The organism is Bradyrhizobium sp. 164, from assembly GCF_023073715.1.
Taxonomy (GTDB): domain Bacteria; phylum Pseudomonadota; class Alphaproteobacteria; order Rhizobiales; family Xanthobacteraceae; genus Bradyrhizobium.
Genome location: NZ_JADPKA010000094.1, coordinates 1 through 54948 on the forward strand (window position 1 = coordinate 1; position 54948 = coordinate 54948).

Consider the following 54948-nt stretch of genomic DNA (forward strand, 5'->3'; position numbering starts at 1 on the left):
CAACTTCAAGATGAGCCCCTTACATCGCGCAAGTCAAATGACGAATGAGGCAAATGCTGCGACCTTGGTGGGGTGCTTGTCGGCGATGAATTTCGCGGTGGTCCCAGGGGGAGTGATGCCGTGGCGTGGAGGACAATCAGGTACTGTTCTTCGGGGCCGCTACGGGTCAAAGTCGGCGGTGAACGCCGCCTCCGAGCGGCTTCCGGTCTACACCAGACAGCCGACTCCCGGGCGGATTTCGAGTTAGGCAGCCTAGGGCCACGCGCGGAAGTCGTTTCCGTCGGACATCCCTGCATCGGCCCTTATCTCAATCCAATCAGGCTGTGCAGCTCTATGTGATCAGTTCTGCGCCTTCTTGGCCTCGTTCAACGCAATAATGATGGCCTTAATGGTACCTTCCGCAGCTGCGGCATTGTATCCGACATGGTAGCCATGGAATACGTGGATCGGCTCGTGGTCTTCGAAGCTGTGGTTCGCCCCCTTCCACAGCACCGACTTCACGGGGATCGAACGCTTGCTCTCGGCCATCTGGCCGCAGAGGACGGGACTGGTGGCCTCGTCCTTCTCTGCCAGGAAGAGGTGAACTGGAGCGTAGAAGTCGACGCTCTTCATCAAATAACAGGACGGCTGCATTGCGAAGCCGCCCGCGAACATGTGCTCGTGGAGGTCGCCGATCGCGCGGTTCATGATAATCAAAGACGTGGTCGCACCGTTGCTCCGGCCGAGGACGTAAACCTGTTTGGGATCGGCGATCTTTTGCTCGATGAGCCAGTCCAGAGCCGCATACGCATCGTCGGCTCGGCGCCGCGCCCAAGTCAGCTGGCTGGGATCCGAGCAGACGCCGTCAGGTCCCAAGTCCCGGCTGCCGAAGCTGTCAAGCAGCAGAACACCGTAGCCCGCCCCGACCAATCTACCGCCGTAGTCGCGTCCCCGTTTCTTCTCGACCCGGCCGAAGCCGTCGCAGCCGTGCAGCATGATCACGAACGGGATCAGACCCTTCGCGCCTTGCGGCCGCATCATGTCGGCCTGCAGTTCGCCCTCCGCCCTCACCTTGCGCTTCTCCTCGACGGTGCCGTCCATAAAGTTCTTCGACCAGCCGTCGATGTAGTCGTTGCCGGGAATCCAAGGAGAGGATTGCGCTGAGGTATGCCAAGGTATCTTGACCATCTCAGCATGTGCAGATGAGAACGACAAAACAGCGGCCATTGAGCGCTCGTATCGTTCGTTCGCGGCGCGCATGTCCGCATTGGGTCATTCGCGTCGGTTTGGCTGGGCGCCGCCGCCTTCCGCACTACCCCTACAAACAGACATCGTTACCGTGCGTCGGCATGTTTCAAGTGGGCCAGTCAGATGATTGCAGCGGCGATTCCAGCACCGGTAAGCGCTTCATTCACTACTTCTTGGAGGGCGGGTTCGACCCGACAACCAGGATCAGCGTTTTACACGGCGACTCCTCCGCCGCCTCAGCGCGGCATGAGGAAAGTATCGAACCGCACACAACAGCTAAACTCGCCGCTGCAAGATCGTTCAGGCTGCGGAGGTCCGGAATTCAGGAGTGCCCTCGGAAAAGCACAGCGAGAAGCCCGGCAGCAACGATCGCAAGCCAGATTAGCGAAACGATGAAAGAGGCGAAGTGCCAATCAACGTCGCGGCGCCTGGACTGCATTGTGTCTCCTTCCGGCGACTGTGCGCCGGCTCAACGATTGCTATCGTCCTTGCCGTTGGGGGTGCCGTCACCGCCGTCGTTGCCATAGCCATTGTTGCCACGAGGGCCGGCCGGTCCGGCGCCAGACCTTGCAATGGCATCCGACGTGAGGGACGTCGACAGCAGGAGCGTCATGGCCGGAGGCGTCACGGCGGCGAACTTTCCGCACGTCTTTAGGAATTCGCGTCGGTCATCGTCCTGGTCTGGCATGGCGTTGTCTCCCAATAGCGGAATTAAATCACATTAACCCAATTAAATCAATTAAATTTCGTTCCAAGATAAAGCGCATCCCTCGTCCGCTCTCTCAATGGCGAAGCGCCGCCTTTCGGTGGCGGGGAACTCAGATGAGCAAATCTAGCCCGCTATGTCCCGACGAGCGGACCTTCCTCAGATGGCGCGCCACATGTTTAATGGGCCAGAAGGGGGTAACGCCTCCAGTCGCTTTGGCAGCCTCTCAGCTGCCATCCTCGCAACCCGAGAACCCGCTTGCAGGCGAGCAACCACCAACGACGCGTTCGTTGAACGCTCGGATCAAAACTCACTGCAAGTTTTGAAAGGCCTGCTGAGCTTTTCATCGCTCCTTCGTTGAAGGCAGCGCTAGCGCAGCCGACGGCATCAAGCGCCAATAGGTGGTGCCAACCGGTCGCGAAGATGATCAGCGTTTGTGAGCCTGGCGGCGCTACTATTCAGGAAATGTTCAATCGCGGCCTTGCGTTGCAGCAGATCTTGCTCCCGCGAAGGCTCACTTGACATATTGCCCGCGTGCGCACGATAGACGGCTTGGTCCGCGGCAATGACCCCGACGACGCCGTGTGCGGCGAGCCGTAACCACATTTCCATATCAGAGGCATAGGGTAAGTCGGCCAAATAGCCCCCCAATCTCTTCTGCAGGCTGGTGCGGACCACTACAGTTGGTGACAGCACAATGTTTTTCGCGCCGCTAAGTGCAATGAAATCAAATCCGGACAAAACGCGGGTTGTCGATCCACGCCTGGTCTGTGGCGAGTACGCTTCCCCCACCGATCAAGAACAATCGCGCCTCCGAAGGTGAACGCGACAGAAGGATGCTCGTCCATTAGATCGACCGCTCTCGAAAGGGCGCCGGGCAACAAGTAATCATCGCAGACAGCAGAAGCATGTAGTCGGCTCTTGCCAGGCGATGCCTTCATTGGCAGTAGCAATGAGCACTCGATTCGAGACGTGCCTGCGGTAGTCGACGCGAGCGTCGGAGCGTACTAACTCCGCGGCAACTTCCGCTGTATCGTCTGGCGACGCATCATCTATAATCAGCAGGCGCAAGCGGGGGCCCGATTGCGCCAAAACGCTCTGGACGCACTCTCGCAGGAAGTGCTCGTACCGGAAGCAGGGAACAACGACGTCTACGGAGCTCATTTCTCGTCGGATTCCACCGACTGTCACAAAGAGCGTCGAGATATGTCTGTTCAAGAAAATACGATGGAATGGGTTCCTGGCCGGCCGCTTCGGGTTATACGCCGCCGATCACGCTCAAGCGGGGGTGGCTTTCGCTTTGCCTTGCGGAGCCGACGAGGACACACCGTAGCCCGGCTACGAAAGATCAGCCCGCGGCGGCGGATAGCGCCGGGCCAGCACCGACAAGGATAGATGCCGCCCGTCTTCCGGCAGTTCCAGATAAGCCAGAACGAGCGGCCGCTTCCATTCGCCGACGCCGAACTCCATCGTCATCCATTTCTGCGGCTCGGGGCCTTCCAGGCCTCGGACCCAGACGAAGTAGCGGGGAAGGTCGTCGGTGTCCGCTTCCGTCATGCGTCTCTTTGCCATCGAAGCTGCTCACTGCTTCAGCAACCGTTGCCGCACGATATAGGTAGTGGCGGAGCGAAGTCGAACGCCATGCAGGGCGATTGAGGAGTGGCTTTCCAGCCGCCCATGCTTCGACCCGCCCGCCCCGGGGCGGGCGCTCAGGACCAGGACGGAGGGCGCGGCAGCGACTTCAAGGCGTAGGTGCCTTATCCCGAGTACACCATTAGAAGCATCGTCACGGAAGACAAGGCGCGCGTTGCGGCCGCCGCGAAGGACATGCGATCGCCGCCGCGCTCGGGTGCGGTGAAACCGGGAGCTCGGTCGCTGAGATCCCGATTAACAGAAATTCGGAAATGCCGTATGTGATCTGCCGTCCCGGCCCATGGATAAGGGGCGTTTCGCGATCGTCACGATACGCGGGCCGGGTGGCGGTGGGCGTGGAGCGCATCGGCGCGCAGGCAATCGCAGGGCGGGTTTGGCCCGTGAGCGGTTGAGCAGCGCGCGCACGACAGGTGCAGTCCGCGTACGGCAAAAGCGTGTGGTCCTGGCGCCCGGGGTCTGTGCGTCAAGGCTTGCGGTGATGTTGCGGCCCGACCGGGCGAGCGCATCAGCTATCTCGCAAGGCGACGGGGGCAATAGTGCATCGCTCCCCGGGGAGAGCGCGCCATAAGCCGTTAAACCACTGCGCAGGGAAGGCCGGGATGTCCAGGCTGCCCTGTATGCCGCTGTGCATTTGTCTTCGCGCAATTGCGCACAGCGGACCGCGGGTGCCAGCTGGCACTCGGTCTTCCCTGCGCCCTTTCCAAGGACGGGGCGTCAAGAGAAGCTCAAGACTCGGGCGTTATGCGTCGCGAGGCTGTACAGGCGCGTCTTGCGCTGCTTGACAATTGAAGCGTGCACGGTTCGCCTGCCGATCACCGCCACAATTCGCAGGCCGCGACGCGGTTGATGTCGGCGAGCCGCCTTGCGCCATCTCCGTGGAGATCGAGGCTGCCGACCAGCGTCAGCAGGCGACGATAAGCGGTGTCGGCAATTTCGACCGGCAGCGGGGCCTCGAAGGCCTCGACATAGCTGCCGACGACACCGCTGAGCAGACGACACAGGCCGCGCTGGGCGGGATCGTCCCGGCCGAGTGTCTCGAGCTTCTGCTGGAAGATTTGGAAGGTCCGCAAACCGTGGTGCTGCTGGGAAAGCCACGCGTGCAGATCGTTCATGTGAGCTCCTTCGAGTTACAGAAGAAGCTACCGGCTTATACAGTGGGGAGGGGACGATGGCTAGCGGGGGAAGCGGAGGTTCGTTGCGCCAATCCGCCTTCGCCAAGGCTTCGGCGGGACAGCCTTCGCTGCTTCGCGTGGATAGACCGGCGCCTCGCTCGCCTAGCCGTAGGTGCGAAGCAGCGAAGGCTGGTGCCCCTGGCCGGAATCGAACCAGCACTCCTTGCGGAACTCGATTTTGAGTCGAGCGCGTCTACCAGTTCCGCCACAGGGGCCCTCGGTCGGCCGCTCGGATGAGGGCGTCGCGAAGCCGGCGGACTATAGCCATGGACAGGACGGGGTCAACCCGCGCCAAAGTGATCCCCGCCGTTCTCGACAGCCACATAAGCCGGAGTTAGAGGCTTGGAGCGCGACCCATCGGAGAGAGGCTGCCGTGACGATCCAGAGTGCCGCAATACCAGCGTTCAAGTCGGCCAGCGCCGGTCCCGCGCTGACCGCCTCGCTGCTCGTCACATTGATCGCCGCGGCCACGATCGCGGGCGCCTGGTTCTTCCAGCTCGTGCTGGAGATCCTGCCCTGTCCGCTCTGCCTGGAGCAGCGCTACGCTTATTACCTCGCGATCCCGCTCGGTGCCCTCACGGCGCTCGGGGCCAGAAGCGGCGCGCCGCGGCCGCTGCTGCTCGTTGCGCTAGCGATTCTGGTGCTGGCGACGCTCGCCAATGCCGGTCTCGGCGCCTATCACTCCGGCGTCGAATGGGGATTTTGGAAGGGGCCGACCGATTGCTCCGGTCCCGTCGTCAATCTCGGTAACGCCGGCGATCTTTTCTCGCGGCTCGACACCGTGAAGGTGGTGCGCTGCGACGAGGTGCAGTGGCGCTTCCTCGGCCTCTCGCTCGCCGGCTACAACGTGCTGATCTCGCTGCTGATGGCCGCGATCGCCGCATGGGGATTTGTGCGGACGGCGAAGCGCTGAGCTCAATCATCCACGTCATCCTGCGTGCGCCCGAACAAGTGCACGATGCCGGGTGTCGCGATCGTCACGAAGACGAAGCGCGACAGGTGATGGGCGCCGACGAAGATCGGGTCGATGTGCAGTGTCAGGGCCAGCGCCAGCATCGCGTCCATCGCGCCCGGAGCGAAAGCAACGACGACATCGGAGAATTTCACCTGCGTGGTGAGCGCGACGATGCCGACGAAGATGGCGGAAACGGCAATTGCGACCGCGAACGAGCCCAGCGCGGCGTTGATATGGCCGGCCAAAGTCTTGATCCGCATCCGCGCAAAGCGGCTGCCGATCAGGGCGCCGATGCCGACCAGCGCCACGCCGCGCACCCAGTCCGGCAGGCCGCCCTCGACCCAGCCGGCGCCATGCAACACGCCGGAGGCGATCATCGCGCCGAACATCCAGCTCGCCGGAAATTTGATCAGCCGCAGAAACAGAGCCAGCGCCAGCGAGGCTGCGGCCAGCGCCACCAGGTCGAGCGGCGAGGCGATCGTCGCCGTCAGCGACGGTGCGGCCGAGGGCGCCACGCCCGCGATCGCCAGCACCATCGGCAGCGCCGCGGTGAGGATGATGACCCGCATGGTCTGCACCACCGCGATGCCCGGCAGGTCGGCGCCGCGCTCGACCGCCAGGATCGTGATCTGCGACAGCGCGCCGGGGCTGCCGGCGAGGAAAGCCGAGGTGCGGTCCCAGCCATGGACGCGCTGGAGGTAATAGCTCGAGCCGAAGGTCGAGCAGAACGTCGCGAGCGCAAGCAGGCCGATGGTGACGGGATAGGCGCTGACCTGCTGGATCAGATGGCGCGAGACCACCGAGCCCAGCGAGATGCCGAGCAGCACCAGCACGGTCTGGGTCAGGATGGGCGGCAGCATCAGCTGACGACCGGCAATTGCCGCGATCCCGACCGCGATCATCGAGCCCGAGATCAGCCCGCCGGGAAGGCCGGCGACGAGAAATACGAGGCCGCCGGCGGTGCCGACGACAAGCGTCTCTATCGTGCTCAAGACGTTGGCACGGCTCGGCCATTCGAACGGCAGGGAGGCGACGATTTGCTTCACGCCACCTTATCGCAAATCAGCGAGAGGCGCACAATTGCAGGCTCGTCATGCCGCAATGCGCATGTCTCTCACTGATGCTGGCGGAGGATCGTGATGGGCTTACTTCTTGTCGGCGGTGGCGGGGGCGGCAGTGCCGGCCTTCGCTTCCTTCATGCATTCGCGGCGAAATTTCTTGCGCTCCTTGCCCTTCAGTCCCTTGGCGTCCGCCTGCTTGGAGCATTCAAGCGATTCGGCCGAGCGCTCCTTCGGCGCCTTCTTGTCGGCGGTTGCAGCAGTGTCGGTCTTTGTATCGGTCTTGGCGGCCGGCGCGGCGGTCTGGGCGAAGGCAGTGCCGGTGGCGAGCAAGGAGACGAGAGCGAGGGCGGCAAGGCGGGAGGTGACGGTCATGTGTTGCACTCTTCTTGAATTGCGAGGGGCTGGGAACGTCGGCCCGCGTTGCTGAACGCGACATGAATGAGTCGAACGGCGGCACCACTAAATTTTGCCGGCGCAACCCATCGCATCCTTGTCGCAAGCCACCGACACGCTAGGATAGCAATCCTCGTTTCACTTTCGTCGGGAAGACCAAGGAGGAGACCCAGGGATGACCATTCAGGCAAAATTGTTGTGTGCGATTGCAGCGGCGTGTGTCGCGGCATTGGTGGCGAGCGCGCCGGCGCAGGCACTGACCGCGCAGGAGTGCAGCGCAAAATATCAGGCGGCCAAGAAGGACGGCTCGCTCGGCACCATGAAGTGGAATGACTTCCGCAAGGCCCAATGCGGTGCAGACGCAACCCCCGCCGCTGCGCCCACCGCGGCTGCTCCGGCTGCGCCCGCCGCTCCTGCCGAACCGAAGCAGGCGAAGAAGGAAGCCGCGCCCGCCGCTGCGCCGACGCTGCCGGCTGGACCTGCGATCTATCCGAACGCGGTCGATCCGAAATACGCCAAGGAGACGCCCGGCAAGGCGCGGCTCCACACCTGCGTCGACCAGTACAATGCCAACAAGGCCACCAACGGCAATGGCGGCTTGAAATGGATCCAGAAGGGCGGCGGCTATTACAGCGAATGCACCAAGAAGCTGAAGGGCGCAGCCGCCTGAGCTTCGAAAGCAATGCGATGGCCGGGGCAAAGCTCCGGCCATTTCGCTTAGTCGAGCAGCTTCTCGGCCGATTTGGCCACAAGCTGCGACCGCTTGCGCGGCCCGCGCTCGACGAACAAGAGGCTTTGCCCGAAGATGAAGCAGTAGAACAGGAAGGCCTGCGCCTCGGCCTCCTCGGCGGCAAGGCCGGTCGCGCGATAGAGCTCTGCGACGTGCTTGAGCCGCGCGGCATCCACGCTCGCCACCGCCGCCGCCGCGCCCTCATCCGAACGGGCCCATTGCCGGATCGCGAGCTCGATCGCCATGCCCTCCGGATTGACCCGCTCGGAATAGAGCTGGATCAACGCTTTCAGCCGCTCGCGGGGCTCTTGTCCGTCGAGACTCGTCTGCTGCGCGATCGCCGCAGCGCGTCCCTCGCGCCAGCGTTCCAGAATTGCTTTGAGCAGTGCGGGCCGGTCGGCGAAGCGGCGGTAGAAGCCGCCCTTGGTGACGCCGAGGTTCTTGGCGAGCACCTCCACCCGCACGCCCTCGACGCCCGAGCGGGCGAGTTCGGTAAACCCTGCCTCGACCCAGACATCGCCCTTGCCGTCGCTCATGAAGGAAGCCTCGCCGGTTCTTGATACGGTGCCGTATTGCTAGCGCGACGCAGCTCTGATACGCTACCGTATCAACAAAGGCGGTAGAAAAAGAATAGGGCGGAAGGCGTGAACGATGATGGCATTCGAGCCAAAAAACCCGGATTACCGCGCTGCGGCCACGGCGATGTTCGCGGCCCAGCCGGCAATGCACACGCTCGGTATTTCGATCATCCATCTCGCCCCGGGCGAGGTGGAGCTGGCGATGCCGCATTCGGCTGCCTTCACGCAGCAGAACGGATTTGTCCATGCCGGTATCATTACGGCAGGCCTCGACAATGCCTGCGGAGTCGCCGCCTTCACCCTGATGCCGCGTGAAGCGGACATCCTCACCGTCGAGTTCAAGACCACGCTGCTCGCACCTGCTCGCGGCGCGCGCTTTGTCTTCAAGGCCGCGGTGGTCAAACCCGGTCGCACGCTGACCTTCTGCGAAGCCAGGGCTTTTGCCGAGCATGAGGGCAAGGCGACGCTGATCGCGTCCATGACCGGCACGCTGATGGCGATGCTGCCGCGCGGTGCGGCTTCGCCGGCGCCGGCCGCAATCCGCTCATAGCATGGCGATGACATCGCGCCCGCGACGCTCTATATGAGCGGTAACACTTCTCGGTCCCGAATCGTATTTGCAGCGATGGGACCGAAACGGGACGAGATATGGCTGGATCTGGCAATAAGGGCCTAGTGACGACGCGGCGCGCGGCGTTGACGTTGATCGGGGCAGGCGTCTTGGCGGCTGGTGGGATCACTTTCGCCCGCGCCGCCGCCGATGGCGACGAGGTGCTGACCGAATCCAAGGTGTTGCGTGATCCCGAGACGCCGGTTGCCGGCAATCCCGACGGCAACATCACCATCGTCGAATGGTCCGATTACAATTGTCCCTATTGCCGCAAGCTCGAGCCTGAGCTGCGCCAGGTCGTCCAGGACGACGGCAAGGTGAGGCTGGTGATGAAGGATTGGCCGATCCTCGGGCCGGTCTCGGTCACGGCGGCGCGGACCGCGCTGGCGGCGAAATTCCAGGACAAATACCATCAGGCCCACGACGCCATGATGGGCGTCAGCTCGCGCCTGACCGAGCCGCGCATCAACGAGATTCTTGCTGGCGCAGGCGTCGACATGGACCGGCTGAAGCGCGATCTCGCCGGCCACGCCAAGGACATCGACGCCATCCTCAAGCGCAACAACGAGCAGGCCGAAGCCTTCGGCTTCCGAGGCACGCCGTCCTTCATCGTCGGCAAATACCGCGTACCCGGCGTGCTGAGCATGAACGAGTTCGAGCAGGTTATTGCCGACGCACGCAAGGCCAAGATGAACTGAGCCAGGCGATAGTCATCACCTAACACAAAGGCGCCGCCGCGGAGTTCGCGACGGCGCCTTGTTCATGATACCGCGTCGCTACTTCGACGAGATCCGGACCCAGTCCTTGTGCGCGCGGTCCCGCAGCGCGTCCCAATCGGCCTTGGCGACATCCCAGTTCACGATGGTGCGATTGGTGATCGCGACCTCGCCATTGGCGACCGACGACGTCTGCATGGAATCATAGACGTAGACCCCGCCCGCAAGCAGCAGCGCGCCGAGGATCATTCCGAAAAAAGTCTGCATGGCGAACCTCCGGTGACGAGCGATAACGTCGGTGCGGAGCGATTGTTCCCGCGGCGGTGCGGCGCGGGTAAGGACGGATCGTTCATCTCCTATTCAGCCAATCCAGCAGCTCCGCGTTGATCTCGCGCGGATAGGTGTGACTGAGGTCGTCGATCTCCCGATAGGTCACGTCGGCGCCGGCGGTAGAGAGCGTCGCCTGCGTCTGCCGTGCGGTCTGCACCGGAAACATCCAGTCGAGCTTGCCGTGGGTGATGAAGACCGGCAGGCGCTGGAGGCGCTTGGCGTTCGCCACCTCCGCCATCAGCGGATGGAAGGTCGCCGACACCGGCGCAAGATGGGTGAAGGGCGAAGCACCGTCGAGCCCGGTGACGTAGCAGAAGGTGCCGCCGTCGCTCATGCCGGTCAGCAGCATGCGCGAGGCATCTATGCTCCAGCGGCTGCGCACGGTCTCGAGGATGCGCATGAGATTCGGCGTATCGGCGTCATCGCCCATTAGCGCCCAGGTCGGGCCGATTGCGGTCGGCGCTACCAGGATTGCGCCGAGGCTGCGCGCATCGCGCAACCAGCTCCACAGGAAACCGCGCCCGTTGCCGCTGCCGCCATGCAGCGCCATCACCAGCGGCATGGTCCGATCGGGCGTGTAATATTCGGGCACATAGACCGAGAAGCCGCCGCGGCTGCCCGGCTCGTTGTGATCATGGAAGATGCCGGTATTTTCGCTAGCGCCACCTTCGAGCCGGGACAACAGCTCGGCATTTCCGCGATTGGCAGCGTTGAGAAAGAAGCTGCTCACGGGAGGAAACTGCACCGCCAGCGGATAGAGCGCCTCTTGCGCGCGCGGCAGGTGGCGCAGCGCGCGGAACACGGCGACGAGGTCGCCATTGCCGCGCTCGACCTCGCGGATCCCGGCAAAGGCGGCGAGCGTCTCGTTGCAAGCGCGATCGAGCCGCTCGCGCAGCCCGGCGAACTGCTCCGGCCAGTCGCCGATCGCTGCCCGCGCCGCTTGCAGCGCCTCGTCCGGCGAGCCGATCGCGTTCATCACCGAGGCGAAGGCTGGCGGGTGCAGATGCCGCTGGAAGAAGCCGAGCGCCTCCAGCGCATTGAGCAGCGGCGGCAGCACGGCCACGATGTCGTCCACGACGGCCTCGGTCATTGCCGCTTCCTCAAGCCTTGCGTCAGTGCAGCTGCGGCGCCTTCAGGAGCTTGAAGCGGTCGGTCGAGGTCACCGTGACGTCGAAGGTGACGCCTTCATGATGCACGGTGAGCGGCACGTCGACGCCGGCGGCGCCGAGCGCCCACATTTTCCGATAGAAGCCGGTCTGGCTCGTGACCTTCTCGCCGTTCACGGCGAGGATGACATCGCCAGTCTTGAGCTCGGCGCGCGCGGCCGGGCCGTTGGCGGAGATGCCGATCACCACCACGCGGTTGTCGATCTCGGTCGAGTAGAGCCCGAGCCAGGGCCGCGCCGGCTTGTTGACGCGGCCGAACTTGCGCAGGTCGTCGAGGATCGGCTTCAAGAGGTCGATGGGCACGATCATGTTGACGTGCTCGCCCTTGCCGTCGCGTTCGCGCTCGAGCTGGAGCGAGCCGATGCCGATCAACTCACCGCGTTCGTTGAGAAGCGCGGTGCCGCCCCAGTTCGGATGTGCGGGATAGGTAAAGATGGCCTCATCCAGCAGATATTCCCAATAGCCGGCGAATTCCTGCTTGGCCACGATCTGGCTCGCAACCGAGCGCGTGCGGCCGCCGGCGCCGCCGACCACGACGCGATCGCCGATCCGCGATTCCGCCGAGGTGCCGAGCGGCAAGGGTTCGACGTCGAGCTGGCCGAGCGCCTGCACGAGGCCGAAGCCGGTGACGGAATCGAAGCCGAGCGCATGGCCTTCGACCACGCGTCCGTCGGCCAGGTGCAGCCATACGGATTCCGCCTCGGTGATGAGGTAGCCGATTGTGAGCACCAGCCCGTCGTCGATCACGACGCCGTTGCCGGCGCGTTCGGTGCCCAGCGTCTCGGCGCTGAAGGCGTCTGGCGGGATGATGGCGTGCAGGCCGACGACGGACGCGAGCGCGCGGTCGAGATCGAAACCATAATCGCTTGCACGCGGCTGATTGGCCGGTGGCACTCTCCATTCGGTCAGTGCGGGCATGGAGTTCTCCTGGCTGAGAGCATCGCTCCGCCGTCGCCGGCGGAACGAGGCGCGAAGCACGGATAATTTAGGCCGGAGGACGCCGTCTTGAAAGCCTCGTTCCCAACTATTCCAGAGAACGCCGCGTGAAATCTTCGAAAGGCATAACGACGGTTCGTGCGCAGGTGGCAGGTGACAGCCGGCCCTTCGACCCGGCAGCCGTCGCATGGCTGGTGTCCGGCGAGGTGCTAGGCGCGGTGCAATGAAGCTGCTAACCATTGCCGCTTCGTTTGACCAGGGATCACGGATCGAAGCATGGATAACCGCAGCGACATCTGGCGTGGCGTCGACACGATCAAGGCGCGTTTCATCGACCTCAGCGATAAGATCTGGGGCACGCCCGAGGTGTGCTACACCGAGGCGCGGTCCGCCGCCGAGCATCTCGCCGAGCTGCGTCATCAGGGTTTCCGCATCACCGAGAATCTCGCCGGCATCCCGACTGCGCTGATGGGCGAGTGGGGCGAAGGCGGTCCGGTCATTGCCTTCATGGGTGAATATGACGCGCTGCCGGGATTGAGCCAGGAGGCAGGTGTCGCCGAGCACCGTCCGATCGAGGTCGGTGGCCATGGCCATGGCTGCGGTCACAATCTGCTCGGTTCCGCTGCGCTGCTCGCCGCGACGGCGGTGAAGGACTGGCTCGCCGAGAACAAAGTGCCCGGCCGCGTGCGCTATTACGGCTGCCCCGCAGAGGAAGGTGGCGCGGCAAAGGCCTTCATGGTGCGCTCGGGTGCGTTCGAAGATGCCGACATCGCCATCACCTGGCATCCGCACAGCTTCTGGGAAGTGGCGGTCACGCCCTCGCTCGCCAACACGCGCGCGGATTTCATCTTCACCGGTCGCACCTCACATGCGGCGGCCTCGCCGCATCTCGGCCGTTCTGCGCTCGACGCGGTGGAATTGATGAACGTCGGCGTGAACTACATGCGCGAGCACATGCCGAGCGATGCGCGCGTGCACTACGCCTTGCTCGACACCGGCGGCATCGCGCCCAACGTGGTGCAGGCCCATGCACGGGTGCGCTATTCGATCCGTGCCCGCGATCTTCCCGGCATGAACGAGCTGGTCGAGCGCGTGTCCAAGATCGCGCAGGGCGCGGCGCTGATGACCGAGACCAAGATGGAAATGAAGATCATCTCCGCGGTCTCCAACATCCTGCCGAATACCCCGCTGGAGCAGGCGCTACACCGTATCATGGAAGACCTCGGACCGCCGCATTTCGACGAGGCGGACAAGGGCTTTGCCAGCCAGATTCGTGCGACGCTGAGCGACAAGGACATTTCGTCGGTTTACTACGCGATCGGCATGGAGCCCACCGATCGGCCGCTGGCCGACTTCCTGGTGCCGCTGGATGCCAAGCGCAACCCGCTGGTCGGTTCGACCGACGTGGGCGACGTGAGCTGGGTGGTCCCGACCGTGCAGGTTCACGCACCGACGGTTGCAATCGGCACGCCCTTCCACACTTGGCAGGTAGTGGCGCAGGGCAAGAGCCCGCATGCCCACAAGGCGATGGTGCAGGCCGCCAAGGCGATGGCCGGGCTCGGTATCAAGGCGCTGACGGAACCGGAGCTGATCAAGTCTGCCAAGGCGGATCTTCAGAAGCGGACGGCCAAGATGCCTTACGTCTGTCCGTTGCCGGATCACGTCGCGCCGCCGCTCGATATGTCGGTGACGTAGAGCGTCGATACTTAAGTCTGATCCGACGAACAAATTTTCCGCAGTGCAGCGCGCAATCCAGCGTGTTTTGATGCTGGATTGCCGAATGGATGGGCTCACGGAAGGCAGTTCTGCCCAACGGACAGCCAGAAGACCGTTTGCATACATACGGTCCCAGTTGACGCGCCCCCCATTCGGTGTGCCATCTACTGCCAGCTAATTGGGCGGCAGCTCTGACGGCCGTCGTCATCACGATAGGAACCAGACGGGGGACAACCATGCTGGATAAAGAACTGCGTTCGATGATCGGCCAGGTGAAGGACGGGCGGATGGATCGCCGCGGCTTCATCAAGCACATGGCCGCGGTCGGTCTCACCGCTCCTCTGGCCAATCAGATCCTCGCGCTCGGCGGCGTCGCCATGGCCGAGGGCGCCTCGACTTACAAGCCGACGAAGCGCGGCGGCGGTGGTGCGCTGAAGCTGCTGTGGTGGCAGGGCCCGACCCTGCTCAATCCGCACTTCGCCACCGGCACCAAGGACCAGGACGGCTCGCGCCTGTTCTACGAGCCGCTCGCCTCCTGGGACCCCGACGGCAACATGAAGCTGGTTCTTGCGGCAGAAATTCCCTCGATCCAGAACGGCGGGCTCGCCGCCGACGGCAAATCGGTGACCTGGAAGCTCAAGCCCGGCGTCAAATGGCACGATGGCAAGCCGTTCACTGCCGACGACGTTGTGTTCAACTGGGAATATGCAAGCGATCCTGCCACCGCAGCAGTCACCATCGGCACCTACCGCGACATCAAGGTCGAAAAGATCGATGATCTCACGGTACGCCTCCTTTTCGCCAAGCCGACCCCCTTCTGGGCCGATGCTTTCGTCGGTGCACCGAATTGCATCATCCCCAAACATCTATTTGCGGACTACAAGGGCGCCAAATCCCGCGAGGCGCCGAACAACCTGTCACCCGTCGGCACCGGTCCCTACAAGTTCGTGGAATTCAAGCCCGGCGATCTCGTGCGCGGTGTGATCAATTCCGACTACCACATGCCCAACCGCCCCTACTTTGATACGCTTGAGATGAAGGGCGGCGGCGATGCCGTTTCGGCGGCGCGCGCGGTGATCCAGACCGGCGAATACGATTTCGGTTACAACATCCAGGTCGAAGATGACGTGCTGCTGCGCCTGGAAAAGGGCGGCAAGGGCAAAGCAGTCTACGCCGTGGGGGGTGACACCGAGTTCATCGCGCTCAATTTCACCGATCCAAACACCGAGATCGATGGCGAACGCTCTTCGATGAAGACCAAGCACCCGCTGTTCTCCGATCCGGCCGTGCGCAAGGCGCTGTCCATGCTGGTCGATCGCGAGTCGGTCAAAAAGGCCATCTACGGCCGCGCCGGCCGCACGACCGCTAATTTCCTCAACGGTCCCGAGAAATTCGTGTCCAAGAACAACACTTGGGAGTTCAGCGTCGAGAAGGCGGCGAAACTTCTTGATGACGCCGGCTGGAAGCCCGGCGCGGACGGCATCCGCGAGAAGGACGGCAAGAAGCTGAAGCTGCTGTACCAGACCTCGATCAACGGACCGCGCCAGAAGACTCAGGCGATCGTCAAGCAAGCCTGCCAGAAGGCTGGCATCGATGTCGAACTCAAATCCGTTGTCGCCTCCGTGTTCTTCTCCTCGGACGTCGGCAATCCCGACACTTATCCGAAGTTCTATGCGGACCTGGAGATGTTCCAGATTCCCATGAGCCAGCCGGATCCTTCGCAGCACATGCGCCGCTATACGTCGGACAGGGTGTCAACCAAGGAGAACAAGTGGCAGGGCACCAATTTTCCGCGTTGGGTCAACAAGGACTACGACGCGATCATCGCAGCGGCAGAAGCCGAAATGGACCCGATCAAGCGCGCCGCGCTGTACATCAAGGCCAATGATCTCTTGATTCAGGAGGTCGTATTCATCCCAGTGCAGCATCGCCTCAAGGTGGAAGCCGCGGCCAACAACCTTGTCTGCATCGTCAGCGGTTGGGCCAACGAGACCGACAACCTGTTCGACTGGTACCGGGAGGCATGATCCCGAGGGCGTAGACGGATTTCCCTATGAGCCAATACGTCCTGCGTCGCCTGCTGATCGCGATTCCGAGCCTGCTCGGAATCTCGGTCGTGCTGTTCGTCGTGCTCGCGCTCGCCCCCGGCGATCCGTTCTCCGAGCTGGCGACCAATCCGAACGTGCCGCCCGAAGTGCAGGCGGCACTTCGGGCCAAGTTCGGCCTCGACGATCCGATTCACCTTCGCTACCTGCATTGGCTCAACGCCATGCTGCACGGCGACTGGGGCTTCTCCTTCGTCAGCCGGATGAACGTCGACACGCTGATCCTCCAGCGCCTGCCCGCGACCCTCTACGTGATCGGCTCGGCGCAGATCCTTGCGCTCCTGATCGCGATTCCCGTCGGCGTGTACGCGGCGACCAGGCCATATTCGCTATTCGACCAGATCGCGAATACGCTCGCCTTCGTCGGCTTCTCGCTGCCGACCTTCTTCACGGGCATCCTGTTCATCCTGATCTTCTCGGTCACGCTCGACTGGCTGCCCTTCGTCTACACCACCGACATCAAGGGCACGGGAATCCACTGGGTGCTGGAGATGATCCGCCAGGCGATCATGCCGGTGGCGGTGCTCGGCCTGTTCCAGGCGGCGTCGATGACGCGCTTCGTGCGCTCGGCGATGCTCGACGTGATCCGGCTCGACTATGTCACCACGGCGCGCGCCAAGGGCCTCGGACAAACCAAAGTTATCGTCAAGCACGTGATGCGCAACGCCATGATCCCGGTCGTGACGCTCATTGCGTTGCAGATGCCGGCGGTGTTCGGGGGCGCCATCGTCACCGAGCAGATCTTCCGCATTCCTGGTATCGGCTCGCTGCTGATCTCCTCGATCCTGTCCAACGACACGCCGGTGGTGATGGCCGTCACCTTCGTGTTCGCGTGCCTCGTCGTGCTGTTCAATCTCATCGCGGACATCCTTTATGGCTGGCTTGACCCTCGCATCTCCTTCCGCTGAGCGGCGCGTCTACTCGCCCTGGCGCGAGACGTGGCGGCGCTATAGTCGCCACAAGCTCGCTGTGGTCAGTGCGTTCCTGCTTCTCGTTCTGATCCTGGCGGTGGTGATTGGCCCCTTCGTCTGGCGGGTCAAGATCGACGACATCGACATCGTCGCGGGTATGCAGGGCCCATCGCTGGCCCATCCTTTCGGCACCGACGATCTCGGCCAGGACATCCTGGCCCGCATGATCTATGGCGGGCGCATCTCGCTCGCGGTCGGTCTCGCCGCAATGCTGGTCTCGGTCTTTGTCGGTGTGCTGATCGGTGCGCTCGCCGGCATGTCGCGCGGTGCGCTCGGTCATGGGCTGATGTGGCTCACCGATCTCTTTTTGTCGCTGCCGCAATTGCCGCTCCTGCTGTTGCTCATTTATCTCTTCCGCGACGGGCTGAAAGCCGCGTTCGGCCCGGAGGGCGGCATCTTTATCCTGATCGTGCTCGTGATCGGCGGCCTCCGCTGGATGCCGGTGGCGCGCCTCGTGCGCGCGCAGTTCCTGTCGATCCGCGAGAAAGAATTCGTCGAGGCCGCGCGGGCGCTCGGCGCCAGTCCAGTGCGGCAGGTGGTGCGCCACATCCTGCCCAATGCGCTCGGCCCCGTGATCATCGCCGGCACCATCGACGTCGCTGCCGCCATCATCGCCGAATCGACGTTGTCGTTCCTCGGCCTCGGCTTTCCGCCGGATACCCCGACTTGGGGGCGGCTGCTGTACGACGCCAAGGATTTTCTCGACATCGGCCCGCATTGGGCGCTGTTCCCGGGCGGCGCGATCTTCATCGCGGTGGTAGCCATCAACTTCATCGGTGACGGCTTGCGTGACGCGCTCGATGCGCGACGGGCGATCTGATGGCGCCACTGCTCGAAATCAAGGGTCTAAAAACCCACTTCTCCACCGACGACGGCATCCTCCAGGCCGTCGACGGCGTCGACATCTCCGTCAATCGCGGCGAGACGCTGTGCGTCGTCGGCGAGTCTGGCTGCGGTAAGACCGTGACGGCGATGTCGATCCTGAAGCTGATCGCTATGCCGCCGGGCCGGATCGCGGCGGGCCAGATCATGTTCGAGGGTCGCGATCTCGTTCCTTTGACGAGCAATCAGCTTGACGAGGTCCGCGCCAAGGAGATCGGCTTCATCTTCCAGGAGCCGATGACCTCGCTCAATCCGGTGCTCACCATTGGCGAGCAGATCGCCGAGAGCCTGCGGCGGCACGAAGCGGTAACCAAGAAGCAGGCGCTCGAGCGCACCATCGAGATGCTGAAGCTGGTGCAGATCCCGAACGCCGAAGGCCGCGTGCACAACTATCCGCACCAGTTCTCCGGCGGCATGCGCCAGCGCGTGATGATCGCGATGGCGCTCGCCTGCAAGCCGAAGCTGATCATCGCCGACGAGCCGACAACCGCGCTGGACGTCACCATCCAGGCCCAGATTCTCGACCTGCTCCAGGACATGAAGGACCGCTTCGGCATGGCGGTGATGCTGATCACCCATGCGATGGGTGTCGTCGCCGAAACCGCGCAGCGTGTCGTCGTAATGTATGCCGGCAAGGTGGTGGAGGAGGCGCTCGTCGACGATCTCTTCGGCGATCCCCGCCATCCCTATACGCAAGGGTTGATCCGCTCGATCCCGCGCATCGATCTCGACAGCGAGCACAAGACGCGGCTGGAGGCGATCGGCGGCTCGGTGCCGATCCTGATCAATCCGCCGGTCGGCTGCCGCTTTGCCCCGCGCTGCAAGTTCGCCATGAACGTGTGCACCGGGAAGGAGCCGCTGCTGCGCGAGATCGCGCCCGGGCATCGCGTGGCCTGTCACTTGGGAGATACCAGTCTGGGAGGCGCGGCATGAGCCAACCGTTGCTGCGCGTCAGCGGCCTGAAGAAACATTTTCCCGTGCTCGGCGGTCTGCTGTCGCGCCAAGTTGGGACCGTCTACGCGGTCGACGGCGTGTCTTTCTCCGTGAATCGCGGCGAGACGCTCGGCCTCGTCGGCGAGTCCGGCTGCGGCAAGTCCACGACGGGGCGTTGCGTGCTGCGCCTGATCGAGCCGACCGACGGCGAGGTCACCTTCGACGGCCAGGACGTGCGTAAGCTCGGCGGCAACGATCTGCGCGCGATGCGGCGGAACATGCAGCTCGTATTCCAGGATCCGTTCGCCTCGCTCAATCCGCGCATGACGGTCGGTGCGATCCTCGGCGAAGCCTTCACCATCCACAATCTCGCCTCGTCCGCGAAAGAGCGCGAGGAGCGCGTCGCGGGTCTCCTGGTCAAGGTTGGGCTCAAGGCCGAGCACATGCGGCGCTACCCGCACGAGTTCTCCGGCGGCCAGCGCCAGCGCATCGTGATCGCGCGGGCGCTCGCGGTCGAACCGAAGCTGATCGTCTGCGACGAGCCGGTCTCCGCGCTCGACGTGTCGATTCAGGCGCAAGTGATCAACCTGTTGGAAGATCTCCAGGCCGAGCTGAACCTCACCTATTTGTTCGTCGCGCACGATCTCTCTGTCGTCGAGCACATCTCCGATCGCGTCGCGGTGATGTATCTCGGCCGCATCGTCGAACTCGCGAAGGCGAGTGATCTCTACCGCAACCCGCAGCATCCCTACACCAGGGCGCTCCTGTCCGCGGTGCCGGTGCCCGATCCCAAGTTCAAGCGCGAACGCATCCGCCTCAAGGGCGACGTGCCGAGCCCGATGAAACCGCCATCCGGCTGCCACTTCCACACCCGTTGTCCGATCGCCCAGCCGCGCTGTGCGGAAAGCGCGCCGGAGCTGAGGGAAGGGGCGGGCGGGCACTTTGTGGCGTGCCATCTGGCTTGATGCCGGCGGAAAGCGGAGCGCGAGTCATTCGTGAAGCAGGCCGTGCTCCGAAAGGGCCTGCTTGAAAGCCTGCACCGACGTATGGTGATGCGCGGAGAGACCCGCCTCGCGCGCGCCGGCAACATTGGCCGCGACATCGTCGACGAACAGGGCCATCTCCGGCCTCACGTTGAGCTCGGACAGGCAGCGGCGGTAGCAGCGCGGGTCCGGCTTCGCCGTCTTGAACTGGGCCGAGGTGTAGATTTGAGAGCCGAACAGCGGGCGCAAGTCCGGCAGCAGGGTGTCGATATGGTCAGCGACCAGCGTGGTGTTGTTGGTAAGGACGGCAATGTCGACGGTCTTGCGCAAGCTGTCGGCAATCTCCAGCATCGCGCGTTTGGCCTGCATTGAACGGCGCCGCGCCTCGACCCATTCGTCGAGCGATAGGGAATAACCGATGCGCTCGCCGAACCCGCGCAGATAGTCTGAGGCATCGAGCGCGCCAGTGTCGCCGAGAAATTCGAATCCGGATGCCCAGATCGCCTTGTAGACGGCTTCACTCGTGATCCCGGCCAGCTCCGCAAGAAAGGCGACGCGCTTTTCCCTCTCGTAGTCACAGAGGACGTTGTCCATATCGAAAAGGACGAGCTTAATCTCGCCAGTCACCGCAGCACTCTCGGATCGGCCGAACATCCGGCCGCGGTGCAAATCATATCCCGTCCGGACCCGACGGACAAATCCAGAGGAGAGGTCGTCACGCGCTCTTGGCCGGCCACGGAACGACCTGTCCCGACATCACCAGCCGGTCACGGCCGCTGTCCTTGGCCGCGTAGAGCGCGCGGTCGGCGGCCGCGACCAGCGTGCTGCAGTCCATCGCGGTCTGGGACGGAAGAGCCGTCGCGCCGCCAACGCTCGCAGTCACCAGCCGGGAAGGTGGATTCTGTGCATGCAGCATGCCGAGACCGTGCAGCGCCTGGCGAATCCCTTCGCCGATCTCGGTGCAGCCATCCGGGCCGGTGTTCGGCAACAGCACGGCGAATTCCTCGCCGCCGTAGCGCGCGGCGAGGTCGGCCGGGCGCTTGGCCTGGGCGGACAGGATCCTGCCGAGCGCGCGCAGGCAGGCGTCGCCCGCCTGATGTCCGTAATGATCGTTGAACTTCTTGAAATGATCGACATCGACCAGCAGCAGCGAGAGCTGCGTGCCGTCGCGCCGGGCGCGCGCCCACTCATCGGCGAGACGTTCGTCGAATGTGCGTCGGTTGGCGAGGCCGGTAAGGCCGTCGGTCGTTGCGAGCGAGGCGAGTTTGTCCTGAAGGTCCTTCTGCTCGGTCATGTCGCGCACCACCGCGACGACGCCGTCGATGGCACCGCTGTCCGAGGCAAGGGTCACGTGCAGCGCCGCCTCGGCCCAGATCTCGCCCTTGTCGCGATGACGCTGGCGATAGACGAACCGCGCTTCCTCGGCTTCGCCATTCTTCAGCGCAATGATCGCCTGCTCGACCCGTTGCATGTCGTCCGTGTGAATGCCGGCCAAAGCCGACGTGTCCAGCAGTTCCTCGGCGGACCAGCCGGTGATGCGCGCGCATGAGGGAGAGACGTAGAGCAGCCGGTTATCGAGCCCGATCCGGGTCACCATGTCGCTGGATTGCTCGGCCAGCAGGCGGAAATTCGCTTCCTTGGCAACCAAGGCCTGGGCCATGAGCTGCCGCTGCACCAACTGACGGACCAAGTAGAAGCCGATCACCGCGATCAGCAGAACGAGGCCGAGGACGAAGGTCATGCGCGCGGCCGCCGCGCGTCGCCAGGGCGCCAGCACGTCGTCTTGCGACTTGCTCGCCAGCACCATCAGCGGATAGCGGCTGCTGCGCTGGTAGTAGCTCAGCCGCTCCACGCCATCGAGCGGCGATTTGAAATAGTAGACCGAGGCGGCGGGGCGGCTTTTCCAGCTTCTGAACAGGGGCGCATTGGACAGGTCGCGTCCAACGAAGGCGCCGCTCTCGTCGCGACTGCGCGCCAGCATGATGCCGCTATTGTTGAGCAGCGATGCCGAGCCGTTCGGACCGATGTCGAACCGCTCGTAGAACTTGACGAAATAGCTGACGTCGATCGTGAGCAGGGCAACGCCGGCGAAGCCGCCGTCGGAATCGTTGATCCGGCGGGATGCGGTGATGATCCATTGGCCGCCGGCTCTGCTCTTGACGGGCGGTCCGATCAGCGTGCCGGTTGCAGGCGAGTCGCGATGGTGGCGGAAATAACCGCGATCGCTGTTGTTAAGGTTGGAGAAGTCGAGGCGTTCAGTCGTGGCAAGCCAGCGGCCGGTCGCGTCGTAGACGAAGATGCCGCGGATGCGGTCCGATGATTTGCGTGTCGGCAGATAAGCCTGGAGTTTCGCAATCGTGTCCGGACCCGTCCCGTCGATTTCGAGCCGATGGACCAACCCGACCAGGATCGTGTCGACCAGTTCGAATGTATCGTCCGCGTGCTGGATCAGCGAATGCGCCAGATTGGTGACGTCGACTTCGGCTGCCCTGAGATCGGCATTGCGCGCTTCCCATTCACGCCAGGCGCTCAAGCCGAGGATCGCCACGCAAGTCAGCGCGACGAAGCCCGCCGCCCAAAGCGGAAGGCGCGTCTTGCCGAGTTCGCGGCTCGTGACCATCAGGCTTGCTCCAAATCGGTGCAAACCTCTCACTTTAGCCTTAACGGCCTGTTGCAACTTCTGCGATGATTTTGTGCGTCCGTAGTCAACCGGACGGGTCGACGAGATCTTGACCGACTCTGCTCGGCGGTTGTTAACCACCTCGCCGCAGCGTGACAGCCTCATCCTGCGTCCGCTGCGTCATCCCTCCAGCGTGAAGCCGACGCGCAGCGTGACCTGATAGTGACGGACAGTGCCGTTCTCGATGTGGCCGCGCGTCTGCACAACCTCGAACCATTTCATCTCGCGAACGGTCTTGGCGGCGCGCCCGATCGCGTTCTGGATCGCATCCTCGATGGAGGTCTCGGATGATCCGACCAGTTCCAGGATCTTATAGACGTGATCATGTTCGGCTGTGGGCATGATGAGCCTCCCTCGGTTGCGCTGCGGCATGCATCGCTTGCGCTCTGATCTGAACGAGCGCCAATGCTTCAGGTTCCGTCTTGCGATGGCCGGCATACGCCCGGTGGTGGAGGGGGCAGTCTCCTCCTGCTAAGCGCTGCCCACGGATTCCGCGCGGCGCGACAGGACGTAGCGCTCACACTCGGCGGCGTCAGGCTGGCGATGCGGTGGACGCAGGCTATCTGCAGCCTGCTGCACGATGGGCGCAGGTTGAGTGGCTCGCCAGAGCAGGCGCAGCAGCAGGGCCAGCAGCACCATCATCGCGAAGCCGCCGATGGAAGGTACAAATTTGTCGTCCATCCCAGTCAGATCCGCTTCATTGCCGAACTGCGCTGCGAGTCTGGCCGATTGCAGCATTCCATAGGCGCCGGCAAGCAGGATCAATCCGTAGAGGAAACTGCGCTCCCGGGCGTTCGCCACTTGTGCAAGATCAGGAAGCATCAACGCAAGGCCGATTCCGATGATCGGCAGGTCGTAATCATAGGCGTAGGGGCTGATCATCACCGACACCATGGCAGCGACACCGAACGCGAAATTGGGTGAGGCCCTGCGCGCCGTTCCAAGCCAGACCGCAAGCACGACCGCAAACAGGGCGAGGCTCGCCGCAGCCGCCTGCATCCAGAAGGCAACGCTTGAGGGAAGGCCGGCCCGGCCAAGCGCAGCGTAGGTCGAGACCATGCGGAACAGCGGATAGAAGCCGCGCTCCAGGAAGATAGCCGATTCCCGGATTGCGCCGAGCCATGCGGTCCAGATCTGCCATCCGAACACGAGCGTGCAGACGAGCGAGCTTGCGAGCACGACTGCAGCGGCGGTCGCGAGCGCCCCCCAGCGGCGCGTCGCCAGCATGTAGACTCCGGCGGCGATGGCCAGGTGCGGCTTGATCACCATTGCCCCCAGAGCAAGACCAGCGATGATCTGACGCCGCTCGACGTTGAGGCAGACGATGCCGATTAGGGTGCCGGTCAGGAAGCCGTTCTGGCCGCAGCCGACCGTGATCGCCAGCGCAGGAAACAGCACGACCAAGACGAGCGCGAAATTCTGCCCGGCGATGGCCCGAAGCGTCAGGAGGTAGGCAACCAGCGTGGCCGTGATGAACAGCAGATAGGCGATGCCGGCCGGCAGCAGCGCGAATGGCGCCACCAGAAGATCGAACTGCGGCGGATAAGTCCAGGGCATGAAGCTGGTTGAACCGGCAAATGCCTGCTGAAGCTTGACCAGCGTCTCGAACCGGTAGACCAGATCGAGCTGACCGTAGCAGATCTGCTGTGCGACGATGTAGAAGGCGTCGAAATCTGACAGTTCGCGGACTTGCCAGGCGCTCCAGCGGCCGAACCTGAACGTCTTGAACAGGACCATCACAGCGAGCGTCGCAAGCACGAAGCGGACATAGATCGTCCGCTTCGACGGTGAGGATTGAACCGCTTCCAGCGTCTCGGCAAACATCGGCGACGACCTCGAACCCTGATAGATCGCGGCCGGGTACGCGGTTCCGCCGATCCCCGGCCAAATTGCCACCAGAGGTTTAAGGGAGAGTAAGGACTGTCGCAGAATTCAAGCAAAAGGTCGCATTGGTGCGGCCGAAGCCGATGCCGGTGGATCCGAGATCCCGCTCGGTTGCCCCGCAAAGGCCGTCGCATAGGACATCTTGGCTGATTCCAGCGGGTGCCTCTCCGGTGCTTTCAAAATCGCCCCGAGAAATTCCTTCTCGGCGTCCATCCGGTCGGTGCGGAAACGCCATTAAGTGTCGCATTCGAGATCGACTGGATTTCAGCCAATCAGATCGACATGGAGCAGGCGCACAGACAGCGATGTCCTGATGAGAGGACCGCCTGGCCTATTCATCGACTGCACCCCGCTCTCCGACATCAAGGTGCCGATCGGCTTCGACCATCCCAGTCCACAGTCCAATTCATGGACGGTGACGGGCCACGCAAGTCCAAAAGCAACCAGAAGGACCGCCAGTTGAACGCCGCGGGGAAAGCCGAAGAGCCATCGTCAACACGCTCCCGCCTCTACGGATCCAGCTCCGTATCCCAATATAGATAGTCCAGCCAGCTGTCGTGCAGATAGTTCGGCGGAAACAGGCGGCCGTTGCGGTGGAGTTGGTGTACGGTCGGCGCGAACGCACTCTGGCGCGGAAACATTTTTGCTTGCGCCGGGGTGAGATTGCCCTTGCGCAGATTACAGGGCGAGCACGCCGCGACCACGTTCTCCCAGGTGGTCTGGCCGCCTTTGCTGCGCGGGATGATGTGATCGAAGGTGAGGTCTTCAGGCGAGCCGCAATATTGGCAGGCGAAACGATCGCGCAGGAAGACGTTGAAACGGGTGAAGGCGGGATGGGTGGTCGGCTTGACGAAGGATTTGAGCGAAACCACGCTCGGCAATTGCATCTCTAACGTCGGACTTCGAACCGCCTGGTCGTAATGCGCGACGATGTTGACGCGGTCGAGGAACACCGCCTTGATCGCGTCCTGCCACGACCACAAAGACAGTGGGTAGTAACTCAGCGGCCGGAAGTCCGCGTTCAGCACCAACACCGGCCAACTGCCTTGCGAGACATGTGCGTTCAAGTAACGCTCCCGGCCTCCAATGTACGCTGCGAAGCAGCAAGTACTGACATACTACATGCAGCGTGACGGGATTGTGAAGCCCGTTGAGCGACTTATTCAGTCGCAAGCAATGCGGCGGCGAGGTGGCAAAAGCGCTCAAAAAGCCGCGATCCCCGGGGACCATGCAGCCGGCCCGGAACCGCCTTCACGGTGCGTTGCAGCTCTATCTTCGCTACTCCCGCACCCGCTCGAGCTTCTGCAAACATCGCGTGGCGCGCACCGCGGGCGGCATCTCCTCGTCCGGAAAGCTCGTCTTCCAGTCGGTAACACCGACTTCACCGACATAGATGGCGCCCTTCGAATCCAGGGCGATGCCGTGCGGCGCCAAAAACTTTCCGCTGGCCACGCCGGGCCCTTCCTCGCCGCCAAGCCGCGCGATGCGCCTGCCCTGCGCGTCTCGATCGATAGCCGCGGCCCGAGATTGGGCACCTTGCGGTTGACGGCCAGGCCGGGGCCGAGCTCGCCGACCACGAAGGTCGGGCTCTTAGCCCCACCGCAGCAGCACAGCGCGCAGGGGCGGTGCAAGTTGTTCCACTGCGTCTCGTATTTGCCGTCTCCATCGAACACCTGCACGCGGTGGTTCTCGCGGTCGGCGACGTAAACCCAGCCGTGGGCGTCAGTGGCAATATTGTGCACGATGTTGAACTGACCGGGATCGGTCCCCGGCTCGCCCCAGCTCCTCATCAGCTTGCCGTCGGGGGTGAACTTGTGCACGCGCGCATTGCCATAGCCGTCGGAGACGTAGATCTCGCCCTTCGGCGACAGCGCGGTGTGGGTGCAGCGGTGGAAGGGATCGCCGCTCATGAACGGCGCTGGCTTCTCGGGAATGCCGATCGTCAGCAGTACCTTGCCCTCAGTGGTGCATTTGCGCACGGTGTGGTCGCCGTCATCGGTGCAGTAGAGATTGTCCTCCGCGTCGATATGCAGGCCATGCGCGCGCGAGAACAGGCCTTCGCCCCAGCTGCGCAGGAAATTGCCTTCGCGGTCGAGCACCACCATCGGATGAGCGCCGCGGTTGAAAACGTAGATCTGGTCCTTGCTGTCGACCGCGACCGAGGCGACGTCGGTGAGTTGCCAGCTGTCCGGCAGCTTGGCGAAGTTTTCGACCACGCGGTAGCGGTGCTCGCCGCTGCCGAGAATGGCTGGCATGGGTTCCTCCTCCTGTCATTCGGGGGCGCGCGTTATCGCGAGCCCGGAATCCATCCATCCGCCAATATGCGACGCAATGGATTTTGGGCTCGCGACTTCGTTGCGCCCCGGAATGACGGCTGGATCATGTGGCACCACCTCACGCCCGCAATATCCCCTCCTCGATCGCCTTGATCTGGAGCGCGAGATATTTCGAGTTGATCCGGCACTGCGCGAGGCTGCCTGCGATGAACCAGAGACCCGGCTGCTTCGTGCGTGTGTACATGTTGCGCAGCTCGAAGCCATCGCCAAAACCCCAGACCGGCCCGACGCGGTCGGCGATGGCGTCCCCAAACAATTTGCGCACGAGATATTCCTGTGGCTTGTAGCCGGTGGAGAGGACGATGAGATCGGCCGGAATGATCGAGCCGTCCTTCATCCGTGCTCCCTCGGCGACCAAGCTCTCGATGTCGGTAAACTGCTTCAGCTTGATCGCGCCCTCGATAATCAGGTTGGAGCAGCCGACGTTGAAATAATAGCCGCCGCCGCGGGTGAGGTATTTGAATTGCCAGCCGGTGCCGGCCTCGCCGAAGTCGAGCTTGAAGCCGACGCGCCGCAGGCCGTCCAGCAGCTCCTTATCGAGCTCCTTCGACTGCTCCGTCAGCATCACATGGGTCTTCCGCGCGAGCGGTGTCGGCATCGAGGCCGCGATCAGATCGTTGTCCTCGAGCGTGCCCTCATTGTAGGTCGCGTAAGCCAGTTGCGCCGACGGCTCGATATTGGTGACAAGCGTCGGCGAGCGCTGCACCAGCGTCACCTTCGCGCCGCTGGAGTGAAGGTCCTGCGCGATGTCGTGGCCGCTATTGCCGGTGCCGATCACGATGGCGCGCTTGCCCGTCCAGCTCTCGCCGTCCTCATAGCGGCTGGAATGCAGCAGCGTGCCCTTGAAATCGGCAAGGCCCGGAATGTCGGGCATGTTGGCGATGCCGCTGACTCCGGTCGACATCACCACATGGCGCGGATGCATGGTCCGCTTGCTGCCGTCGGCGCGGCGCAGCGTCACCAACCAGCGCCCCTTCGCCTCGTCATAGACGCCGCCCTCGAGTTCGGTGCCGGTCCAGAAATTCAGCTCCATCGCCTCGACGTAAGCTTCGAACCAATTGGCGAGCTTGTCCTTTGGAATATAGACCGGCCAGGTCGGCGGGAACGGCATGTAGGGCAGGTGATTGACCTGCACCTGGTTGTGCAGGGTCAGCGCATGGTAGCGCTTGCGCCAGTTGTCGCCGATCCTCATCTCGCGATCGACGATCAACGTGTCGACATTCAACTGCTTCAACCGCGCCGCGATGGCGAGCCCGGCCTGGCCGCCGCCGACCACCAGCACGGCCGGGTCGCGATCGGCGTAGTGACGCGAGGCGTTGCGATGGTCGAGCCAGTTCGGCCCGCGGAAGTCGCGCGAATAGGCCTGGCCGCGGGGCCGTGACGTGCCGAGCTGCTCCTCGAACCCCTTGAGCTCGTCGAGGGCGGTGAGCAGCGTCCACGCCTGCAGGCGGTCGCCATTGGCAGTATCGGGAACGAGCCGCACGATGCCGCTGCCGCGTCCGATCGCCGTCTCGAAATCGAAGATCGCTTCGATGGTGTTGGTGCCGGCGCGCGTGACCCAGCGCGGCGGCGCTCGGTTTGGCGCGATCTTGAAACCGGTCGGTGCCGCCTTCGGTGCGACGATGGTCAACTCCCGTGCGATAGCATCGCGGCCTGCGAGCGTCTGCAGATTCCAGCTCAGTGCCAGCACATCGCGCCAAAAGCTGTCGGTGAGAAAGAGGCGGTCCAGCGCAGCGGGCTCGGGCCGGCCCAATGTGCGCTCGAATTCATCGAGCCAAGCCTGTGCGGAGACGGAAATATCCTTCGTCCTGTCCAGCATGCGCGACCTCGTGGCCGTCTTCGCGGCGTTTGCTCGCGAGCATGATCCGGAAAGGTGTGTAGCGGTTTTCCGAACAGATCATGCTCTGATATAGAGCTCGACGCTATACTGGATGAGCTTTCGTCGAAAGCGGTTTACCCGAGCAGCGAAAGCATGTGGCCCTGCTCGGGCGGAATACGCCCGTCAGGCCGAGAGCACGCCTTCGCGCTTCTTCACCGCGCGATAGTAGCTCCACCACAGATGCGCCGCGGCGCCGCGCAGCGGACGCCAGGGTTCGGCGAGCGGCGCCATCTGCTTCTCCGTCGGCCGCATCTTCAGGCCGAGCCCAATCTTGATCCCCTCCTGCACAGCGAGGTCGCCGGCCGGCCAGGCGTCGCCATGGCCGAGGCAAAACAGCAGGTAGACGTCGGCAGTCCAGGGCCCGATGCCGGGCAGCGAGATCAGCGTGTGATGCGCGGCGTCGGCATCCTCTTCGGCGAGCACCTCGAGGTTCAGCCGCTGCGCGCCGATCTCGCGCGCGAGGTGTTTCAGCGTCTTGATCTTGGCGGCGGACAGGCCGAGCCGCCCCAGCCGGTCGGTGCGGGCGCGCCGGACCGCCTCATGGTCGAACGGATCGAAGGCGGCGGCCAGCCGTCCCCAGATCGCCGCCGCGCTCGCCGTCGACAGCTGCTGCCCGCACACGATATGGGCAAGGCCCGCAAAACCTGGCTCGCGCCGCCGCAAGGCCGGCATGCCGGCAATTTCCAGCACGGGCTTGAGGCGCGGATCGCGCTTGATGAGCGCATGGACGGCCTCTTCGAGATCGGACTGGGATTCGAGGTGGATGGCCATTGCTTTGCTCAACTCGTCATGCGCGGGCTCGCCGTTTCTGCTACAGCTACGCCGGCCCAATGCCGTAAAGCCCGCCGAAGCCTTCGGCGTAGGCGGGACCGGCGCATCGATCTCCTCACAAGAGTCCTGGAAGATGCATTGCCGGGTCAAGCCCGGCAGTGACGAATACACCGAGAACTCATGCCACCCGTTTTCCGATTTGCCCCGAGCCCGAACGGCTTCCTGCATCTCGGCCACGCCTATTCCGCGCTGCTGAACTTCGAGCGCGCACGCGAGACCGGCGGGCGGCTGTTGCTGCGGATCGAGGACATCGACGCGACGCGCTGCCGTCCGGACTATGAGTCGGCGATCTACCACGATCTCGCCTGGCTCGGGATCTCCTGGGAGACACCGGCACGGCGGCAGTCGGAGCATCTTGCCGACTATCGCGCCGCGCTGCAAAAGCTCTCTGCGCTCGGTCTCGTCTATCCCGCCTTTGAAAGCCGCGCCGAGATCGCAAGGCTCGTCGCCGCGCGCGAGGTGGATGGGCCGTGGCCGCACGATCCCGACGGCGCGCCGCTATATCCCGGCGACGCCAAATTGCTGTCGGCCGGCGAGCGCGAGCAACTGATGACGTCCGGCGCGCCTTATGCGCTGCGGCTCGATATGGTGGCCGCCTCTCGGCGCGTCGCCGGCCTGACCTGGAACGAACTCGGCGCGGGACCGGATGGCGAGCGCGGCATCGTCCCGGCGCGACCGGAAGCCTGGGGCGACGTCATTCTCGCCCGCAAGGAGACGCCAACCAGCTACCATCTGTCCGTCGTGGTCGACGACGCCCTCCAGGGCGTCAGCGAGATCGTGCGGGGTCAGGACCTGTTTCATGCCACATCGGTGCACCGCCTGCTGCAGGTTCTGCTTGGCCTGCCGGAACCCGCTTATCGCCACCATGCTCTGATCCGCGACGGCGAGGGGCGGAAGCTGTCGAAATCGAGCCGCTCGACCGGCCTGCGGGACTTGCGCGCCGCGGGCGCCACGCCGGCTAGTATCCGCCGATCGGTGGGATTAGGTTAAGTTTCTCTGGGGGTTAGCCAAACGCCGCCGTGACTCCGGGCGTTCTGCCGTGCCATGCTTCCCCCGATAGCCCGGGGTTCGAAGGGGATCATGGCGGCGAAAACGCGCCCAGTGCGCACCACGCGGACGTCCAAGCGACCGCCTCGGAAGCGGTCCAGGGCGGGCGGCCGGTTGCGCAAGCGCAGCACCAAGGCGGTCGCGCCGGACGTGGTCCAGGCCGCGCTCGCCGCCTTTGCCCATGAGGTCCGCACCCCCCTGACCGGAATACTGGCAATCAGCGACCTGCTCGCGACCTCCGATCTTGGCGAGCGGGAGCGGCGCTGGGCCGACACCATCAAGGCCGGCGCCGAACATCTGGCGAGCCTTGCCACGCTGTTTGTGGACGCGGTCCGGACAGGAAAGCGGGCCGGGAAGGGTGGACACGCGCTCCGGCAAGACCTGTTCGACCTGCGGACGCTTGCCCGCAGCGCCGGCGATTCGCTGGCCGGCCGCGCCGCGGCCAAGGGTCTTCGGGCCCAGGTCGTTATCTCCGAGAAGTTGCCGGGGCTGGTGGTCGGCGATCCGGTCCGCCTGCGCGCTGCGCTCGAGAACCTGATCGACAATGCCGTGAAATTCACCGACCAGGGCGGCGTGGCGCTTGCGGTGGCGCCCTGGCGCCCCGTCAAGGACGAGCGCAAGGGCAAAGCAAAGGGTAAAGCAAAGGGTAAAGCAAAGGGTAAAGCAAAGGGTAAAGGTAGGGTCGGCATCGCCTTCGCCGTGTCTGACAGCGGCATCGGCCTTACCATGGCCGAGATCAAGCGGCTGTTCCGCCCGTTCACCCAGGCCAATGTCACCATTGCCTCGCGCTTCGGTGGCGCCGGCCTGGGGCTATCCTCGGTGAAGCAATTGGCGCGCGCGATGGGCGGCGACATCACGGTCGCTGCGCGGCGCGGCGGCGGCGCCACGTTCACACTGACGGTGTCGCTGGATGCGATGGTATCGGGTAAATCGCGCAAGGCGAAGGACGGTAGTGAGCCCGAGGCGATGGCCGCCCTCCGCGTGCTCAGCGTCGAGGACAATCCGTTCGGCCGCGTGGTGCTCAACACCATTTTGACCGAGCTCGGCCATCATGCCGAGTTCATCGGCCGCGGCGAGGACGCGGTGGACCGGCTCGCGCAGGGCTCCTTCGATGCGGTGTTGATGGACATGGTGCTGCCCGGAATCGACGGCGTCGAGGCCATCCGGCGGATACGCAGCATGGCGCCGCCGCTGGCGCAGATTCCGATTATCGGGGTGTCAGGTCGCGGCGAAGACGAAGCGGCGTCGCGCGAGGCCGGTGCCGACGCCTTCCTAGTCAAGCCTGTGTCCCCGCGGGCCTTAGCGACTGCGCTGCTTGAAGCGAGACGCCGTGAGGCAGTCGCGACTTGATGATCGCCGCGTTGAGCTCGCCGCCGTACACGAAAATCGCGGCGATGAAATACAGAAACACAAGCGCGATGATCACCGAGGCCAGCCCAGCATACATCGTCACATAGTTGTTGGCGAAGCGCGCGAGATATTGGCCGAACACGATGCTCGAGATCAGCGACGCCACGATGGTGAAGACGATGCCGGGCAGGATCTGGAGAAAACTGCGGCGTCCCGCCGGCAGCCAGGCGTGCAGGATGAGCAGCGCCACCACCAGCGCGCTGATGGAGATGCCGTAGCGCAGCCAGGTGAGAATGCTTTCGTTTGACTCGACGAACAAGGGAATGTGGCGCCGTGCCGCTTCGATGATCAGCGGACCGAGCACGATCAGGAACGCCATGGCGAGTGCAGTGAAGGCGGCAATCAACGTGTAGGCAATCGATTCCAGCCGCAGCCAGTACCAGCGCCGCATCTCCACCACCGCATAGGCGCGGTTGAGCGCGACGCGGAGCGCCTCGACGCCGTTGGAGGCGAAATAGACCGACAGCGCTGCGCCGATCGTCAGAATACCGGTGCGGGTCGTGGTCAGCACGTCGTGGACCTCGCCGGAAATCGAGTCGGCGACCTGCTTTGGCCAGACCTGGAGCATCAGGCTGGCGGCCTGGTCGGCGAGTTCCTTGGAGCCGAAGAAGCCGGCGAGCGAGGTCAGCACGATCAGGAACGGGAACAGCGCCATCAGCGTCGACAATGCGATGTGACTCGCGATCGCCCAGCCGTCGTCGGCGAGGAACGTGTAGAAGGCGTCCATCACGACGACGTAGATGTAGCGGATCGCTTTCACGTGCCACCCGTATTGGCTGTCGACCTTCGCCTACGCGCGCGGCGTCGTTCGCCTCGCCCCGCCTGCGGGGAAAGGTCGACGCCCTCGGCAGCGCAACTGCGGGCCAGAGCGCGGCGGGTGAGGGGGAGCCTTCGCGGGGACGGTGAGAGTTGGATTCGCGGAGAGCCCGCCTCACCCGGATTCGATCTGCGATCGAATTCGACCTTTCCCCGCAAGCGGGGAGCGGCGAAGGGCGGCTGCATCGAATCCAAGATCATCCAGCTAGCTTCTGATATTATTGGGTTAAAAGCCAGATCGGCGATGCCATGGCGGACCGGCGCGCACGGTGTTATCTACCCTCGGATGGCATCTATCTTGAGTACTTTCATCCTGCCGATCGCGGTCGGCGCCGTGGCTCTCGTGCTGCTGCTCGGTCTCGTCAACATGATGCGCGGCGGCTCGCCCAACACCTCGCAGAAGCTGATGCGCTGGCGCGTGCTGCTTCAGTTTGTGGCGATCATCATTGCCATGCTCGCAGTCTGGGCCATGGGGCGCTAAATGGTCACGTTGAATCGCATCTATACGAAAACCGGTGACGACGGCACGACAGCGCTCGGCTCGGGCGAGCGTCGTCCGAAATACGATCTGCGCATCGAGGCCTATGGCACCGTGGACGAGACCAATGCCGCGATCGGCGTGGTGCGGCTCCACACCTCGGATATGCCCGAGCTCGACGCGATGCTCGGCCGCATCCAGAACGATTTGTTCGATCTCGGCGCCGACCTTGCGGTGCCCGAGCGTGAAGGCAAAGCGGAGCGGCTGCGGGTGGTGGCGAGCCAGGTCGAGCGGCTCGAGCGCGACATCGACGCACTCAATGACAAGCTCGCGCCGCTGACTTCCTTCGTGCTGCCGGGCGGCACGCCGGCCGCGGCTCATCTCCATGTTGCCCGCACAATATGCCGCAGGGCGGAACGAGTGATGGTAGAGCTGGCGGCCCGGCCCAGCGAACCGGTGAGCGCGGCTGGCATCCAATATATGAACCGATTGTCGGACTTCCTGTTCGTGGCCAGCCGAGCCGCTAATGGGGACGGTGCCGGCGACGTACTCTGGGTTCCCGGCCAGAACCGCTGACCCATTTGGGCGGAGCGTTTCTAAGGTCTAAAATTTGGCCCTTCGCGCGTTGACCGGGCCTGATCAGGCCTTTAGGTTCCGCGCCAGTTGATAACCCCTTCCCAAATTGAGTGAAAGAGGATCGATGAAGGTCTTAGTGCCGGTAAAGCGGGTGGTCGATTACAACGTCAAGGTCCGCGTCAAGGGCGATGGATCGGGCGTTGAACTCGCCAACGTCAAAATGTCCATGAACCCGTTCGATGAAATCGCGGTCGAGGAAGCGCTGCGCCTGAAGGAAGGCGGCAAAGCGACCGAGATCGTGGTGGTCTCGATCGGACCCGCACAGGCGTCGGAGACGATCCGCACCGGCCTCGCCATGGGCGCCGACCGCGGCATCCTGGTGAAGGTCGATGGCAACGTCGAGCCGCTCGCGGTGGCCAAGATTCTGAAGAGGGTTGCCGAAGAAGAGCAGCCGGGCCTGATCATCCTCGGCAAGCAGGCAATCGACGACGACTCCAATCAGACCGGCCAGATGCTGGCCGCGCTGCTCGGCTGGTCGCAGGCGACCTTCGCCTCCAAGCTCGAGGTCGAAGGTTCTGAGTTCAAGGTCACGCGCGAAGTCGATGGCGGCCTCCAGACCGTGAAGCTGAAGGGACCGGCGATCGTCACCACCGATCTGCGTCTCAACGAGCCGCGCTATGCCTCGCTGCCCAACATCATGAAGGCCAAGAAGAAGCCGATCGCGGAAAAGACCGTCGCCGATTACGGCGTCGACGTCGCTGCGCGCCTCGAGATTCTCAAGACGACGGAGCCGGCGGGCCGCAAGGCAGGCGTCAAGGTCAAGGACGTCGCCGAGCTGGTGTCGAAACTCAAGAACGAAGCCGGGGTGCTCTGATGACGACGCTTCTGATTGCCGAACACGACAATGCGTCGTTGAAGGATGCGACCAACAAGGCGCTCACTGCGGCTGCCGCGCTCGGCGCGGAGGTCGAGGTGCTGGTGGCCGGCCTGAACGCCAAGGCCGCGGCGGATGCCGCCGCCAAGCTTGCCGGCGTCAAGAAGGTGCTGCTCGCCGATGGCGAGCTCTACGCGCACGATCTCGCCGAGCCGCTGGCCGCGCTGGTCGTGTCGCTGGCGTCCAGCTATGACGCGATCGTCGCGCCCGCGACCTCGCGCTTCAAGAACGTGATGCCGCGTGTAGCAGCCCTGCTCGACGTCATGCAGGTCTCGGAGATCATCAAGGTGGTCGCCCCCGATACCTTCGAGCGCCCGATCTATGCCGGCAACGCCATCCAGACGGTGAAGTCGAAGGACGCCAAGAAGGTCATCACGGTGCGCACCTCTACCTTTGCCGCAGCAGGCGAGGGCGGCAGTGCGCCCGTCGAGAACGTCGCGGCGGCCGCCGATCCGGGCCTGTCGACGTTCGTCGGCGAGGAAGTCGCCAAGAGCGACCGTCCGGAACTGACCTCGGCCAAGATCATCGTGTCTGGTGGCCGCGCCATGCAGAGCCGCGAGAATTTCGCAAAGTACATCGAGCCGCTCGCCGACAAGCTGGGCGCCGGCGTCGGTGCCTCGCGCGCGGCGGTCGACGCGGGCTATGCGCCGAACGACTGGCAGGTCGGCCAAACCGGCAAGGTCGTGGCTCCCGAGCTCTATGTCGCGGTGGGCATTTCCGGCGCGATCCAGCATCTGGCCGGCATGAAGGACTCCAAGGTGATCGTCGCGATCAACAAGGACGAGGACGCGCCGATCTTCCAGGTCGCCGATTACGGCCTGGTGGCGGACCTCTACCAAGCGGTTCCGGAGCTGACGGCCGAACTCGGCAAGCTCGGCAAGTAAAACGGGCTAAAAACACCGGCCGGAGCTATAAACTCCGGCCGGTGTTGCTTTTCTGAGGCGTTTTCTTTGGCGTGGGGCACGCCTTCGAGGCGATCCAATCTAGGTTTCGAGCCAGGGTTCTGATTAAATCGGATCTCCCGGCTCGAGGGGATAGGCAGGGCGCGCTCGTCGCGCGCCGTTCCGGTGGATGACATGATGGCGGCAGTGATCAAGAAGGTCGGCGTGATCGGCGCGGGTCAGATGGGCAACGGCATTGCGCATGTTGCGGCGCTGGCCGGCTTCGACGTGGTGCTCAATGACGTCTCGGCCGACCGCCTCAAGTCGGGCATGGCCACCATCAACGGCAATCTGGCGCGACAGGTCTCCAAAAAGGCCGTCACCGAAGACGACAAGGCCAAGGCGCTCGCGCGCATCAAGCTTGCCGAGAAGCTGGACGACCTCGCCGACTGCGACCTCGTGATCGAGACCGCGGTCGAGAAGGAAGAGGTCAAGCGCAAGATCTTCCACGAACTGTGCGCGGTGTTGAAGCCGGAGGCGATCGTCGCCTCCGACACGTCGTCGATCTCGATCACGCGGCTCGCCGCCGCCACCGACCGGCCGGAGCGCTTCATCGGCATTCACTTCATGAATCCGGTGCCGCTGATGGAGCTGGTCGAGCTGATCCGCGGCATCGCCACCGATGATGCGACCTTCGAGGCATCCAAGGAATTCGTCGCCAGGCTCGGCAAGCAGGTCGCAGTCTCCGAGGATTTCCCGGCCTTTATTGTCAACCGCATCCTGCTGCCGATGATCAACGAGGCGATCTACACGCTGTACGAAGGCGTCGGCAATGTCGAGGCGATCGATGCCGCGATGAAGTTAGGGGCCCATCATCCCATGGGCCCGCTAGAGCTCGCCGATTTCATCGGCCTCGACACCTGCCTCTCCATCATGCAGGTGCTGCATGAGGGGCTGGCCGACTCCAAGTACCGCCCGTGCCCGCTGCTGGTGAAATACGTCGAAGCCGGCTGGCTCGGCCGCAAGACCCAGCGCGGCTTCTACGACTATCGCGGCGCCAAGCCGGTGCCGACGCGGTAAGGTACTCTCGTGCCCCGGGCGCAGCGCGGAGCGCTGCCGAGCCAGGACACGGAAACTCGCTCACCTCTCATTAACCCCTCACGCCTAGGTTAGGGCCGTACGAGGGTTCGCGTAATGGACATGATGGCAATGGTCAGCACCATGCTGGCCGCTCAGCAAGGCGCGCTGCAATCGAATATCGCGGCGACGCTGACCAAGCAGAACATGGACATGGAGAAATCCACCGTCCTGACGCTGATGGGCGCCGGCCAGCCTTCGCTCGCCAATGTAGGCCCCGGCGTCGGCGGCAATCTCAACGTCACGGCCTAAATTCTCTAAAGCGACGCGGCAGCTTTGCCCGTCGCCGCCCGGATCAGCTTGAGCGCGTCCTCGCTCGCCCACTCCGCCGGCCCCGCAATCGTCGCGATCTCGCAGCCTTGCGGGTCGACCAGCACCGATGTCGGCATCCCCAAGGCCCGGCCTACAGCTTTAAGATCCTGAAAAACCTTGGCTTTCTGATCGCTGAAATAGCCGAGCCGGGTCAGATTGGCCTCTCTCAGGAAGGTCTTGGGCTTCTCGGGATCGCGGGTGTCGATGTTGATCGCCACCACCTCGAAATTCGGGCCCGACAGCTTGCCCTGGAGCTCATCCAGCGCCGGCATCTCCTTGCGGCAGGGCACGCACCAGGTGGCCCACAGGTTCACCAGCAGCGTCTTGCCGCGGAAATCAGACAGCTTCTTCGGCTTGCCGTCGGCGTCCTCGAAGACGAGGTCTGGCAGCTTGAAGGGGACGCTCGCCATGGTCAGCGCCGCCACCTCGCCATGGGCGAGCGGGGCGATCTTCTGCGCGGTCGCCACCGCGGACCGGCAGACCGGATCGCCTGACGGCGCCCGGCTCAGGCCCAGCCCGTACAGCGCGGCGAAGCCCGCCAGACCCCCGATCGCCACAATGGCGATGACGAGGGGGATTCGGCGCGTGGCGGAGGGCGTCTTGTCGAGCATATCGTTTGTCATCCGGTCGCAGATGTGGCTATCAGGGGCCTCTTAATACGGCTGGCCGCGGCCAGCAAACGTGACTAGCGACAGGCAAGGCGTGAGCAGGGGATCATGAGCAACAAGATGTGGGGCGGCCGGTTCTCGGAACGTCCCGATGAGATCATGGAGGAGATCAACGTTTCTATCGACGTCGATCGTCACCTGTTCGCCCAGGACATTGCCGCGTCCAAGGCCCACGCCGCGATGCTCGCCAGCCAGGGCATCATCACCGCCTCTGATGCGAAAAATATCGGCAAGGGTCTAGACACGATTTTGTCAGAGATCGGCAAGGGCGGCTTCGCGTTCAAGCGCGCGCTCGAGGACATTCACATGAATGTCGAGAGCCGGCTGTCCGAGCTGATCGGCCCCGCCGCCGGAAGGCTGCACACGGCGCGCTCGCGCAACGACCAGGTCGCGACCGATTTTCGCCTGTTCGTCCGCGACGTCATCGACGAGACCGATGCTGCGCTGGCCGCGTTCCAGCAGGCGCTGGTGGAGCGCGCGCTGGAGCACGCCGCGACCGTGATGCCCGGCTTCACGCATCTGCAGACTGCGCAGCCCGTCACTTTCGGCCACCACCTGCTTGCCTATGTCGAGATGGCCGCGCGCGACCGCGGCCGCTTTCAGGACGCGCGCAAGCGGCTCAATGAATCGCCTCTGGGCGCGGCCGCCCTGGCCGGCACCTCGTTCCCGATCGACCGCCACGCCACCGCGAAGGCGCTCCTCTTCGACCGGCCGATGGCGAACTCGCTCGATGCGGTGTCCGATCGCGACTTCGTGCTGGAGACGCTGTCGGCAGCCTCGATCTGCGCCGTGCACATGTCGCGCTTTGCCGAAGAGATCGTGATCTGGACCTCGCCGCTGGTTGGCCTCATCCGCCTCAGCGATAAATTCACGACCGGCTCCTCGATCATGCCGCAGAAGCGCAACCCGGATGCCGCCGAGCTCGTGCGCGCCAAGACCGGCCGCGTGATCGGCGCGCTCAACGGTCTTCTGATCGTGATGAAGGGCCTGCCGCTCGCCTATCAAAAGGACATGCAGGAGGACAAGCAGGGCGCGATGGAAGGTTTTGCCGCGTTGTCGCTGGCGATCCGCGCGATGACCGGCATGGTCCGCGACCTCGCGCCCGACGAAGCGAGGATGAAGGCGGCCGCGGGCGAGGGTTACGCCACCGCGACCGATCTCGCCGACTGGTTGGTGCGGACGCTGAAGATGCCGTTCCGCGAGGCCCACCACGTCACCGGCCGGATCGTGGCCAAGGCCGCCGAAGGCGGCGTCGCGCTGCACGAGCTGCCGCTGAAGGAGATGCAGGCGATCGAGCCCAAGATCACCAAAGACGTGCTCGGCGTGCTCTCGGTCGAATCGTCGGTGAAGAGCCGGACCAGCTTTGGCGGCACCGCGCCGAAGAACGTGGCGTCGCAGGCCAAGGCTTGGGCGAAGCGGCTGGAAAAGCAGCGAAAAGCGGGCTAATGGCAAAATTTGGCTTGTTTTTCATGGTCATGCGGGCTCTCGCCAGAGCGCACCAATCTCTGTATGGTGCGCGCCGCGTAGTGGGGATTTCGTCGTGACGTCAAAGTTTCGCCCGGCCGGCTCGGGGTGGGCCATCATTGTCCTTAGTCTGACGGCGCTGGCGCTCGCCGGCTGCGGACGCAAGGGTCCGCTGGATCTGCCGCCGACCGCCTCCAATGCGCCCACGGCCAACGGTGCGGCGCCGACCGACACCGAGACCGAAGCCCAGGGGACGCCGAGCGTGTTCAATCCCACCTACGGTGTGGACGCCGCGCCCGCGGCGGCCAAGGGCAGGAAGAAATCGTTTATTCTCGACCCGCTCCTGGACGAACCTCCCGGCCGGAAATAAGCCGGGACAACCGAGCCTGCGCCATGAACCATTTCGACTATCGCAACGGCGTGCTGCACGCCGAGGCGGTGAACCTGTCCGAGCTGGCCGCAACCGTCGGCACGCCCTTCTATTGCTATTCGACCGCGACGCTGGAGCGGCACTACCGCGTCTTCACGGAGGCCTTCGCCGGCGAGAAGGTGCTGGTCTGCTACGCCATGAAGGCGAACTCCAACCAGTCGGTGCTGCGCACGCTGGCCAAGTTAGGCGCCGGCGCCGACGTCGTCTCGGGCGGCGAGTTGAAGCGTGCGCTGGCCGCGGGCATCCCCCCAGCTAAGATCCTGTTCTCGGGCGTTGGGAAGACGGAAACCGAATTGCGCGCTGCGCTTGCCGCCGACATCCTCTGTCTCAACGTCGAATCCGAGCCCGAGCTCGAGCTCTTGTCGCGACTTGCGACCGAGATGGGCAAGACCGCGCGCATCTCCGTGCGCGTCAACCCCGACGTCGATGCCGGCACGCATGCAAAAATCTCCACCGGTAGGTCCGAGAACAAGTTCGGCATTCCGATCGCTCATGCCCGCGAGGTCTATGCCCGCGCCGCAAGACTCCCGGGCATCGAGGTGACTGGCACCGACGTGCATATCGGCAGCCAGATCACCGACCTCTCCAAGATGGAGACCGCGTTCCGGATCCTCTCCGAGTTCGTGCAGACGCTGCGCGCCGACGGCCACTACATCTCGCATGTCGATTTCGGCGGCGGCCTCGGCATTCCCTATTACATGGATCGCGAGGCGCCGCCGGCACCCGACGCGTACGCCGCCATGGTCAAGCGCGTCAGCCACAATCTCGGCTGCACGCTGATGTTCGAGCCGGGGCGCATGATCGTCGGCAATGCCGGCATCCTGGTCACGAAGGTCATCTACGTGAAGCATGGCGACGGCAAGAATTTCGTCATCATCGACGCTGCCATGAACGATTTGATCCGCCCGACGCTGTACGAGGCGCATCACGACATCCTGCCGGTGACGCAGCCCGCCAAGGACGCGGCCACCATCACGGCCGACGTCGTCGGCCCGGTCTGCGAGACCGGCGACTATCTCGCCCTCGACCGCACGCTGCCGACGCCAAAGGCGGGCGATCTGCTCGCCATCATGACCGCCGGCGCCTATGGCGCGGTGCAGGCGGGCACCTACAACACGCGGCCGCTGGTGCCGGAGGTGCTGGTGAAGGGCGAGCAATACGCCGTGGTGCGCCCGCGCATCGAGGTCGAACAGCTGATCGCGATGGATACGCCGGCGCCTTGGCTGTGACAGCACGACGGCGGGCCGCCACAAATTCAGTGTCGTCGTGCGACAGCCAGGATCCATAATCCCCGAGGGCGTGTCGCGCGAAGCTGCTAACGACGAATCTTCGCCAGACCTCTCCCTCGAGTGGCGGGTGCTGCATCTGCACTTCGCTACTTCCCCGTCAACTCGCCCTTCGCTCCAACCACAACCCCCGCCTTCCTCTCGATCGGCTTGATTGCCGCGGTGAAGTCGGACTCGGCGCCTTCCGCGCTGATCACCGTCTCCCACAACCGTCCTACGGCATCAGCGACTTCCATCGACAGCCCGAGCTGCTTCATCTCCTCCAGCGCCAGCCGCACGTCCTTCACCATCAATCCCGTGGCGAAACCGAAGTCGAAGGTGCGCGGCAGAACCGAACGCGGAAACTTGTCGCGGCTCGCCGTGTTCATGCCCGAGCCCGCATTGATGACGTCGATCATCACGGCGGGATCGAGCCCGGCCTTGACACCCATCACGACGGCTTCCGACGTTGCCACGATGGCCGTGGCCGACAGGAAATTGTTGGCGAGCTTCATGGTCTGCGCTGCGCCCGGCTTCTCGCCGATGAAGAACACCTTTCCGATCACGTCGAGCGCCGGCTTGAGCAGCTCGAACTCGGCTTTCGGGCCGGAGACCATCACCGCCAGCGTGCCTTTCTCGGCGCCGCCGACCCCGCCGGACACGGGGCAGTCGACCTGCACGATGTTGCGTTTGGCGAGCAGGCCGTGAATCTTCGAAGCCATTTGCGAGCCGACCGTCGACAGATCGACGAAGCGTTTCGCGCGCCTGCCCTCGATCACGCCGTTTGCGCCCGTCGCGACCTCGAGCGAGGCCTGCAGCGATGGCAGGCTCGCCATCACCGTCTCGACCTGGTCGGCGACATCCTTGGGTGATGTCGCAGCCGTCGCGCCGCGTGCCATCAGCCTGTCGACGACCTCCTTGCGCGTGTCGAACACGACGAGCTGGTGTCCGGCCTCAATCAGCCGTCGCGCCATCGGGAAACCCATGTTTCCGAGCCCGATGAATCCGATGTCCATGCTGTTTCCTTGGGTTTGTTATTCGTTGTCGTGAAAGATGCGCACTCCACCCTCGGAGTCGTCCCGGACAAGCGCGGCTCAAGCGCGCGCCGATCGAGATTTGCGCTGACGCTTGTCCGGGATGACGGCGGCGGTGGCTCGCCCTCACGCCTTCCCATCGATCTCCGCAAACACCTCGCGCGCGATGCGGAAGCTGTCGACGGCGGCCGGCATGCCGCCATAGATCGCGACCTGCATCAGGATCTCGCGGATCTCCTCCCGGGTGACGCCGTTGGTCAGTGCGCCCTTCAGATGCGCGCGGAGCTCGTGCTGGCGGTTGAGGATCGCGATCATCGCGATGTTGAGCATGCTGCGGGTCTTGCGCGGCAGTTCCTCGCGGCCCCACACCGCGCCCCAGCAATATTCGTTGAGCATCTCCTGGAACGGACGGTTGAAATCGTCGACGTTCGTCAGGGCGTTGTTGACATAGGCCTCGCCCAGCACTGCTTTGCGGACTTCCAGGCCCTTGTCGTGCATCTTCTTGTCCATGGCGTTTCCTTCGTTTTCCTCGGAATGGCGTCGCGGAAATTACGGGGTTGCGCCGGGCCAGTCACGTCCTCGTGTTATGCGGGAAAAGGGGTGTCTCCCGTGCCGGAATGGATGCCTCAGTGCTGCCGTTGTGGTAGGCTTCGCTCTACCGGGCAACCTGGAGAGCTGATTGAACGGCGTCACCCCCGACCCGTCAGACCCGATCCGCGAGGGCGACGCTCTGTCGCGGCTGAAGCTGGCGCAGGCCCTCGATCGGGCGACCTATGCCATCGCGTGGGAGCGTGCTTGGCCGAATTTGGCGCGGCTTTTGACTGTCGCCGGCCTTTTCCTGGTGGTGTCCTGGGCCGGCCTTTGGCTGTCCTTGCCGTTTGTCGCCCGCGCGATCGGTCTCGTCATCTTCGCCGGCATCGCGATTGCTGCCCTGTTCCCGTTGATTCGCTTTCGCTGGCCAGGCCGTGATGAGGCGCTGAGCCGGCTCGACCGTGGCTCCGGCATCCGTCACCGCCCGGCCACCACGCTCACGGACACGCTGAGCTCACAAGACCCGGTTGCCAAGGCGCTGTGGCAGGCGCAACGCGAGCGCACGCTGGCCTCGCTCAAGCGCATCCGCGCCGGTCTGCCGCATCCGCGGCTCGCGTTTCACGATCCTTGGGCGCTGCGTGCACTCGTCATGGTGATGCTGGTTGCGACCTTCTTCGCCGCCGGCGACGAGCGCGCGATGCGGCTCCGGGCCGCCTTTGACTGGAATGGCGTGCTGGCCCCGACCAATGTTCGCGTCGACGCTTGGGTGACGCCCCCGCTTTACACCGGCAAGCCGCCGGTCATCCTGTCGGCCGCCAACAAGGAAGCCGCGGCATTGCCGGCCAGCGGACCGCTTGCCGTCCCCGCCGGCTCGACCCTGATCGTGCGCTCCTCCGGCGGCAGCCTCGATGTCGCGGTCTCCGGCGGCCTCAAGGAGGTCGCCCCGGTGGAAGCCGCGCCCAAGGGCACCAACGAAAAGCACTTTGCCATCGCCGCCGACGGCACCGCGCATGTCCGCGCGCCCTCCGGCCAGCCGCAATGGACCTTCACGGCGACACCGGACCGTCCCCCGACAATCGCGCTCGCCAAGGACCCCGAGCGGCAGGCACGCGGCGCGCTCCAGCTCTCCTACAAGATCGAGGACGATTACGGCGTCACCGGTGCCGACGCGCACATTGCGCTGCGCCCCGCCGACGCCAAGGATGCCGGCAAGTATGGCGCCAAAGATACCGCCAAGGATAACAAGGACAACAGCAAGGACGCCGACGGCAAAGGCGCGGCGCGGCCGCTGTTCCAGCCGCCGCAATTCCCGCTCGTGCTGCCGAACGCGCGCACCCGTAACGGCGTCGGCCAGACGGTGAAGGACCTCAGCGAGGATCCCTATGCCGGCGCCGAGGTCACGCTGACGCTCACCGCCAAGGACGAGGCCGGCAACGAGGCGCGAAGCGAGCCCTTCAACATGCGCCTGCCCGAACGGCTGTTCACGAACTCGCTCGCGCGCGCGCTGATCGAGCAGCGCCGCATCCTCGCGCTCGACGCCAACAGGAATTCCGACGTCTACACCGCGCTCGACGCGCTGATGATCGCGCCCGAATTGTTCACGCCGGATGCCGGCTGCTATCTCGGCCTGCGCAGCCTGGCGTCCCAGCTCGAGGCGGCCCGCACCGACGAGGCGCTGCGCGAGGTGGTGGCGAGCATGTGGGCGTTCGCGGTCACCATCGAGGACGACGGCGTCGCCGGCAGCGTCAACGCGGCGCTGCGTTCGGCGCAGGACGCGCTCAAGGCGGCGCTGGAACGCGGCGCCAGCGAGGACGAGATCAGGGTGCTGACGCAAAAGCTCCGCGAGGCCATGGCCGGCAAGGTACGCGACCTCGCCCGGCGCGCCGAGCAAAATCCGCTCGGAGCGCGGCAGCCGTTCCCCGCGGAGGTCCAGCTCATCCTCGACAAGGCGATCGAGCTGCGACAGAAGACCCAGCATGCGACGCCCGAGCAGCTCGAAGAGCTGGCGCAGCAGCAGGACACATTGCGCGAGCAGCTTCAGGCCTATCGGAAGTCGGCAAGCAGCCGTGCCAACAAGACGGGGGACGACAAGACCAACCAGTTTACGCGGGACCGGAAATGCGGAAGCTAGCACGCGTGCCAGTCTTAAAGGCGATGTCGATCGCATGTGTCGCCCTGCTGCTCTGCGGCGTCTCGCCGGTCGCTGCCCAGCTGGATCAGGATCCTGACGCGCTGCTCGACAGCGCCGAAAAGGCGATGCAGGAGTCCGGCGACAGCCTCAGGCAGAAGGAATCCGGCAAGAGCCTGAGCAATCAGTCTGACGCCATCCAGAAGCTGGAGGAGTACAAGCGGGCGACGGAACGCAGCCAATCCTCCAGCCGCGATCGCAATGTCATCACGCAGCGCGATCTGGACGACCTCCTGAGGCAGATCGAGAAGGCGGCGCGCGAAGGCAACCGCGAGGCGGCCCAGCGCATGCTCGAGCAGCTCGCGCAGATCATGGAAAATCTCCAGATGGCGCAGCCCGGGCAATCCGGCGACAGCGACATGGAGCAGGCGCTCAACGAGCTCAGCGACATGATCCGCAAGCAGCAGCAATTGCGCGACAAGACGTTCAAGCAGGGCCAGGACTCCCGGCGCGACCGCTCGCGCGGCAAGCAGCAGGGCGACCAGTCGATGTCGGACCTCCAGCAGGACCAGCAGGCGCTGCGCGACCGTCTGAAGAAGTTGCAGGACGAACTCGCCAAGCGCGGCCTCGCGCAGAAGGGACAAAAAGGTCAGAGTCAGAAAGGGCAGAAGAGTCAGCAGGGCGACCAGGGCCAGCCCGGCCAGAATGGCGATCAGGACGGCGACCAGGGCGACGAAGACAGCAGTCTGGACGACGCCGACGGGGCCATGGGCGATGCCGGGTCGAAACTCGGCGAGGGCAACGCCGACGGCGCCGTGGATTCGCAGGGCAAGGCCCTCGATGCCTTGCGCAAGGGCGCGCAGAAGATGGCCGAGGCCATGCAGCAGGGCGACGGCGACGGGCAGGGCGATGGTCCCGGCAATCGGGCCGGCCGTCAGCAGAGCGGCGCCAATCAGACCGATCCGCTGGGCCGTCCGCTTCACGGCCGCGATCTCAGCGACGACTACACCGTCAAGATCCCCGGCGAGATCGACGCCCAGCGTGTCCGCCGCATCCTCGAAGAGCTCCGCCGCCGCTTAGGCGATACCTCGCGCCCGCAGATCGAGCTCGACTATATCGAGCGCCTGCTCAAGGATTTTTGACCTCACACTCGATGTCATCGCCCGCCTTGTGCGCTTGCGCACTGGGGCGGGCCATCCAGTATTCCGACACAATTGTGATCCGAACGATAGGCGACAGCGTACTGGATGCCCCGCCTTCGCGGAGCATGACAGCGGTATGCTTGGCTAATGCCGCCCGCTACCCCTTCCTCGCCGCCAGCGCATCCGCCACGGCGGTGCGGATGTCGGCGACCGAGAACGGTTTTGTCACGACGTCATGCACCAGCGCATTGAGGTTCGAGGCGCGCTCGCGCTGGTCGGCAAATCCGGTCATCAAGAGAATGGTCAGGTCGGGGAAATCGCGCGCGGCGGAGAGGGCGAGCGCGATGCCGTCCATGACGGGCATCTGGATGTCGGTAAGCAGCAGGTCGAACGCCCCGTCCTCGCGGGTCAGGATCTCCAGCGCCTCGGCGCCGTCTTGCGCGGTGACGGTCTCGTGGCCGTCGATGGCGATGGCGCGCGCCACCAGCGTGCGCATCGAATCCTCGTCGTCGGCGATCAGGATTTTCGGCATCAGACAAACCTCGGGACCAACTCCCGCGCGGATCTTGTGAGGCTGATTATACGCTGCCGCCGGCAATGTCGCGCCGGTTGAAGAAGCGAACGTCGATATTGCGGCCTTCCGGCGGCGGCGAGGCCAGGCGCGAGCGGAAGAAGGCGCGCTCGCCGGGCCGCAGCACGGTCTGCTCCAGCACCGTGTTCCAGGCGTAGATCTCCGCTCCTTGCGCGTCGCGCACGGCGAAGCGCAGGCGCGGGATGTCGAGCGGCTTCTTGCCCTCGCCGACGATCACGCCCTCGATCACCAGCACCTGCTTACCGTCCACGGTCTCGCTGGATAGTTTGACGTCCTTGAAGGCCAACCCTCTCAGATTAACCTCGAGCCCCACCATCTTGTAGAACGCCGCCGTCTGCGGCAGCAGCCGCACCATGTCGCCGCGCCAGATCACCAGTGCCAGCACCAGCGCGCCCATGGCGGCGCAGCCGGTCGGCAGGCCGAAATGGGATTTTCGCGGCGCCGCGGTGGCGGCCGGGCGACTGACCCGCGCGCCGCGGCGACGGAACAGGCCGCGGAACCAGGACTGGTGCTGCGCGCCGGCGACGTCCTCCTCGACGGCCCGGGCCGCCGCCGACCACTCGTCCTCGATCTCCTTGGTGTCCTCGGTCGGCCAGTCGCTGGCGATCGAGGGGCTTTCGACAACCGGAGTGTCGGGGGTGCTATCGTCCTTGGCGTATGAGTTCCACTGCGCGGCGAGGTCGGCCTGGTCCTCGGCCTGGCTTGCCGCAGCCATGGCCGGGATGGACGCCTCCTCGATCGCATCCTCGGCATGGGCGACCCAGGTCTCCTTGCAACGGGAGCAGCGCACTGTCCGGCCGTTCGCACCCAGGCTCGCAGGCTTGATGGCGTAGGATGTCGTACAATGAGGGCAGACGATATGCATGGACGAGCCTTGATGCATGGACTGGTCTTGACGATGTCACGGTCGCGGAGAACCGGGTTGCTCTTATGCTACCGGGCGAGCGTTAACGAACCGGAAACCATAACGGTCGCAAAACCCGTTAGTCGCGTTTGGCGGGGTGCAGCCGTGTGGCCCGCGCCCCTTCTCGAACGGAGCTGAGCTTGGTTCGGTTCGAAAATGTCGGATTGCGTTACGGTCTGGGGCCGGAGGTTCTGCGCGACCTCAACTTCCAGATCCCGGCGCATTCCTTCCAGTTCCTCACCGGACCGTCCGGCGCCGGCAAGACCTCGCTGTTGCGCCTGTTGTTCCTGTCGCATCGGCCGACGCGGGGCCTCGTCAATCTGTTCGGCCAGGACATCTCGCGGCTCGGCAAGGACGAGATCGCCGACCTGCGCAAGCGCATCGGCATCGTGCTCCAGGATTTCCGCCTGCTCGACCACATGACGACCTATGAAAACGTCGCGCTGCCATTCCGCGTCATGGGGCGTAGCGAGTCGAGCTATCGCAAGGAGGTCATCGATCTTCTGCGCTGGGTCGGCCTCGGCGATCGCATGGATGCGCTGCCGCCGATCCTGTCCGGCGGCGAAAAGCAGCGCGCGGCGATCGCCCGCGCCGTGATCTCGCGCCCGCAGCTGCTGCTCGCGGACGAGCCGACCGGCAGCGTCGACCCGACGCTCGGCCGCCGCCTGCTGCGGCTGTTCATCGAGCTCAACAAATCAGGCACGGCCGTCATTATCGCGACCCATGACATCGGCCTGATGGACCAGTACGAGGCGCGGCGCCTGGTGCTGCATCAGGGACGGCTGCACGTCTATGAGTAGGACCGACGAGCGCGGCGTGCTGGTTGACCTCGGGCAGGAGCGTCCGCAGCTTCCGGCCCAGGCGCGCAACATGTCGCCGATCGTGCCGCGTGCCTCGATCCACGGCCGCGCGCTGGTCGCCGTCGTCGCCATCATGACCTTCCTCGCCTCGATGACGACCGGCACGGTGCTGCTGGTCAGCGCTTCCGCCGCCGAATGGCAGTCGGAGGTCGCGAGCGAAATCACCATCCAGGTCCGTCCGCAGGCTGGCCGCGATCTCGAACGCGATACCGCGGCGGTGACGGAGGCGATGCGCGCGCAAGCCGGCATCGTCGAGGTCAAGCCGTTCAGCAAGGACGAAAGCGGCAAGCTGCTCGAGCCCTGGCTCGGCACCGGCCTGTCGATGGACGATCTGCCGGTGCCGCGCATGATCATCGCGCGCGTGCAGCCGGGCACGCCGCTCGATCTCGGCGTCCTGCGCGCGCGGGTCACCCAGGTGGCGCCGAGCGCGAGTGTCGACGATCATCGCGCCTGGATCGAGCGCATGCGCTCGATGACCAACGCCACCGTGCTCGCCGGCATCGGCATTCTCGCCCTCGTCATCATCGCCACCATCATCTCGGTTTCGTTCGCGACCCGCGGCGCCATGGCGGCGAACCGCCCGATCGTCGAGGTCCTGCATTTCGTCGGCGCCGGCGACCGTTACATCGCCAACCGCTTCCTGCGCCACTTCCTCAGGCTGGGCCTGGAGGGCGGCGTGATCGGGGGCGGCGCCGCCATGCTGGTGTTCGGCTTCTCCGAGTCGGTCGCCGGCTGGTTCTCCGGCACCCCTGTCGGCGATCAGTTCGCCGCGCTGCTCGGCACCTTCTCGCTGCGGCCATCCGGCTACATCGTGCTCGCGGTCCAGGCGGTGCTGATCGGCGCCATCACCGCGGTCGCCTCCCGCCAGACGCTGTTCGCGACGCTGAATGATATCGATTGAGTGTTGGGTGATAGCGGCTTCTTCGCCTCTCGCCGCTGGCGGGGAGCGGGAGCGCACTGGCGACGCGGCGAGAGGAGGTGTGCCTTCCGCTCGCAGAGCCCAATAACCAGACTCCACTTCGCCTCAAAACGTCTTAAAATCACCTCTGGGAAGGGATCACCGACATCGCATGACCTCGCCGACCGACGATCGATCGCCAAAACTGCCGCGCGGCTGGCTGCGCGCGGCAATCGTGTCGACGATCGCGCTTGCCTTCATCGGCGCGGCAGCAGGCTTCGTTGCGTTCCTGTCGCAATTGCGCGGCGCCGAGATGGTGCCGGATCGCAAGGCGGACGGCATCGTGGTGCTGACCGGCGGCTCCTCCCGGGTGTCGGACGCGATGGAGCTGCTCGCTGCCGGCTACGGCAGGAGGCTCCTGATATCGGGCGTGCATCCGACTTCGACGGCGAGCGACATCTCCCGCACCCTGCCGGAGAACCACTCCTTCATGACCTGCTGCGTCGACCTCGACCGCACCGCGCTCTCGACGCGCGGCAATGCGGCGGAGGCGCGGCGCTGGGCCGAGGGGCGCCAGTTCAAATCGCTGATCGTGGTCACCTCGAACTATCACATGCCCCGCGCGCTGGTGGAATTCTCCCATGCGATGCCGCAGACCACATTGATCCCGTTCGCGGTGGTCGGGGACAAATGGCGCGAGGAGCCGTGGTGGACTTCGGCGCCGACGTTGCGGCTGCTGCTGTCGGAATACGCCAAGTACGTCGCGGCCGAGCTCAGGGTGCGGCTGGAGAATTTCGGGATTGACCTTTCGCCCGAAGTGTCGGAGCAGCCTGTGGGCGTGCAGCCGAAGCGGCCCGCCACAGCACAGGCCAATTGACCGGCAATTGATCGGATCGTCGATGTTCCTGATTTTCCTGCGCTCGCTCGTGTTCAACGTGCTGTTCTACGCCGTGCTGGTGTGCCTGGCCATCGTGGCGCTGCCGACCTTCGCATTGCCGCCGCGCGCCATGCTGACGGTCGCGGAATGGTGGGCGAAGGCGACGCTGATCCTGATGCGCGTGATCTGCAACATCAAGGTGGAATTCCGCGGGGTCGAGAAGATCCCGCAGGGACCGTTGCTGGTCGTGGCAAAGCACCAGTCGTTCTGGGAGACGTTCGTGCTACCCGGCTTTTTCGATCACCCGATCTTCATCCTCAAGCGCCAGCTCATGCAGATCCCGGTCTTTGGTCAATTCCTGGTCAAGACCGGCATGATCGCGATCGATCGCAATGCCGGCGTGAAGGCGCTGCTGGACATGACGCGGCGGGCGCGCGAGGCCGTGCGCGGCGGCCGCCAGCTCGTGATCTTTCCGGAAGGCACGCGCCGTGCGCCGGGCGCTGCCCCCGCCTACAAGACAGGGTTTGCGCAGATCTACTCCTCCTGCGGCGTGCAGTGCCTGCCGGTCGCGCTCAATTCCGGCCTGTTCTGGCCGCGCCGCACCTTCATGCGCTATCCTGGCACGCTGGTGGTGGAATTCCTCGATCCACTGCCGTCGGGCCTGCCGAAGGACGAGTTTCGCGCGCGCGTGCAGACGGCGATCGAAGACGCGACCGGCCGTCTCGTCGAAGCCGGCCGGAAAGAGCAGGAGCACTTGATCGGCTCCGCGCCGAGCTACGCGCGGTCGGACAGTTAGCGGTTCTCTCGATCTTCGGTCGGCGCCGGCGCGTGCAGGGAATGCGCATCGCCGTGCAGCATCGTCGCAAGCTGGTGCAGCTGCGTGTCGCGAAAGCCTTCGGCCTCGATCGCTTTCACCGTCGCGGTGACGTAGTCGCGATTGGCGCCGGACTGGCCATGGCCCTGGATGACATGGCGGTGCTGCTCGGTGAGCGAGAGCCGGCCGGCATATTGGACATGACCGCGGTCGACGACATAAGTGAGTGCGGAGACGCGCTGCCGCGCATCGTTCTCCAGCCATACTGAGCGCATGACCTCGCGGTAGACCGAGGTGACCTGCTCGCGTGCCCGCAAATTGGCGACGACCTCGCTGCGGTTCTTCTCGGCGACGCGGAAGGCGATGCCGCGGCAGGCGCCGCCGCGGTCGAGCCCGAGCACCAGGCCCGGCTTTTCCGGCGTGCCGCGGTGCACGAAGGAATAGACGCACAGCGCGCGATGCTCGCCGACCAGCCGCGCCGGGACGCGCTCCTCGAATTCGAACCCCGGCCGCCACATCAGCGAGCCGTAGCCGAACACCCAGAGGTCGCCCTTGGCGGTGGTGACGGAGGGGAGGGTGATTTCCGACATTTCGGGCACGGCTAAAGCATGATCCGGAAAAGTGTGAAGCGGCCTTCCGAAAAGATCATGCTCAAACAAGGAGCTAAAGCGCGATGACGATTTTTCCAAATCGCGCCGCGCTTTAGCAGAACCGTGCCCCCAAGCGAAGCGGATTCTCCGCCTTTCGTCGGGGGCGGACCTCGCTTACATTTGCCTGAATCTGGGGTCAAAGGGTCGCCGCATGTCCAATATGACCGTTGCCACAGGCCGTCGCTCCCGTTGGGGCCTTTTCATCGCGCCCGCTCTCGTCCTGATCCTCGCGGTCGCCTGGAGCTGTTTCTGGTTCTACGCGGCGTCGCAGGCCGAAATCGCCGCAGACGCCTGGCGCGCGCAGGAGGCCAAATCCGGACGCGTCTATGATTGCGCCAAGCGCTCGATCGCGGGATTCCCGTTCCGCTTCGAGGTCCAGTGCTCCGGCGCCAGCGTCGCCCTGGTGTCGCAGAATGCGAGCAAGACGCCGTTTACGGCGAAGCTCGACAACATCCTGGTCGTCGCCCAGGTCTACGACCCCAAGCTCGTCATCGCGGAGTTCTCCGCGCCGGCGACGCTGACTGACGGCGTCACGCAAAACACCTTCGTGGTGAACTGGAGCAAGGGCCGCGCCAGCGTGGTCGGTCTGCCGGCCGTGCCGGATCGCGCCTCCATCGTGTTCGACGATCCCGGCCTCAACCGTCTCGACGGCAGCGTGCAGGTGCCGCTCGCGCGCGCCAAGCAGGTCGAGCTGCACGGCCGCCTCGCGGACGGATCGTCGTCCGATCATCCGGTCATCGAGACGGTGCTCCATGTCGCGCAGGGCAGCATCCAGGGCGTTCATCCCTTGCTCGCCGAGCCGTTCGAGGCGGACACGCGCGCGAAGGTCACGGGCCTTACGGACGTCACGCCAAAACCCTGGCCGCAGCGCTTCCGCGAGATCCAGGCCGCCGGCGGCCATATCGAGATCGTGCAGTCGCGGATCCAGCAGGGCGAGATGATCGCGGTTGCGGCCGGCACGCTCGGCCTCTCGGCCAGTGGCCGGCTCGACGGCGAATTGCAGATGACGGTGACGGGCCTCGAGCGCGTGATCCCGGCGCTCGGCATCGAGAAGATACTGGAGGAGGGTGTACCGCAGGCAACGCTCGACCGCGTCGCGCCGGGCGTGAAGTCGCAGGATCTCAACAATCTCTTCGGCGCCCTCGACCGCGCCGTTCCGGGCCTCGGCAAGGTCATCAAGCAGAACGCCAATGCCGGCGTCGCCGCCGGCATCAATTCGATCGGCACCGAGAGCACGCTCGAGGGCAAGAAGGCGAGAAGCTTTCCGCTAAAATTCGTCGACGGCGCCGTGCTGCTCGGTCCGGTCAAGGTCGGCCAGATCCCGCCGCTGTATTGACTCGCCGTCATTCCGGAGCATTTGCGAAGCGAATGAACCGGAATCTCGAGCCGCAAATCTCGTCATTCCGGGTTCGCGCTTCGCGCGCCCCGGAATGACGGGAGCGAAGCTACGGCTTCTTCAGCGCAGCGTGCGGCCGGCCGAAATCGGGCGCGGCCGAATCCTGGCCGATCTCGACGATTCCGCGGCGGATGGCGCGGGTGCGGGTGAAGTGGTCGAACAGAGCTTCGCCGTCGCCGCGGCGGATCGCGCGGGTGAGCTTGGCGAGGTCCTCAGTGAAGGTGCCGAGCATCTCCAGCACGGCCTCCTTGTTGGCGAGGAAGACGTCGCGCCACATCGTCGGGTCGGAGGCCGCGATGCGGGTGAAATCGCGAAAGCCGCCGGCGGAGAATTTGATCACCTCGGATTCCGTCACCTGCGCCAGCTCGTCGGCGGTACCGACGATGGTGTAGGCGATCAGATGCGGCAAATGGCTGGTGATCGCGAGCACGAGATCATGATGATCCGGCGTCATGATTTCGACCTTGGCGCCCATTGCCGCCCAGAACGCGCGCAGGCGATCGGTGGCAGCAGCATCGACGCCTTCCGGTGGCGTGAGGATGCACCAGCGGTTGATGAAGAGCTCGGCGAAGCCCGAATCCGGACCCGAATGCTCGGTGCCCGCGACCGGATGCGCCGGCACGAAATGAACGCCCTGCGGCAGATGCGGGGCCATGTCCCTGACCACCGCGCCCTTGACCGAGCCGACATCGGAGATGATCGCACCCGGCTTGAGATGCGCGGCGATCTCCCGCGCGACCTCGCCACAGGCGCCGACGGGAATGCAGAGGATGACGAGATCGGCATCCTTCACCGCTTCCGCGTTGGTCGCCACGACGTGGTCGACGATGCCGAGCTCGGCGACCCGCGCGCGCGTCTTTTCCGAGCGCGCGGTGGTGACGATCTCACCCGCCAAGCCCTGGAGCTTCGCAGCGCGCGCGATCGAGCCGCCGATCAGGCCGAAGCCGATCAGCGCGACGCGCTGGAAGTGCGCCTGCGCGCTCATTTGCCGCCCATGAAGTCGCGCAAGGCCTCAACCACGAGGCGGTTGGCCTCCTCGGTGCCGATGGTCATGCGCAGCGCATGCGGCAGGCCGTAATTCTTCAGCGCGCGCAACACCAGGCCCCGCTTGGTGAGGAAGGCGTCGGCATCATCCGCGGTCTGGCCCTTGTCGGTCGGGAAGTGGATCAGCACGAAATTGGCGACGCTCGGCGTCACCTTCAGCCCGAGCTTGCCGATCTCCTCGGTCAGCCGGTTGCGCCAGGTCTCGGTGAACTGCTTCGACATCGCCTGGTGCGCGGTGTCCTCGATCGCGGCGACCGCGGCATACATCGCCGGCGTCGACACGTTGAAGGGACCGCGGATGCGGTTGACTGCGTCGATGATGTGCTCGGGGCCGAACATCCAGCCGATGCGCAGCGCCGCAAGTCCGTGGATCTTGGAGAAGGTGTGCGTCACCACCGTGTTCTCGGTGGTGGCGACGAGCTCGATTCCCATCTCGTAATCGTTGCGCGAGACGTAGTCGCAATAGGCGGCGTCCAGCACCAGCAGCACCTGCGACGGCAGTCCGGCGCGCAGGCGCTTGACCTCGTCGAACGGCAGATAGGTGCCGGTCGGGTTGTTGGGATTGGCGAGCCAGACCAGCTTTGTCCGCGGTGTCACGGCGTTGAGGATGGCGTCGACGTCGGCGGTGAAGTTGGTTTCGGGCGCCACCACGTTCTTGGCCCCGTTCGCCATCGTCGCGATCGGGTAGACCAGGAAGCCGTGGGTGGTCGAGATCGCCTCGTCGCCCTGGCTGAGATAAGTGTGCGCGAGCAGATTGAGGATCTCATCGGAGCCGGCGCCGCAGATGATGCGGTTGGGGTCGAGACCGAAGCTGCGGCCGATCGCTTCGCGCAGCACGCGCGAGGTGCCTTCCGGATAATCCTCCAGATGATCCGCCACTCGCTTGAACGCCTCGATCGCCTTCGGCGAGGGCCCGAACGGCGTCTCGTTGGCCGAGAGCTTGAACACCTTGCGGCCCGGCTCCGGCACCGGGCTCTTGCCGGGCGTGTAGGGCGCAATATCGAGAATGCCGGGATTCGGCACGGGGCGGGACATCTTCAACTCCGGATTGGCGGGACGGCTCGCGACTTACGATTTCGGCCCTGTCGGGGGCACCGTATAGCGCGTTGCGTGGCTGCCGACGAGGGCCGTGGAGCGCACCGAGGCCCCTGCCTCGATCAGGGCAGCCCTGATCTTGTCGATGCTGGTCGCGCTCGTGACCGAAACCAGCAGGGCGGCGCCGTCGAA

The 54948-nt window shown here is 64.5% G+C and carries 57 protein-coding genes, 1 tRNA gene and 1 pseudogene (1 of these 59 only partly in view); 28 read left to right on the forward strand and 31 right to left on the reverse strand.

Features of this window, described 5'->3' with window-relative positions; all coding sequences use genetic code 11:
* Window positions 1–339: 339 nt before the first annotated feature.
* The 7 genes from IVB01_RS28055 to IVB01_RS28085 all read right to left on the reverse strand — a co-directional run bounded on the left by IVB01_RS28055 (window position 340) and on the right by IVB01_RS28085 (window position 4973).
* Window positions 340–1206, reverse strand: a complete 867-nt coding sequence (locus IVB01_RS28055; protein ID WP_247495070.1) for a prolyl oligopeptidase family serine peptidase — start codon at window positions 1204–1206, stop codon at window positions 340–342.
* A gap of 490 nt (window positions 1207–1696) precedes the next feature.
* On the reverse strand, window positions 1697–1915 hold the full coding sequence (locus IVB01_RS28060) for a hypothetical protein (protein ID WP_247279734.1): 219 nt from the start codon (window positions 1913–1915) through the stop codon (window positions 1697–1699).
* 405 nt (window positions 1916–2320) lie between these two features.
* The gene (locus IVB01_RS28065) at window positions 2321–2674 is read right to left on the reverse strand and encodes a hypothetical protein (RefSeq protein ID WP_247279733.1); all 354 of its coding nucleotides are present in this window, start codon (window positions 2672–2674) and stop codon (window positions 2321–2323) included.
* Between the two features lie 147 nt (window positions 2675–2821).
* Window positions 2822–3097, reverse strand: coding sequence for a glycosyltransferase family 2 protein (locus IVB01_RS28070; RefSeq protein ID WP_247279732.1), 276 nt, complete (start codon window positions 3095–3097; stop codon window positions 2822–2824).
* 174 nt (window positions 3098–3271) lie between these two features.
* A complete protein-coding gene (locus IVB01_RS28075) occupies window positions 3272–3505 on the reverse strand; it encodes a hypothetical protein (protein ID WP_247279731.1) in 234 nt (77 codons plus the stop codon).
* A gap of 893 nt (window positions 3506–4398) precedes the next feature.
* Window positions 4399–4698 carry a hypothetical protein gene (locus IVB01_RS28080; RefSeq protein ID WP_247279730.1) on the reverse strand — a complete coding sequence of 100 codons (300 nt, stop codon included), beginning with the start codon at window positions 4696–4698 and terminating at the stop codon, window positions 4399–4401.
* A 190-nt stretch (window positions 4699–4888) separates the two neighbouring features.
* Window positions 4889–4973 (reverse strand) — tRNA-Leu (locus IVB01_RS28085).
* Window positions 4974–5131: 158 nt separating this feature from the next.
* Here IVB01_RS28085 and IVB01_RS28090 point away from each other — a divergent pair.
* Entirely contained in the window at window positions 5132–5671 is a 540-nt protein-coding gene (locus IVB01_RS28090) for a disulfide bond formation protein B (RefSeq protein ID WP_247279729.1), read from the forward strand.
* Window positions 5672–5673: 2 nt separating this feature from the next.
* Here IVB01_RS28090 and IVB01_RS28095 read toward each other — a convergent pair whose 3' ends face one another.
* Together IVB01_RS28095 and IVB01_RS28100 are read right to left on the reverse strand one after the other, a co-directional pair.
* The gene (locus IVB01_RS28095) at window positions 5674–6759 is read right to left on the reverse strand and encodes an AbrB family transcriptional regulator (protein ID WP_247279728.1); all 1086 of its coding nucleotides are present in this window, start codon (window positions 6757–6759) and stop codon (window positions 5674–5676) included.
* 99 nt (window positions 6760–6858) lie between these two features.
* Complete coding sequence (locus tag IVB01_RS28100; protein ID WP_247279727.1) at window positions 6859–7146, reverse strand: PsiF family protein; 288 nt, start codon at window positions 7144–7146, stop codon at window positions 6859–6861.
* A 196-nt stretch (window positions 7147–7342) separates the two neighbouring features.
* Between IVB01_RS28100 and IVB01_RS28105 the strand changes: the two genes are divergently transcribed.
* Window positions 7343–7837 carry a hypothetical protein gene (locus tag IVB01_RS28105; RefSeq protein ID WP_247279726.1) on the forward strand — a complete coding sequence of 165 codons (495 nt, stop codon included), beginning with the start codon at window positions 7343–7345 and terminating at the stop codon, window positions 7835–7837.
* Window positions 7838–7884: 47 nt separating this feature from the next.
* On the opposite strand, the gene IVB01_RS28110 is transcribed toward IVB01_RS28105, so the two are convergent.
* Window positions 7885–8433, reverse strand: a complete 549-nt coding sequence (locus IVB01_RS28110; protein ID WP_247279725.1) for a TetR/AcrR family transcriptional regulator — start codon at window positions 8431–8433, stop codon at window positions 7885–7887.
* A 115-nt stretch (window positions 8434–8548) separates the two neighbouring features.
* Between IVB01_RS28110 and IVB01_RS28115 the strand changes: the two genes are divergently transcribed.
* Both IVB01_RS28115 and IVB01_RS28120 read left to right on the forward strand, forming a co-directional pair.
* Window positions 8549–9025, forward strand: a complete 477-nt coding sequence (locus IVB01_RS28115) for a PaaI family thioesterase (RefSeq protein ID WP_247279724.1) — start codon at window positions 8549–8551, stop codon at window positions 9023–9025.
* Between the two features lie 98 nt (window positions 9026–9123).
* Entirely contained in the window at window positions 9124–9783 is a 660-nt protein-coding gene (locus tag IVB01_RS28120; RefSeq protein ID WP_247279723.1) for a DsbA family protein, read from the forward strand.
* A gap of 78 nt (window positions 9784–9861) precedes the next feature.
* Here IVB01_RS28120 and IVB01_RS28125 read toward each other — a convergent pair whose 3' ends face one another.
* The 3 genes from IVB01_RS28125 to IVB01_RS28135 form a co-directional block, all read right to left on the reverse strand.
* On the reverse strand, window positions 9862–10068 hold the full coding sequence (locus IVB01_RS28125) for a hypothetical protein (protein WP_027573305.1): 207 nt from the start codon (window positions 10066–10068) through the stop codon (window positions 9862–9864).
* Between the two features lie 82 nt (window positions 10069–10150).
* Entirely contained in the window at window positions 10151–11221 is a 1071-nt protein-coding gene (locus tag IVB01_RS28130) for a phospholipase (protein WP_247279722.1), read from the reverse strand.
* A 22-nt stretch (window positions 11222–11243) separates the two neighbouring features.
* A complete protein-coding gene (locus IVB01_RS28135) occupies window positions 11244–12215 on the reverse strand; it encodes a S1C family serine protease (RefSeq protein WP_247417837.1) in 972 nt (323 codons plus the stop codon).
* A gap of 294 nt (window positions 12216–12509) precedes the next feature.
* Between IVB01_RS28135 and IVB01_RS28140 the strand changes: the two genes are divergently transcribed.
* The 6 genes from IVB01_RS28140 (at window position 12510) to IVB01_RS28165 (ending at window position 19805) form a co-directional block, all read left to right on the forward strand.
* Window positions 12510–13928, forward strand: a complete 1419-nt coding sequence (locus IVB01_RS28140) for a M20 family metallopeptidase (RefSeq protein ID WP_247279720.1) — start codon at window positions 12510–12512, stop codon at window positions 13926–13928.
* 257 nt (window positions 13929–14185) lie between these two features.
* On the forward strand, window positions 14186–15976 hold the full coding sequence (locus IVB01_RS28145; protein WP_247279719.1) for a peptide ABC transporter substrate-binding protein: 1791 nt from the start codon (window positions 14186–14188) through the stop codon (window positions 15974–15976).
* 26 nt (window positions 15977–16002) lie between these two features.
* The gene (locus IVB01_RS28150; protein ID WP_247279718.1) at window positions 16003–16962 is read left to right on the forward strand and encodes an ABC transporter permease; all 960 of its coding nucleotides are present in this window, start codon (window positions 16003–16005) and stop codon (window positions 16960–16962) included.
* Window positions 16928–17845 carry an ABC transporter permease gene (locus tag IVB01_RS28155; protein WP_247495071.1) on the forward strand — a complete coding sequence of 306 codons (918 nt, stop codon included), beginning with the start codon at window positions 16928–16930 and terminating at the stop codon, window positions 17843–17845. Before IVB01_RS28150 ends, IVB01_RS28155 begins: the two co-directional genes overlap by 35 nt.
* Window positions 17845–18840, forward strand: coding sequence for an ABC transporter ATP-binding protein (locus tag IVB01_RS28160; protein WP_247279716.1), 996 nt, complete (start codon window positions 17845–17847; stop codon window positions 18838–18840). The genes IVB01_RS28155 and IVB01_RS28160 overlap by 1 nt, the downstream gene beginning before the upstream one ends.
* Entirely contained in the window at window positions 18837–19805 is a 969-nt protein-coding gene (locus tag IVB01_RS28165) for a dipeptide ABC transporter ATP-binding protein (RefSeq protein WP_247279715.1), read from the forward strand. The genes IVB01_RS28160 and IVB01_RS28165 overlap by 4 nt, the downstream gene beginning before the upstream one ends.
* Before the next feature lie 24 nt (window positions 19806–19829).
* Here the strand turns inward: IVB01_RS28165 and IVB01_RS28170 are convergent, their stop codons facing one another.
* The 8 genes and pseudogenes from IVB01_RS28170 to IVB01_RS28205 all read right to left on the reverse strand — a co-directional run bounded on the left by IVB01_RS28170 (window position 19830) and on the right by IVB01_RS28205 (window position 29373).
* A complete protein-coding gene (locus IVB01_RS28170) occupies window positions 19830–20477 on the reverse strand; it encodes an HAD family phosphatase (RefSeq protein ID WP_247279714.1) in 648 nt (215 codons plus the stop codon).
* Window positions 20478–20538: 61 nt separating this feature from the next.
* On the reverse strand, window positions 20539–22443 hold the full coding sequence (locus IVB01_RS28175; protein WP_247279713.1) for a sensor domain-containing diguanylate cyclase: 1905 nt from the start codon (window positions 22441–22443) through the stop codon (window positions 20539–20541).
* A gap of 180 nt (window positions 22444–22623) precedes the next feature.
* On the reverse strand, window positions 22624–22845 hold the full coding sequence (locus IVB01_RS28180) for a dodecin (RefSeq protein WP_247279712.1): 222 nt from the start codon (window positions 22843–22845) through the stop codon (window positions 22624–22626).
* Between the two features lie 129 nt (window positions 22846–22974).
* On the reverse strand, window positions 22975–24327 hold the full coding sequence (locus IVB01_RS28185; RefSeq protein ID WP_247279711.1) for a glycosyltransferase family 87 protein: 1353 nt from the start codon (window positions 24325–24327) through the stop codon (window positions 22975–22977).
* Window positions 24328–24896: 569 nt separating this feature from the next.
* Complete coding sequence (locus tag IVB01_RS28190) at window positions 24897–25454, reverse strand: HNH endonuclease (protein WP_008543309.1); 558 nt, start codon at window positions 25452–25454, stop codon at window positions 24897–24899.
* Window positions 25455–25665: 211 nt separating this feature from the next.
* Window positions 25666–26642: pseudogene (locus tag IVB01_RS28195) on the reverse strand (peptidyl-alpha-hydroxyglycine alpha-amidating lyase family protein).
* Window positions 26643–26781: 139 nt separating this feature from the next.
* On the reverse strand, window positions 26782–28542 hold the full coding sequence (locus IVB01_RS28200; protein ID WP_247279710.1) for an NAD(P)/FAD-dependent oxidoreductase: 1761 nt from the start codon (window positions 28540–28542) through the stop codon (window positions 26782–26784).
* A gap of 183 nt (window positions 28543–28725) precedes the next feature.
* Entirely contained in the window at window positions 28726–29373 is a 648-nt protein-coding gene (locus IVB01_RS28205) for a DNA-3-methyladenine glycosylase 2 family protein (RefSeq protein ID WP_247279709.1), read from the reverse strand.
* A 180-nt stretch (window positions 29374–29553) separates the two neighbouring features.
* On the opposite strand from IVB01_RS28205, the gene gluQRS reads away from it, so the two are divergent.
* Window positions 29554–30423, forward strand: coding sequence for a tRNA glutamyl-Q(34) synthetase GluQRS (gluQRS, locus tag IVB01_RS28210; RefSeq protein WP_247279708.1), 870 nt, complete (start codon window positions 29554–29556; stop codon window positions 30421–30423).
* 90 nt (window positions 30424–30513) lie between these two features.
* The gene (locus IVB01_RS28215; protein ID WP_247279707.1) at window positions 30514–31830 is read left to right on the forward strand and encodes an ATP-binding protein; all 1317 of its coding nucleotides are present in this window, start codon (window positions 30514–30516) and stop codon (window positions 31828–31830) included.
* Here the strand turns inward: IVB01_RS28215 and IVB01_RS28220 are convergent.
* Window positions 31757–32650 (reverse strand): YihY/virulence factor BrkB family protein, encoded by an 894-nt coding sequence (locus IVB01_RS28220; RefSeq protein WP_247279706.1) that lies wholly within the window; start codon window positions 32648–32650, stop codon window positions 31757–31759. The genes IVB01_RS28215 and IVB01_RS28220 overlap by 74 nt on opposite strands.
* A 342-nt stretch (window positions 32651–32992) precedes the next feature.
* On the opposite strand from IVB01_RS28220, the gene IVB01_RS28225 reads away from it, so the two are divergent.
* From IVB01_RS28225 to IVB01_RS28250, 6 genes are all read left to right on the forward strand, one after another.
* Window positions 32993–33187, forward strand: a complete 195-nt coding sequence (locus IVB01_RS28225) for a twin transmembrane helix small protein (RefSeq protein ID WP_247279705.1) — start codon at window positions 32993–32995, stop codon at window positions 33185–33187.
* Window positions 33188–33760 carry a cob(I)yrinic acid a,c-diamide adenosyltransferase gene (locus tag IVB01_RS28230; protein ID WP_247279704.1) on the forward strand — a complete coding sequence of 191 codons (573 nt, stop codon included), beginning with the start codon at window positions 33188–33190 and terminating at the stop codon, window positions 33758–33760.
* Between the two features lie 124 nt (window positions 33761–33884).
* Window positions 33885–34634 carry an electron transfer flavoprotein subunit beta/FixA family protein gene (locus IVB01_RS28235; RefSeq protein WP_247279703.1) on the forward strand — a complete coding sequence of 250 codons (750 nt, stop codon included), beginning with the start codon at window positions 33885–33887 and terminating at the stop codon, window positions 34632–34634.
* Window positions 34634–35578 (forward strand): FAD-binding protein, encoded by a 945-nt coding sequence (locus IVB01_RS28240; RefSeq protein WP_247279702.1) that lies wholly within the window; start codon window positions 34634–34636, stop codon window positions 35576–35578. The genes IVB01_RS28235 and IVB01_RS28240 overlap by 1 nt, the downstream gene beginning before the upstream one ends.
* 195 nt (window positions 35579–35773) lie before the next feature.
* On the forward strand, window positions 35774–36655 hold the full coding sequence (locus tag IVB01_RS28245) for a 3-hydroxybutyryl-CoA dehydrogenase (protein WP_247279737.1): 882 nt from the start codon (window positions 35774–35776) through the stop codon (window positions 36653–36655).
* A 114-nt stretch (window positions 36656–36769) separates the two neighbouring features.
* On the forward strand, window positions 36770–36964 hold the full coding sequence (locus tag IVB01_RS28250) for a hypothetical protein (protein ID WP_028182113.1): 195 nt from the start codon (window positions 36770–36772) through the stop codon (window positions 36962–36964).
* Between the two features lie 5 nt (window positions 36965–36969).
* On the opposite strand, the gene IVB01_RS28255 is transcribed toward IVB01_RS28250, so the two are convergent.
* On the reverse strand, window positions 36970–37635 hold the full coding sequence (locus IVB01_RS28255) for a TlpA disulfide reductase family protein (protein WP_247279701.1): 666 nt from the start codon (window positions 37633–37635) through the stop codon (window positions 36970–36972).
* Between the two features lie 105 nt (window positions 37636–37740).
* Here IVB01_RS28255 and argH point away from each other — a divergent pair, with 105 nt between their 5' ends.
* The 3 genes from argH (at window position 37741) to lysA (ending at window position 40815) form a co-directional block, all read left to right on the forward strand.
* Window positions 37741–39138 (forward strand): argininosuccinate lyase, encoded by a 1398-nt coding sequence (gene argH / locus IVB01_RS28260; RefSeq protein ID WP_247279700.1) that lies wholly within the window; start codon window positions 37741–37743, stop codon window positions 39136–39138.
* A 94-nt stretch (window positions 39139–39232) separates the two neighbouring features.
* Window positions 39233–39526, forward strand: a complete 294-nt coding sequence (locus IVB01_RS28265; RefSeq protein ID WP_247279699.1) for a lipoprotein — start codon at window positions 39233–39235, stop codon at window positions 39524–39526.
* 23 nt (window positions 39527–39549) lie between these two features.
* The gene (lysA, locus tag IVB01_RS28270) at window positions 39550–40815 is read left to right on the forward strand and encodes a diaminopimelate decarboxylase (protein ID WP_247495072.1); all 1266 of its coding nucleotides are present in this window, start codon (window positions 39550–39552) and stop codon (window positions 40813–40815) included.
* A 146-nt stretch (window positions 40816–40961) separates the two neighbouring features.
* Here the strand turns inward: lysA and IVB01_RS28275 are convergent, their stop codons facing one another.
* Window positions 40962–41867 carry an NAD(P)-dependent oxidoreductase gene (locus IVB01_RS28275; RefSeq protein ID WP_247279697.1) on the reverse strand — a complete coding sequence of 302 codons (906 nt, stop codon included), beginning with the start codon at window positions 41865–41867 and terminating at the stop codon, window positions 40962–40964.
* Between the two features lie 144 nt (window positions 41868–42011).
* Window positions 42012–42395: a carboxymuconolactone decarboxylase family protein gene (locus tag IVB01_RS28280; RefSeq protein WP_247279696.1), complete on the reverse strand. Its 384-nt coding sequence runs from the start codon at window positions 42393–42395 to the stop codon at window positions 42012–42014.
* A gap of 169 nt (window positions 42396–42564) precedes the next feature.
* Between IVB01_RS28280 and IVB01_RS28285 the strand changes: the two genes are divergently transcribed.
* Window positions 42565–44547 carry a TIGR02302 family protein gene (locus tag IVB01_RS28285; protein WP_247279695.1) on the forward strand — a complete coding sequence of 661 codons (1983 nt, stop codon included), beginning with the start codon at window positions 42565–42567 and terminating at the stop codon, window positions 44545–44547.
* Window positions 44535–45686, forward strand: coding sequence for a DUF4175 family protein (locus tag IVB01_RS28290; RefSeq protein WP_247495073.1), 1152 nt, complete (start codon window positions 44535–44537; stop codon window positions 45684–45686). The genes IVB01_RS28285 and IVB01_RS28290 overlap by 13 nt, the downstream gene beginning before the upstream one ends.
* A gap of 157 nt (window positions 45687–45843) precedes the next feature.
* Here the strand turns inward: IVB01_RS28290 and IVB01_RS28295 are convergent, their stop codons facing one another.
* On the reverse strand, window positions 45844–46218 hold the full coding sequence (locus tag IVB01_RS28295) for a response regulator (RefSeq protein ID WP_247279693.1): 375 nt from the start codon (window positions 46216–46218) through the stop codon (window positions 45844–45846).
* 46 nt (window positions 46219–46264) lie between these two features.
* Window positions 46265–47143, reverse strand: coding sequence for an MJ0042-type zinc finger domain-containing protein (locus tag IVB01_RS28300; protein WP_247279736.1), 879 nt, complete (start codon window positions 47141–47143; stop codon window positions 46265–46267).
* A 179-nt stretch (window positions 47144–47322) separates the two neighbouring features.
* Between IVB01_RS28300 and ftsE the strand changes: the two genes are divergently transcribed.
* The 4 genes from ftsE to IVB01_RS28320 all read left to right on the forward strand — a co-directional run bounded on the left by ftsE (window position 47323) and on the right by IVB01_RS28320 (window position 50613).
* The gene (gene ftsE / locus IVB01_RS28305; protein ID WP_247279692.1) at window positions 47323–47982 is read left to right on the forward strand and encodes a cell division ATP-binding protein FtsE; all 660 of its coding nucleotides are present in this window, start codon (window positions 47323–47325) and stop codon (window positions 47980–47982) included.
* Window positions 47975–48943, forward strand: a complete 969-nt coding sequence (locus IVB01_RS28310) for an ABC transporter permease (protein WP_247495074.1) — start codon at window positions 47975–47977, stop codon at window positions 48941–48943. Before ftsE ends, IVB01_RS28310 begins: the two co-directional genes overlap by 8 nt.
* Before the next feature lie 169 nt (window positions 48944–49112).
* The gene (locus tag IVB01_RS28315; RefSeq protein WP_247279690.1) at window positions 49113–49817 is read left to right on the forward strand and encodes a YdcF family protein; all 705 of its coding nucleotides are present in this window, start codon (window positions 49113–49115) and stop codon (window positions 49815–49817) included.
* Window positions 49818–49839: 22 nt separating this feature from the next.
* Window positions 49840–50613 (forward strand): lysophospholipid acyltransferase family protein, encoded by a 774-nt coding sequence (locus IVB01_RS28320; protein ID WP_247279689.1) that lies wholly within the window; start codon window positions 49840–49842, stop codon window positions 50611–50613.
* On the opposite strand, the gene IVB01_RS28325 is transcribed toward IVB01_RS28320, so the two are convergent.
* A complete protein-coding gene (locus IVB01_RS28325) occupies window positions 50610–51221 on the reverse strand; it encodes a gamma-glutamylcyclotransferase (RefSeq protein ID WP_247279688.1) in 612 nt (203 codons plus the stop codon). The genes IVB01_RS28320 and IVB01_RS28325 overlap by 4 nt on opposite strands.
* A gap of 211 nt (window positions 51222–51432) precedes the next feature.
* Between IVB01_RS28325 and IVB01_RS28330 the strand changes: the two genes are divergently transcribed.
* Window positions 51433–52617, forward strand: coding sequence for a DUF2125 domain-containing protein (locus IVB01_RS28330; RefSeq protein WP_247279687.1), 1185 nt, complete (start codon window positions 51433–51435; stop codon window positions 52615–52617).
* 109 nt (window positions 52618–52726) lie between these two features.
* Here the strand turns inward: IVB01_RS28330 and IVB01_RS28335 are convergent, their stop codons facing one another.
* The 3 genes in view from IVB01_RS28335 to IVB01_RS28345 are tightly spaced (at most 33 nt apart) and all read right to left on the reverse strand, a layout consistent with a single transcriptional unit that may run on beyond the window.
* Window positions 52727–53662 (reverse strand): prephenate/arogenate dehydrogenase family protein, encoded by a 936-nt coding sequence (locus tag IVB01_RS28335; RefSeq protein ID WP_247279686.1) that lies wholly within the window; start codon window positions 53660–53662, stop codon window positions 52727–52729.
* Window positions 53659–54756 carry a histidinol-phosphate transaminase gene (gene hisC, locus IVB01_RS28340; protein WP_247279685.1) on the reverse strand — a complete coding sequence of 366 codons (1098 nt, stop codon included), beginning with the start codon at window positions 54754–54756 and terminating at the stop codon, window positions 53659–53661. Before hisC ends, IVB01_RS28335 begins: the two co-directional genes overlap by 4 nt.
* A 33-nt stretch (window positions 54757–54789) precedes the next feature.
* Window positions 54790–54948, reverse strand: partial view of a chorismate mutase gene (locus IVB01_RS28345; protein WP_247279684.1) — the 3' end only. 690 nt of this gene lie beyond the right edge of the window; the window shows 159 of its 849 coding nt (coding positions 691–849); its start codon lies beyond the right edge, outside the window; its stop codon occupies window positions 54790–54792.

Excerpts from the sequence above, each read along its gene's own strand:
- IVB01_RS28245 (WP_247279737.1), top strand. The coding sequence starts at position 35,774 with ATGGCGGCAGTGATCAAGAAGGTCGGCGTGATCGGCGCGGGTCAGATG.
- IVB01_RS28060 (WP_247279734.1), bottom strand. The coding sequence starts at position 1,915 with ATGCCAGACCAGGACGATGACCGACGCGAATTCCTAAAGACGTGCGGA.
- IVB01_RS28235 (WP_247279703.1), top strand. The coding sequence starts at position 33,885 with ATGAAGGTCTTAGTGCCGGTAAAGCGGGTGGTCGATTACAACGTCAAG.
- IVB01_RS28315 (WP_247279690.1), top strand. The coding sequence starts at position 49,113 with ATGACCTCGCCGACCGACGATCGATCGCCAAAACTGCCGCGCGGCTGG.
- IVB01_RS28100 (WP_247279727.1), bottom strand. The coding sequence starts at position 7,146 with ATGACCGTCACCTCCCGCCTTGCCGCCCTCGCTCTCGTCTCCTTGCTC.
- IVB01_RS28175 (WP_247279713.1), bottom strand. The coding sequence starts at position 22,443 with ATGGTCACGAGCCGCGAACTCGGCAAGACGCGCCTTCCGCTTTGGGCG.
- hisC (WP_247279685.1), bottom strand. The coding sequence starts at position 54,756 with ATGTCCCGCCCCGTGCCGAATCCCGGCATTCTCGATATTGCGCCCTAC.
- IVB01_RS28135 (WP_247417837.1), bottom strand. The coding sequence starts at position 12,215 with ATGCCCGCACTGACCGAATGGAGAGTGCCACCGGCCAATCAGCCGCGT.
- IVB01_RS28225 (WP_247279705.1), top strand. The coding sequence starts at position 32,993 with ATGGCATCTATCTTGAGTACTTTCATCCTGCCGATCGCGGTCGGCGCC.
- IVB01_RS28125 (WP_027573305.1), bottom strand. The coding sequence starts at position 10,068 with ATGCAGACTTTTTTCGGAATGATCCTCGGCGCGCTGCTGCTTGCGGGC.
- IVB01_RS28280 (WP_247279696.1), bottom strand. The coding sequence starts at position 42,395 with ATGGACAAGAAGATGCACGACAAGGGCCTGGAAGTCCGCAAAGCAGTG.
- IVB01_RS28120 (WP_247279723.1), top strand. The coding sequence starts at position 9,124 with ATGGCTGGATCTGGCAATAAGGGCCTAGTGACGACGCGGCGCGCGGCG.
- IVB01_RS28130 (WP_247279722.1), bottom strand. The coding sequence starts at position 11,221 with ATGACCGAGGCCGTCGTGGACGACATCGTGGCCGTGCTGCCGCCGCTG.
- IVB01_RS28205 (WP_247279709.1), bottom strand. The coding sequence starts at position 29,373 with ATGGCCATCCACCTCGAATCCCAGTCCGATCTCGAAGAGGCCGTCCAT.
- IVB01_RS28215 (WP_247279707.1), top strand. The coding sequence starts at position 30,514 with ATGGCGGCGAAAACGCGCCCAGTGCGCACCACGCGGACGTCCAAGCGA.
- IVB01_RS28295 (WP_247279693.1), bottom strand. The coding sequence starts at position 46,218 with ATGCCGAAAATCCTGATCGCCGACGACGAGGATTCGATGCGCACGCTG.
- IVB01_RS28325 (WP_247279688.1), bottom strand. The coding sequence starts at position 51,221 with ATGTCGGAAATCACCCTCCCCTCCGTCACCACCGCCAAGGGCGACCTC.
- IVB01_RS28230 (WP_247279704.1), top strand. The coding sequence starts at position 33,188 with ATGGTCACGTTGAATCGCATCTATACGAAAACCGGTGACGACGGCACG.
- IVB01_RS28055 (WP_247495070.1), bottom strand. The coding sequence starts at position 1,206 with ATGGCCGCTGTTTTGTCGTTCTCATCTGCACATGCTGAGATGGTCAAG.
- IVB01_RS28075 (WP_247279731.1), bottom strand. The coding sequence starts at position 3,505 with ATGGCAAAGAGACGCATGACGGAAGCGGACACCGACGACCTTCCCCGC.
- IVB01_RS28185 (WP_247279711.1), bottom strand. The coding sequence starts at position 24,327 with ATGTTTGCCGAGACGCTGGAAGCGGTTCAATCCTCACCGTCGAAGCGG.
- IVB01_RS28180 (WP_247279712.1), bottom strand. The coding sequence starts at position 22,845 with ATGCCCACAGCCGAACATGATCACGTCTATAAGATCCTGGAACTGGTC.
- IVB01_RS28275 (WP_247279697.1), bottom strand. The coding sequence starts at position 41,867 with ATGGACATCGGATTCATCGGGCTCGGAAACATGGGTTTCCCGATGGCG.
- IVB01_RS28080 (WP_247279730.1), bottom strand. The coding sequence starts at position 4,698 with ATGAACGATCTGCACGCGTGGCTTTCCCAGCAGCACCACGGTTTGCGG.
- IVB01_RS28250 (WP_028182113.1), top strand. The coding sequence starts at position 36,770 with ATGGACATGATGGCAATGGTCAGCACCATGCTGGCCGCTCAGCAAGGC.
- gluQRS (WP_247279708.1), top strand. The coding sequence starts at position 29,554 with ATGCCACCCGTTTTCCGATTTGCCCCGAGCCCGAACGGCTTCCTGCAT.
- IVB01_RS28150 (WP_247279718.1), top strand. The coding sequence starts at position 16,003 with ATGAGCCAATACGTCCTGCGTCGCCTGCTGATCGCGATTCCGAGCCTG.
- IVB01_RS28240 (WP_247279702.1), top strand. The coding sequence starts at position 34,634 with ATGACGACGCTTCTGATTGCCGAACACGACAATGCGTCGTTGAAGGAT.
- IVB01_RS28160 (WP_247279716.1), top strand. The coding sequence starts at position 17,845 with ATGGCGCCACTGCTCGAAATCAAGGGTCTAAAAACCCACTTCTCCACC.
- IVB01_RS28110 (WP_247279725.1), bottom strand. The coding sequence starts at position 8,433 with ATGAGCGACGGCAAGGGCGATGTCTGGGTCGAGGCAGGGTTTACCGAA.
- IVB01_RS28300 (WP_247279736.1), bottom strand. The coding sequence starts at position 47,143 with ATGCATATCGTCTGCCCTCATTGTACGACATCCTACGCCATCAAGCCT.
- lysA (WP_247495072.1), top strand. The coding sequence starts at position 39,550 with ATGAACCATTTCGACTATCGCAACGGCGTGCTGCACGCCGAGGCGGTG.
- IVB01_RS28155 (WP_247495071.1), top strand. The coding sequence starts at position 16,928 with ATGGCTGGCTTGACCCTCGCATCTCCTTCCGCTGAGCGGCGCGTCTAC.
- IVB01_RS28255 (WP_247279701.1), bottom strand. The coding sequence starts at position 37,635 with ATGCTCGACAAGACGCCCTCCGCCACGCGCCGAATCCCCCTCGTCATC.
- IVB01_RS28170 (WP_247279714.1), bottom strand. The coding sequence starts at position 20,477 with ATGTTCGGCCGATCCGAGAGTGCTGCGGTGACTGGCGAGATTAAGCTC.
- argH (WP_247279700.1), top strand. The coding sequence starts at position 37,741 with ATGAGCAACAAGATGTGGGGCGGCCGGTTCTCGGAACGTCCCGATGAG.
- IVB01_RS28140 (WP_247279720.1), top strand. The coding sequence starts at position 12,510 with ATGGATAACCGCAGCGACATCTGGCGTGGCGTCGACACGATCAAGGCG.
- IVB01_RS28070 (WP_247279732.1), bottom strand. The coding sequence starts at position 3,097 with ATGAGCTCCGTAGACGTCGTTGTTCCCTGCTTCCGGTACGAGCACTTC.
- IVB01_RS28330 (WP_247279687.1), top strand. The coding sequence starts at position 51,433 with ATGTCCAATATGACCGTTGCCACAGGCCGTCGCTCCCGTTGGGGCCTT.
- IVB01_RS28335 (WP_247279686.1), bottom strand. The coding sequence starts at position 53,662 with ATGAGCGCGCAGGCGCACTTCCAGCGCGTCGCGCTGATCGGCTTCGGC.
- IVB01_RS28290 (WP_247495073.1), top strand. The coding sequence starts at position 44,535 with ATGCGGAAGCTAGCACGCGTGCCAGTCTTAAAGGCGATGTCGATCGCA.
- IVB01_RS28310 (WP_247495074.1), top strand. The coding sequence starts at position 47,975 with ATGAGTAGGACCGACGAGCGCGGCGTGCTGGTTGACCTCGGGCAGGAG.
- IVB01_RS28105 (WP_247279726.1), top strand. The coding sequence starts at position 7,343 with ATGACCATTCAGGCAAAATTGTTGTGTGCGATTGCAGCGGCGTGTGTC.
- IVB01_RS28200 (WP_247279710.1), bottom strand. The coding sequence starts at position 28,542 with ATGCTGGACAGGACGAAGGATATTTCCGTCTCCGCACAGGCTTGGCTC.
- IVB01_RS28145 (WP_247279719.1), top strand. The coding sequence starts at position 14,186 with ATGCTGGATAAAGAACTGCGTTCGATGATCGGCCAGGTGAAGGACGGG.
- IVB01_RS28115 (WP_247279724.1), top strand. The coding sequence starts at position 8,549 with ATGATGGCATTCGAGCCAAAAAACCCGGATTACCGCGCTGCGGCCACG.
- IVB01_RS28320 (WP_247279689.1), top strand. The coding sequence starts at position 49,840 with ATGTTCCTGATTTTCCTGCGCTCGCTCGTGTTCAACGTGCTGTTCTAC.
- IVB01_RS28165 (WP_247279715.1), top strand. The coding sequence starts at position 18,837 with ATGAGCCAACCGTTGCTGCGCGTCAGCGGCCTGAAGAAACATTTTCCC.